This window comes from Pseudomonas rossensis, assembly GCF_039888995.1.
Lineage (GTDB): Bacteria > Pseudomonadota > Gammaproteobacteria > Pseudomonadales > Pseudomonadaceae > Aquipseudomonas > Aquipseudomonas rossensis.
On record NZ_JBBWCB010000039.1, the window covers coordinates 1 to 46,627 of the forward strand.

General features: G+C 59.9%; 44 protein-coding genes and 5 pseudogenes. 28 read left to right on the forward strand and 21 right to left on the reverse strand.

Going from position 1 to position 46,627, the window contains the following annotated elements; genetic code table 11:
• Window positions 1-736 precede the first annotated feature (736 nt).
• On the forward strand, window positions 737-1,753 hold the full coding sequence (locus tag WLY71_RS12745) for a DUF6515 family protein (protein WP_347803826.1): 1,017 nt from the start codon (window positions 737-739) through the stop codon (window positions 1,751-1,753).
• On the opposite strand, the gene WLY71_RS12750 is transcribed toward WLY71_RS12745, so the two are convergent.
• On the reverse strand, window positions 1,738-2,643 hold the full coding sequence (locus tag WLY71_RS12750) for a cation diffusion facilitator family transporter (RefSeq protein ID WP_347803827.1): 906 nt from the start codon (window positions 2,641-2,643) through the stop codon (window positions 1,738-1,740). The two genes, WLY71_RS12745 and WLY71_RS12750, sit on opposite strands and share 16 nt — an antisense overlap.
• A gap of 41 nt (window positions 2,644-2,684) precedes the next feature.
• The gene (locus WLY71_RS12755; protein WP_046056587.1) at window positions 2,685-3,104 is read right to left on the reverse strand and encodes a hypothetical protein; all 420 of its coding nucleotides are present in this window, start codon (window positions 3,102-3,104) and stop codon (window positions 2,685-2,687) included.
• A gap of 110 nt (window positions 3,105-3,214) precedes the next feature.
• On the opposite strand from WLY71_RS12755, the gene hrpB reads away from it, so the two are divergent.
• Entirely contained in the window at window positions 3,215-5,734 is a 2,520-nt protein-coding gene (gene hrpB, locus WLY71_RS12760; protein WP_347803828.1) for an ATP-dependent helicase HrpB, read from the forward strand.
• 108 nt (window positions 5,735-5,842) lie between these two features.
• On the opposite strand, the gene WLY71_RS12765 is transcribed toward hrpB, so the two are convergent.
• Window positions 5,843-6,757: a LysR substrate-binding domain-containing protein gene (locus WLY71_RS12765; RefSeq protein WP_095130716.1), complete on the reverse strand. Its 915-nt coding sequence runs from the start codon at window positions 6,755-6,757 to the stop codon at window positions 5,843-5,845.
• A 225-nt stretch (window positions 6,758-6,982) separates the two neighbouring features.
• Between WLY71_RS12765 and WLY71_RS12770 the strand changes: the two genes are divergently transcribed.
• The 5 genes from WLY71_RS12770 (at window position 6,983) to WLY71_RS12790 (ending at window position 12,900) form a co-directional block, all read left to right on the forward strand.
• A complete protein-coding gene (locus WLY71_RS12770; protein ID WP_347803829.1) occupies window positions 6,983-8,476 on the forward strand; it encodes an aldehyde dehydrogenase in 1,494 nt (497 codons plus the stop codon).
• A gap of 31 nt (window positions 8,477-8,507) precedes the next feature.
• A complete protein-coding gene (locus tag WLY71_RS12775; RefSeq protein ID WP_347803830.1) occupies window positions 8,508-9,878 on the forward strand; it encodes an aspartate aminotransferase family protein in 1,371 nt (456 codons plus the stop codon).
• Window positions 9,879-10,276: 398 nt separating this feature from the next.
• Window positions 10,277-11,263 carry an ABC transporter substrate-binding protein gene (locus WLY71_RS12780; RefSeq protein WP_347803831.1) on the forward strand — a complete coding sequence of 329 codons (987 nt, stop codon included), beginning with the start codon at window positions 10,277-10,279 and terminating at the stop codon, window positions 11,261-11,263.
• A 9-nt stretch (window positions 11,264-11,272) separates the two neighbouring features.
• Window positions 11,273-12,076, forward strand: coding sequence for an ABC transporter permease (locus WLY71_RS12785; RefSeq protein ID WP_192410829.1), 804 nt, complete (start codon window positions 11,273-11,275; stop codon window positions 12,074-12,076).
• On the forward strand, window positions 12,064-12,900 hold the full coding sequence (locus tag WLY71_RS12790) for an ABC transporter ATP-binding protein (RefSeq protein ID WP_347803832.1): 837 nt from the start codon (window positions 12,064-12,066) through the stop codon (window positions 12,898-12,900). The genes WLY71_RS12785 and WLY71_RS12790 overlap by 13 nt, the downstream gene beginning before the upstream one ends.
• A gap of 7 nt (window positions 12,901-12,907) precedes the next feature.
• Here WLY71_RS12790 and WLY71_RS12795 read toward each other — a convergent pair whose 3' ends face one another.
• Window positions 12,908-13,987, reverse strand: a complete 1,080-nt coding sequence (locus WLY71_RS12795) for an endonuclease/exonuclease/phosphatase family protein (RefSeq protein WP_347803833.1) — start codon at window positions 13,985-13,987, stop codon at window positions 12,908-12,910.
• Window positions 13,988-14,246: 259 nt separating this feature from the next.
• Entirely contained in the window at window positions 14,247-14,921 is a 675-nt protein-coding gene (locus tag WLY71_RS12800; protein WP_347803834.1) for a YciC family protein, read from the reverse strand.
• Window positions 14,922-15,099: 178 nt separating this feature from the next.
• Here WLY71_RS12800 and WLY71_RS12805 point away from each other — a divergent pair, with 178 nt between their 5' ends.
• The 3 genes from WLY71_RS12805 to WLY71_RS12815 all read left to right on the forward strand — a co-directional run bounded on the left by WLY71_RS12805 (window position 15,100) and on the right by WLY71_RS12815 (window position 17,106).
• The gene (locus WLY71_RS12805; RefSeq protein WP_347803835.1) at window positions 15,100-15,855 is read left to right on the forward strand and encodes a DUF2076 domain-containing protein; all 756 of its coding nucleotides are present in this window, start codon (window positions 15,100-15,102) and stop codon (window positions 15,853-15,855) included.
• A gap of 137 nt (window positions 15,856-15,992) precedes the next feature.
• Window positions 15,993-16,472 (forward strand): LabA-like NYN domain-containing protein, encoded by a 480-nt coding sequence (locus WLY71_RS12810; protein WP_010467410.1) that lies wholly within the window; start codon window positions 15,993-15,995, stop codon window positions 16,470-16,472.
• Between the two features lie 22 nt (window positions 16,473-16,494).
• Window positions 16,495-17,106: a 3'-5' exonuclease gene (locus WLY71_RS12815; RefSeq protein WP_046048736.1), complete on the forward strand. Its 612-nt coding sequence runs from the start codon at window positions 16,495-16,497 to the stop codon at window positions 17,104-17,106.
• Window positions 17,107-17,230: 124 nt separating this feature from the next.
• On the opposite strand, the gene WLY71_RS12820 is transcribed toward WLY71_RS12815, so the two are convergent.
• Window positions 17,231-17,689, reverse strand: coding sequence for an Lrp/AsnC family transcriptional regulator (locus tag WLY71_RS12820; RefSeq protein ID WP_347803836.1), 459 nt, complete (start codon window positions 17,687-17,689; stop codon window positions 17,231-17,233).
• Between the two features lie 163 nt (window positions 17,690-17,852).
• On the opposite strand from WLY71_RS12820, the gene yedA reads away from it, so the two are divergent.
• Both yedA and rhlE1 read left to right on the forward strand, forming a co-directional pair.
• Window positions 17,853-18,779 (forward strand): drug/metabolite exporter YedA, encoded by a 927-nt coding sequence (gene yedA / locus WLY71_RS12825; protein ID WP_347803837.1) that lies wholly within the window; start codon window positions 17,853-17,855, stop codon window positions 18,777-18,779.
• 78 nt (window positions 18,780-18,857) lie between these two features.
• A complete protein-coding gene (gene rhlE1 / locus WLY71_RS12830) occupies window positions 18,858-20,192 on the forward strand; it encodes an RNA helicase RhlE1 (protein ID WP_347803838.1) in 1,335 nt (444 codons plus the stop codon).
• Between the two features lie 125 nt (window positions 20,193-20,317).
• Here rhlE1 and WLY71_RS12835 read toward each other — a convergent pair whose 3' ends face one another.
• Together WLY71_RS12835 and WLY71_RS12840 are read right to left on the reverse strand one after the other, a co-directional pair.
• Window positions 20,318-21,559 carry a TIGR03862 family flavoprotein gene (locus WLY71_RS12835; RefSeq protein ID WP_347803839.1) on the reverse strand — a complete coding sequence of 414 codons (1,242 nt, stop codon included), beginning with the start codon at window positions 21,557-21,559 and terminating at the stop codon, window positions 20,318-20,320.
• A 215-nt stretch (window positions 21,560-21,774) separates the two neighbouring features.
• Window positions 21,775-22,695 (reverse strand): histone deacetylase family protein, encoded by a 921-nt coding sequence (locus WLY71_RS12840; protein WP_347803840.1) that lies wholly within the window; start codon window positions 22,693-22,695, stop codon window positions 21,775-21,777.
• A gap of 85 nt (window positions 22,696-22,780) precedes the next feature.
• Here WLY71_RS12840 and WLY71_RS12845 point away from each other — a divergent pair, with 85 nt between their 5' ends.
• From WLY71_RS12845 to WLY71_RS12855, 3 genes are all read left to right on the forward strand, one after another.
• Complete coding sequence (locus tag WLY71_RS12845; protein ID WP_134422406.1) at window positions 22,781-23,350, forward strand: GNAT family N-acetyltransferase; 570 nt, start codon at window positions 22,781-22,783, stop codon at window positions 23,348-23,350.
• Between the two features lie 103 nt (window positions 23,351-23,453).
• Window positions 23,454-24,323: an acyl-CoA thioesterase II gene (gene tesB / locus WLY71_RS12850; RefSeq protein ID WP_008149206.1), complete on the forward strand. Its 870-nt coding sequence runs from the start codon at window positions 23,454-23,456 to the stop codon at window positions 24,321-24,323.
• Window positions 24,320-24,913 (forward strand): HAD family hydrolase, encoded by a 594-nt coding sequence (locus WLY71_RS12855; protein ID WP_347803841.1) that lies wholly within the window; start codon window positions 24,320-24,322, stop codon window positions 24,911-24,913. The genes tesB and WLY71_RS12855 overlap by 4 nt, the downstream gene beginning before the upstream one ends.
• Window positions 24,914-25,020: 107 nt before the next feature.
• Here the strand turns inward: WLY71_RS12855 and WLY71_RS12860 are convergent, their stop codons facing one another.
• The 3 genes and pseudogenes from WLY71_RS12860 to WLY71_RS12870 all read right to left on the reverse strand — a co-directional run.
• A complete protein-coding gene (locus WLY71_RS12860) occupies window positions 25,021-25,980 on the reverse strand; it encodes an alpha/beta fold hydrolase (RefSeq protein WP_347803842.1) in 960 nt (319 codons plus the stop codon).
• Window positions 25,981-26,868: a KPN_02809 family neutral zinc metallopeptidase gene (ypfJ, locus tag WLY71_RS12865; protein WP_347803843.1), complete on the reverse strand. Its 888-nt coding sequence runs from the start codon at window positions 26,866-26,868 to the stop codon at window positions 25,981-25,983.
• 324 nt (window positions 26,869-27,192) lie between these two features.
• Window positions 27,193-27,744: pseudogene (locus tag WLY71_RS12870) on the reverse strand (FAD-binding protein); the annotation flags it as partial.
• 9 nt (window positions 27,745-27,753) lie between these two features.
• On the opposite strand from WLY71_RS12870, the pseudogene WLY71_RS31325 reads away from it, so the two are divergent.
• Together WLY71_RS31325 and WLY71_RS12875 are read left to right on the forward strand one after the other, a co-directional pair.
• Window positions 27,754-27,897, forward strand: a pseudogene (locus WLY71_RS31325) (hypothetical protein); the annotation flags it as partial.
• A gap of 102 nt (window positions 27,898-27,999) precedes the next feature.
• On the forward strand, window positions 28,000-28,677 hold the full coding sequence (locus tag WLY71_RS12875; RefSeq protein WP_347803844.1) for a TetR/AcrR family transcriptional regulator: 678 nt from the start codon (window positions 28,000-28,002) through the stop codon (window positions 28,675-28,677).
• Window positions 28,678-28,767: 90 nt separating this feature from the next.
• Here WLY71_RS12875 and WLY71_RS12880 read toward each other — a convergent pair.
• The 3 genes and pseudogenes from WLY71_RS12880 to WLY71_RS12890 all read right to left on the reverse strand — a co-directional run.
• Window positions 28,768-29,163: pseudogene (locus tag WLY71_RS12880) on the reverse strand (shikimate dehydrogenase); the annotation flags it as partial.
• Window positions 29,163-29,456, reverse strand: a pseudogene (locus WLY71_RS12885) (type II 3-dehydroquinate dehydratase); the annotation flags it as partial. The pseudogenes WLY71_RS12885 and WLY71_RS12880, both read right to left, overlap by 1 nt.
• 141 nt (window positions 29,457-29,597) lie before the next feature.
• On the reverse strand, window positions 29,598-30,509 hold the full coding sequence (locus WLY71_RS12890; RefSeq protein WP_347803845.1) for a LysR family transcriptional regulator: 912 nt from the start codon (window positions 30,507-30,509) through the stop codon (window positions 29,598-29,600).
• Between the two features lie 97 nt (window positions 30,510-30,606).
• On the opposite strand from WLY71_RS12890, the pseudogene WLY71_RS31330 reads away from it, so the two are divergent.
• The 3 genes and pseudogenes from WLY71_RS31330 to WLY71_RS12905 all read left to right on the forward strand — a co-directional run.
• A pseudogene (locus WLY71_RS31330) lies at window positions 30,607-30,705 on the forward strand (tautomerase family protein); the annotation flags it as partial.
• 213 nt (window positions 30,706-30,918) lie between these two features.
• Entirely contained in the window at window positions 30,919-31,347 is a 429-nt protein-coding gene (locus tag WLY71_RS12900) for a DUF4160 domain-containing protein (protein WP_347803846.1), read from the forward strand.
• The gene (locus WLY71_RS12905; RefSeq protein ID WP_347803847.1) at window positions 31,344-31,790 is read left to right on the forward strand and encodes a DUF2442 domain-containing protein; all 447 of its coding nucleotides are present in this window, start codon (window positions 31,344-31,346) and stop codon (window positions 31,788-31,790) included. The genes WLY71_RS12900 and WLY71_RS12905 overlap by 4 nt, the downstream gene beginning before the upstream one ends.
• Window positions 31,791-31,844: 54 nt before the next feature.
• Here WLY71_RS12905 and trmA read toward each other — a convergent pair whose 3' ends face one another.
• Window positions 31,845-32,924 (reverse strand): tRNA (uridine(54)-C5)-methyltransferase TrmA, encoded by a 1,080-nt coding sequence (gene trmA, locus WLY71_RS12910; protein ID WP_347803848.1) that lies wholly within the window; start codon window positions 32,922-32,924, stop codon window positions 31,845-31,847.
• Window positions 32,921-34,216, reverse strand: a complete 1,296-nt coding sequence (locus WLY71_RS12915) for an NCS2 family permease (protein ID WP_347803849.1) — start codon at window positions 34,214-34,216, stop codon at window positions 32,921-32,923. Before WLY71_RS12915 ends, trmA begins: the two co-directional genes overlap by 4 nt.
• A 214-nt stretch (window positions 34,217-34,430) precedes the next feature.
• Between WLY71_RS12915 and WLY71_RS12920 the strand changes: the two genes are divergently transcribed.
• Window positions 34,431-34,886: a DUF4879 domain-containing protein gene (locus WLY71_RS12920; protein WP_347803850.1), complete on the forward strand. Its 456-nt coding sequence runs from the start codon at window positions 34,431-34,433 to the stop codon at window positions 34,884-34,886.
• Between the two features lie 66 nt (window positions 34,887-34,952).
• Window positions 34,953-35,504, forward strand: coding sequence for a DJ-1 family glyoxalase III (locus WLY71_RS12925; RefSeq protein ID WP_347803851.1), 552 nt, complete (start codon window positions 34,953-34,955; stop codon window positions 35,502-35,504).
• A gap of 22 nt (window positions 35,505-35,526) precedes the next feature.
• On the opposite strand, the gene WLY71_RS12930 is transcribed toward WLY71_RS12925, so the two are convergent.
• Window positions 35,527-36,765, reverse strand: coding sequence for an MFS transporter (locus tag WLY71_RS12930; RefSeq protein ID WP_347803852.1), 1,239 nt, complete (start codon window positions 36,763-36,765; stop codon window positions 35,527-35,529).
• 360 nt (window positions 36,766-37,125) lie between these two features.
• On the opposite strand from WLY71_RS12930, the gene WLY71_RS12935 reads away from it, so the two are divergent.
• The 3 genes from WLY71_RS12935 to WLY71_RS12945 are packed head-to-tail and all read left to right on the forward strand — an operon-like array spanning window position 37,126 to window position 39,804.
• The gene (locus WLY71_RS12935; RefSeq protein ID WP_347803853.1) at window positions 37,126-38,565 is read left to right on the forward strand and encodes a cytochrome ubiquinol oxidase subunit I; all 1,440 of its coding nucleotides are present in this window, start codon (window positions 37,126-37,128) and stop codon (window positions 38,563-38,565) included.
• Between the two features lie 3 nt (window positions 38,566-38,568).
• Window positions 38,569-39,576 carry a cytochrome d ubiquinol oxidase subunit II gene (gene cydB / locus WLY71_RS12940; protein WP_140893751.1) on the forward strand — a complete coding sequence of 336 codons (1,008 nt, stop codon included), beginning with the start codon at window positions 38,569-38,571 and terminating at the stop codon, window positions 39,574-39,576.
• Window positions 39,577-39,633: 57 nt separating this feature from the next.
• Window positions 39,634-39,804, forward strand: a complete 171-nt coding sequence (locus tag WLY71_RS12945) for a DUF2474 domain-containing protein (protein ID WP_082555883.1) — start codon at window positions 39,634-39,636, stop codon at window positions 39,802-39,804.
• Window positions 39,805-39,887: 83 nt separating this feature from the next.
• Here WLY71_RS12945 and WLY71_RS12950 read toward each other — a convergent pair whose 3' ends face one another.
• Entirely contained in the window at window positions 39,888-41,012 is a 1,125-nt protein-coding gene (locus tag WLY71_RS12950; protein WP_347803854.1) for a methyltransferase, read from the reverse strand.
• A gap of 175 nt (window positions 41,013-41,187) precedes the next feature.
• Entirely contained in the window at window positions 41,188-41,919 is a 732-nt protein-coding gene (locus WLY71_RS12955) for a helix-turn-helix transcriptional regulator (protein WP_347803855.1), read from the reverse strand.
• 343 nt (window positions 41,920-42,262) lie between these two features.
• On the opposite strand from WLY71_RS12955, the gene WLY71_RS12960 reads away from it, so the two are divergent.
• Entirely contained in the window at window positions 42,263-43,039 is a 777-nt protein-coding gene (locus WLY71_RS12960) for a ferredoxin--NADP reductase (protein WP_347803856.1), read from the forward strand.
• Between the two features lie 34 nt (window positions 43,040-43,073).
• On the opposite strand, the gene mscL is transcribed toward WLY71_RS12960, so the two are convergent.
• Complete coding sequence (gene mscL, locus WLY71_RS12965; protein ID WP_347803857.1) at window positions 43,074-43,499, reverse strand: large-conductance mechanosensitive channel protein MscL; 426 nt, start codon at window positions 43,497-43,499, stop codon at window positions 43,074-43,076.
• Between the two features lie 637 nt (window positions 43,500-44,136).
• Between mscL and radA the strand changes: the two genes are divergently transcribed.
• Window positions 44,137-45,504: a DNA repair protein RadA gene (gene radA, locus WLY71_RS12970; RefSeq protein ID WP_008149143.1), complete on the forward strand. Its 1,368-nt coding sequence runs from the start codon at window positions 44,137-44,139 to the stop codon at window positions 45,502-45,504.
• A 132-nt stretch (window positions 45,505-45,636) separates the two neighbouring features.
• Here radA and WLY71_RS12975 read toward each other — a convergent pair whose 3' ends face one another.
• Window positions 45,637-46,005, reverse strand: coding sequence for a PilZ domain-containing protein (locus WLY71_RS12975; protein ID WP_150658218.1), 369 nt, complete (start codon window positions 46,003-46,005; stop codon window positions 45,637-45,639).
• 158 nt (window positions 46,006-46,163) lie between these two features.
• Between WLY71_RS12975 and WLY71_RS12980 the strand changes: the two genes are divergently transcribed.
• On the forward strand, window positions 46,164-46,627 hold a 464-nt coding region (locus WLY71_RS12980), incomplete at its 3' end, for a carbon starvation CstA family protein (protein WP_347803858.1).

Below are 46,627 nucleotides of genomic sequence, written 5' to 3' on the forward strand. Positions count from 1 at the left end.
ACGCTGGTGACTTGGAGGTGAAAGTCCTCTACACACCCGGCAAGGGGAAGTGTTAGCCAGAGGCAAGGGTGTCGCGGGCGACTGCGAATCTGAAGGAAGCCCGAGGCAAAATGCTGGCCTGACGAACAGGAAGCGGATTAGGCGGTGCAGCGGGGTAAGGTAGCCAAAATTGCCAAAGCCCAATACTTGCACGGAACGCTGTGACGTAGATCCGACAGGCATAAGCAGGAAGGTCGCGCGAATTACCCTGGGAGATCTGTTTAGCCTGCCATGTGCTACCGGCGTCGCGAGATGACGGGATGGGCGACAGAAGTCAGCAGAGGCCGTAGTAGTTGCTCGAAACCGGAGCAATGAAGGGCTGAACCTGCCATGAGTGGATAGTCGGGTGTGATCTCTGTTGGAGCGTAAAGCAGAAACTCCGCATAGCGGGGGTCGAGACCATCAGGAGGTAGGAGCCGGAAGCTCCGAGGGCCGATCTGGGCGCTTAGATACCGCAGGCGACACATCAACGGAACCAAGCTCGCTGACGTTGTTTGTCAGTAGGCAGGAACCGCCGTATACGGAACCGTACGTACGGTGGTGTGAGAGGACGGCGGGGGCAACCCCGCCTCCTACTCGATCCCGGAATTTGCCGACTGCCCTCAATAAATAAGTTTCGCGACTGATAACCTGTTGCAGAACCGGCCTGTGCTTTCCCAGTCTTACGTACAGGCCCTAACCCGCAGTGAGGAAAAGCATGAAGTCGCGCATCTGGCGTTTGGCCGGTGTTGGTTTGCTGTGTGTAAGTGTCACTGCGCAATCGCTGGCCGATGAGCCGCAAAATCGTGGCCCCGATGGCGGTCAACGCGGGTCGGACGACCACCAGGGCAACAATCAGGGGCATGGCGGCAACAATCAGCCACGCCCGCAGAACAACGACATCATTCGTGGCGACAACAGTCGCCAGTTCGAGCACAACGACCAGAATCAGAGCGACGGTCAACGGCAGAACCGTGCGCCGCACGACTACAACAGTCCGGTTCGACCACCGCCCCCACCGCCGCAGCTACCGGCCAATGACCTGCCGATTCAGGGCCGGCCCGACACCGTGCGCCAGACCCAGCAGCCACAGCGTGGTTACTACCAGGACGTGCCGCGGCGCAACGATAACAACCAGCATTGGCAGAACAACGGTCCGCGTCCCGATGACCATCGCTGGGCCGGTCGCCCGGACGGGCACGGTAATGGCTGGGGCGCCGGCCCGCAGTATCGCCCCGGTCATGTGATCGATCGTTTCCCCGACCGTGATTACCGTGTGCCGTACCGTGGTCAGGATTTCTTCTACTCCGGCGGCTACTGGTATCGTCCGCTCGGTCCGCGTTATGTGGTGGTTCAGCCGCCACGCGGGATTCGCGTCAGCTACTTGCCCGATTACGCGCGTGAAGTGTGGATCGGCGGTGCGCTGTTGTTCCTGGCGGCCGGTTCCTATTACGCCTATCAGGAAAGCACTCAGGATTACGTCGTGGTCGAGCCGCCCGTGCAACCGCAGCCGCAACCAGTCAGCAATAGTTTTGACGTGGTGGCGTATCCGGCCAGCGGTCAGTCGCCGGAGCAGGTCAACCAGGACGGTTACGAGTGCTATCAATACGCGGTGCAGCAGAGTGGCTTCGATCCGCGAACGGCCACCTACCAGCCGGCCCCGTCGGTGGTGCAAGCCTACCGACAGGCCCAGGGCAATTGTCTGAGCAGTCGCGGTTATCAGGTTTCTTTCTGAGCCTTGCCAGCCAGTACCACTTCCTGCGGGTCGGCGTGCACAAGCACTTCGGCTCGCGGGTAGGCGGCGTGAATGGCATCGGCGGCTTGATCGCTGATGCCGTGAGCGACTGACAGGGTCAAATCCCCTGGCAATTCCAGGTGCAACTGCACGAACCACTGGTTGCCGGAAACCCGCGTACGCAGGTCGTGCGCCCCCAATACTCCCGGTACGCCGCAGGCCAGTTCGAGCATGTGCTGGCTGACGTCCGACGGCAGTTCTTCATCCATCAGCACCGTAAAACTTTCCCGGGCGATCTGAATCGCGCTCCATAGAATGTAGGCGGCGATCCCCAATCCGAACCAAGGGTCGACCTGATGCCAGCCAAACCCGGCGAGCACCAGCGCCACCAGAATGCTGCCGTTGAGCAGCATGTCCGAGCGGTAATGCAGGGCGTCGGCGCGCACCGCGTTGGAACCGGTCGCCTTGACGACCCGATGTTGCAACATCAGCAGGGCCAGGGTCAGTGCCAGGGAAAACACAATCACCCCGATACTGATCCATGGCGCCCCCACTGGTTCCGGGTGTTTCAGTCGATCAATCGCCTGCAAGGCAATCAGCACCGCGCTGCCGCCAATGAACAACGCCTGAGCCATGCCCGCCAGCGACTCGGCCTTGCCGTGCCCGTAACGGTGATCATCGTCGGCCGGGCGCAAGGCGTAATGCACAGCGAGCAGGTTGAGCAGCGAGGTGACACCGTCGAGGGCCGAGTCGGTCAACCCGGCGAGCATGCTGACCGAACCGCTCAACCACCAGGCGATGGCTTTGGCGACGATCAACGTGCATGCCACCGCCACCGAGGCACGGGTCGCCAGCCGCAGCAGGCGGGCATGTTCGGAGCTTGCAATCATAGGGGCGGCTTGTCCTTTAAGTGTTCCTTCACCGGCACGGATTACGCGGCAGGTTGCAGGCCGAACATGGCCAGTTGCTGCGCGCTGCCCTTGTGCTGGATCAGGCGTGGGTCGTCCAGCGGGAAGCTACGTCCCAGTTCGGTTTCGAGAATAGTCTGCAACTTGTGGTTATCGACCTTGCCGTCGGCGCCGATGGCTTCCTTGAGTTTTTCCGGGGCCACTTGGGCGGTCTTGCCGGGCTCGAAGTAAATCGCGCCAGTGGCGAAGTCCACGGCAAACGCGATCAGGCCGGGGATGATGTAGAACAGCAGGCCCACGGCATCCAGCGCGGCGATGGCCGGGTCGATCTTGCCGTCGATCTGGCCACGACGGTCAGGGTAGAAAATCGATCCGCAAGCGGTCACCTGGGTCAGCAACGTCGCGACCAATACACCGCCAATCAAGCGAAAGGGAACACGCATATGAAATCTCCTGAGTCATCTGGAAAACGAAGGGGCGTCTATATGAATTAGGACCACGACGAACGCTAGGCAGTTCGCCGTTATACTCGGCCCTCTGTTTGGGAGCCAGCATGATTTCTTTGCCGATTGATGAAGTTTTACCCGCCCTGCGTGAAGCCTTGGCTACACGCCACGAAGCCGTGCTCGAAGCACCGCCCGGCGCCGGTAAAACCACCCGCGTGCCGTTGGCCTTGCTCAACGAGCCCTGGTTGGCCGGGCAGACCATTCTGATGCTTGAACCGCGCCGTTTGGCTGCGCGGGCAGCAGCGGAGCGGCTGGCCAGTGAGCTGGGCGAGAAGGTCGGCGAAACCGTCGGTTATCGCATTCGTCTCGACAGCAAAGTCGGCCCCAACACTCGCATCGAAGTGGTCACCGAAGGGATTCTCACCCGGCGCTTGCAGGACGACCCGGCGCTCGAAGGCGTGGGGTTGCTGATTTTCGATGAATTTCACGAGCGCAGCCTCGACGCCGATCTGGCGTTGGCCCTGAGCCTGAATGGCCGCGAGCTGTTTCGTGACAATCAGCCGCTGAAAATCCTGTTGATGTCGGCAACGCTGGAAGGCGAACGCCTGGCCGGGTTGCTCGATGACGCGCCGATCCTGCGCAGCGAAGGCCGCATGTACCCGGTGGCGATGCGTTGGGGCCGGCCGTTCCAACCTGGCGAATTCATCGAGCCGCGCGTGGTGCAAACCATCCTCGAAGCCTTGAACGATGAAACCGGCAGCGTGTTGGTGTTCCTGCCGGGGCAGGCGGAAATCCGTCGCGTGCATCAACAGTTGGCCGATGCACTGGGCGAGAGCACACAGGTTTTGCTTTGCCCGTTGCACGGCGAACTCGATCTGGCTGCGCAACGCGCCGCGATTGATCCCGCGCCTGTCGGCAAACGCAAAGTGGTGCTGGCCACCAACATCGCCGAGACCAGCCTGACCATCGACGGCGTACGCGTGGTGATCGATGCCGGGCTGGCGCGGGTGCCGCGTTTCGATTCGGGCAGCGGCATGGCCCGCCTCGATACTCAGCGTATTTCCAAAGCCAGCGCCACTCAGCGCGCGGGCCGGGCAGGGCGGTTGGAACCGGGTGTGTGTTATCGCTTGTGGTCGCAGGATCAGCACGAGCAACTGGCGGCCTACGCCAGCGCGGAAATCCTCTCGGCGGATCTTGCCGGACTTGCTTTGCAGCTCGGCCGCTGGGGCGTGACGCCGGGGCAATTGGTGTGGCTCGACGTACCGCCCGCGGCGGCATATGCGCAGGCTCAGGACCTGCTTGATCGCCTGGGCGCATTGGACGGCGAAGCGCTGACCCATCACGGTCAGGCCATGGCCGAACTGCCGGCGCATCCACGTATCGCGCATTTGCTGTTGCGCGGTCAGGCGCTCGGCTTGGCCAACATGGCCTGCGATGTCGCGGCCTTGCTCGGCGAGCGAGATATTTTGCGTGGCGCCGGGGCGGATCTGCACAGCCGATTGGTGCTGTTGTCCGGCGAAGAACGCGCCGCACGCGGCGCTCAGGGTGGCGTGCAACGTGCCCGGCAATTGGCGCGGCAGTATCGCGGTTACCTGCGGGGTAAAGCGTCGGAACCGGTCGGCGATCCGGATCATCCTCGCTGGCTCGGCGCACTGCTGGCGTTAGCCTATCCCGACCGTGTTGCCCAGCAGCGTCGTGCCGGTGGCGCGGAGTATCGCCTGGCCAACGGTCGCGCAGCGCTGTTTGCCGAAGCCGACAGTTTGATGAAACAACCGTGGCTGGTGATCGCCGATCTCGGCAGCCGGCAGGGTCAGCGTGAAGAACGCATTTATCTGGCGGCGGATTTCGATCCTGCGCTGTTCGATTCAGTGCTGGCCGAGCAGGTTCGCTTGGTCGATCAACTGGATTGGGACGAGCGCGAAGGCGTGTTGCGCGCCGAGCGTCAGCGTAAGGTCGGTGAATTGATCCTCAGCCGCGAGCCGTTGACCGGACTCGATGAGACCGCTCGCAGCCAGGCGCTGGTGAATCTGGTGCGGCGCAAAGGTCTGGAACTGTTGCCATGGACTCCGGAGCTGCGTCAGTGGCAGGCGCGGGTTGCGTTGTTGCGGCAGCTGGATCTCGGCAGTAAGGAGCAGAGTGAATGGCCGGATGTCAGCGACGCCGCCCTGCTCAAAAGCCTCGAACATTGGCTGATGCCGTACTTGGGCAAAGTCTCGCGGCTCAGCCACTTCGCCAATCTGGACCTGTCGAGCATCGTCCATAACCTGTTGCCGTGGCCACTGCCGCAACGGCTGGATGAACTGGCGCCGCATCATCTGAGCGTGCCGTCAGGTTCATCGATTCGTCTGGATTACAGCGAACAGCCGCCGATTCTGGCGGTGCGGTTGCAGGAGTTGTTCGGCTTGGCCGAGACCCCGCGGATTGCCGGTGGCCGGCAGGTGGTCAAACTGCATTTGCTGTCCCCGGCGCGACGGCCGGTGCAGGTGACCCAGGATCTGGCGAACTTCTGGCGCAGCACGTATGCCGAGGTGAAGAAGGATTTGAAAGGGCGCTATCCGAAGCACTACTGGCCGGATGATCCGCTGGTGGCCGAAGCGACCGCGCGGATCAAACCCCGTAAAAGCTGAAGATCAAAAGATCGCAGCCTCGTTTCACTCGACAGCTCCTACAAGGGATACGCGGTACATGTAGGAGCTGTCGAGTGAAACGAGGCTGCGATCTTTTGACGTTGATGTTCAAGAGGCGGCCTTCGCGGTGAGCTGCTCCCGACAATAATCGGCAAACAACTGCGCCGGTTTGGTCAACTGCCCGCGCTTGAGCCACGCCGCCACCAGCCCTGAGCCGGTGACGTCTTCGACGATGTCCACGCATACCACTTTCTGGCCGTCATAGGTGCATTCCGAATGCGGCCGGGTGACCAGGATCGAGAAGCCGAACCCTTGCCCGACCATTCCCCGGACCATCTCGATCGACGGTGAGCTGAAGGCAATGTTCGGCGTCAGCCCCAACTCTTCGAACAGGCTGACGAAGTAGGTCCGGCTCGGTTGCACGTCCAGCAGAATCATCGGCTCCAGGCACAGATCGCGCAGCGATACTTGCTTGAGCTGGGCAAAGCGATGATCCGCCGGCAGCAACGCGTAAGGCCGTTGCGCCGGCATCAAGGGTTCGGTCTGGATGGTGGCGTCGAGGTCGTGTTCATACAGGATCGCCAGGTCGAAGGTGCCCGAGGTCAGGCCTTGCACCAGCTCTTGCTGTTCGCCGTCGCGGATACGGATTTTCACCCCGGGATACAGCGCCGAGAACCCGGCAATCAACTGCGGCAGGTACAGCGGCGCGACCGTTTCGAAGCAGCCGATATCGATTTGCCCGGCCACCACATCGTTGTCGGCCAGGGCGTTCTGTTCGAACTCCTTGGCCATGCGCAGCAGTTCCTGGGCCTTGCGGTAGAAGCGTGCGCCGCTGGGGGTCAAGGACACGCCCTGGGCGTGATGACGGATCAGCAGTTGCACGCCGAAGCTGTCTTCCAGGCCTTTGATCGCCGTGGAGATGGCCGGCTGGGCGATGTACAGCTTGCGCGACGCTTCGGCGACGCTGCCGCATTCGACGGTGGTGATGAAGTACTTCAATTGACGCAGGTTGTAGGCAGCCACGGCAAACCTCGGGGTGGATGGACTCGACATCCAGGCAATTTTTGCGCCGACTGCATCCGTTCTGACGACGGTGTTGTTATGCCTGAACAATAACCACATACCGCGCCACCGGGGAGATTGGCTGCCCAGTTTTTTCATGGTCTGCGAAGACATTTTTACTATTTTTCCTTGACGCAGGCCTGGGCCACCATCCAATCCACAAGAAAGCCCATGGAGCATCTGAACGTGTTCGAGCTTACATTCTGGCAAAACAAAGCCGCTGCGCTGCGGTTTCCCGATCAGGCCGTGATCGACGGCAAGCCCCGTGCGGCTCAGTCGGGGCAGACCTTCGCCGCGATCAACCCCGCCACCGGCCAGTGCCTGGCCAACGTGGCCGCGTGCGGCGAAGAAGACGTAGACGCCGCGGTGCGCAATGCGCGGCAAGTGTTCGAGGCCGGAACCTGGTCGGCGCGTTCGCCGAATGAGCGCAAGCAAGTGCTGTTGCGCCTGGCCGATCTGATCATGATCCATCGCGAAGAACTGGCGCTGCTCGATTCTCTGAACATGGGCAAACCGGTGATGGACGCCTACAACATTGACGTGCCGGGCGCCGCCGGGGTGTTTCGCTGGTACGCCGAAAGCCTCGACAAACTCTACGACCAGATCGCCCCCAGCGCGCAGAACGTGTTGGCGACCATCACCCGCGAATCGCTGGGCGTGGTTGCGGCCGTGGTGCCCTGGAATTTCCCGCTGGACATGGCTGCATGGAAACTCGCGCCAGCGTTGGCGGCGGGTAATTCGGTGATCCTCAAACCCGCCGAGCAGTCACCGTTTTCCGCCCTGCGTCTGGCCGAGCTGGCGCTGGAAGCCGGCCTGCCAGCCGGCGTGCTGAACGTGTTGCCGGGGCTCGGCGAGCAGACCGGCAAAGCCCTCGGTCTGCACCCGGACGTCGATTGCCTGGTGTTCACCGGCTCCACCGAAGTCGGCAAGTATTTCATGCAGTACGCCGCGCAATCGAACCTCAAACAGGTGTGGCTGGAGTGCGGCGGCAAGAGCGCCAATCTGGTATTCGCTGATTGTCAGGATTTGGATCTTGCCGCAGAGAAAGCCGCGTTCGGGATCTTCTTCAATCAGGGCGAAGTCTGCTCGGCCAACTCGCGATTGCTGGTGGAGCATTCGATTCATGACGAGCTCGTCGAGCGCCTCAAAGTACAGGCCGAACGTTGGCAACCGGGTGATCCGCTGGACCCGTCGAGCCGCGCCGGGGCGATTGTCGACAACCGCCAGACGGCACGCATCATGAAGTTCATCCAGCAGGCCGAGCGCCAAGGCGCGACGAAACTTTGTGGCGGTCGACAGTCGATTTTCAACGGCTCCGACAACTTCATCCAGCCGACCATTTTCACCGGTGTGAGCCCGGACATGCCGCTGTTTCGCGATGAAGTGTTCGGCCCGGTGCTGGCGGTCACGGCGTTCGATGACGAGGCCCACGCCTTGCAACTGGCCAACGACAGCGTCTACGGTTTGGCCGCGTCGCTGTGGACCGACGACCTCAATCGCGCCCACCGCGTGGCGCGGCAATTGCGAGCCGGCACGGTGTCGGTCAACAGCGTCGATGCGCTGGACGTGACCGTGCCTTTCGGTGGCGGCAAACAATCCGGTTTCGGCCGCGACCTGTCGCTGCACTCATTCGATAAATACACCCAGTTGAAAACCACCTGGTTTCAGCTGCGCTCATAACAGCCGCTAATAACAAAACGGAGAACTGGCGATGACCACACCACGTGAAACCCGCGACTACCAGGCCGCCGATGCTGCGCACCACATCCACGCATTTGTCGATCAAAAAGCGCTCAACGATGAAGGGCCCCGAGTGATGGTCCGTGGCGAGCGCCTGCACCTGTGGGACAACGATGGTCGGCGTTACCTCGACGGCATGTCCGGGCTGTGGTGCACCAACCTCGGTTACGGGCGCAAGGACCTGGCCGCCGCCGCATCCCGGCAACTGGAGCAGTTGCCGTACTACAACATGTTTTTCCACACCACCCACCCGCAGGTCATCGAGCTCTCGGAGCTGCTGTTCAGCCTGTTGCCGGGGCACTACAGCCACGCGATCTACACCAACTCCGGCTCCGAGGCCAACGAGGTGCTGATCCGCACCGTGCGTCGTTACTGGACGATCCTCGGCAAGCCCGAGAAGAAAGTCATGATCGGTCGCTGGAACGGTTATCACGGCTCGACCCTGGCGGCGACGGCGCTCGGTGGCATGAAGTTCATGCACGAAATGGGCGGCATGATTCCCGACATCGAACACATCGATGAGCCGTACTTTTTCGCCCACGAGGGCAACCTGACCCCGGCTGAATTTGGCCTGCGGGCGGCGCAGCAGCTGGAAGCGAAGATTCTCGAACTCGGCGCGGACAAGGTCGCCGGGTTTATCGCCGAACCATTTCAGGGTGCTGGCGGGATGATCTTTCCGCCCGAAAGTTACTGGCCGGAAATTCAGCGGATTTGCCGTAAATACGACGTGCTGTTGTGCGCCGATGAAGTGATCGGTGGCTTCGGTCGTACCGGTGAATGGTTCGCCCACGAACACTTCGGTTTCGAGCCGGACACGCTGTCGATCGCCAAGGGTTTGACCTCGGGTTACATCCCCATGGGCGGTCTGATTCTGTCGAAGAAAATGGCTCAGGTACTGGTGGAACAGGGCGGGGTGTTTGCCCACGGCTTGACCTACTCCGGACACCCGGTGGCAGCGGCGGTGGCCATCGCCAACCTCACGGCATTGCGCGATGAAGGGGTGGTGGCGCGGGTCAAGGATGACATCGGGCCCTACCTGCAACAGTGCTTGCGCGAGGTGTTCGGCAATCACCCGTTGGTGGGCGATATTCAGGGTGTCGGGATGGTGGCGGCGCTGCAATTGGCTGAAGACAAAACCAGTCGCAAGCGCTTTGCCAATGAGAACGACATTGCCTGGCGTTGCCGCACGATTGGCTTTGAAGAGGGGGTGATTATTCGCTCGACGCTGGGGCGGATGATCATGGCGCCTGCGTTGATTGCCAGTCGTGAAGAGGTTGATGAACTGGTGGGGAAAACCCTGAAAGCCGTTGATCGTACGGCGCAGGAATACGGCCGGATTTAAGAATGCTGGAAGGTCCTGCGGACCTTAATCGCGGGCAAGCCCGCTCCCACAGGTTATGTGTCGTGTCTAACTTATCCGACCGACACACAACCCTGTGGGAGCGGGCTTGCCCGCGATTGCTTTTATCCATTCAACACACATCTCACCTTTTGCACCCACCTCGGGCATCCCCGCCCACAGCGCCCTTTTACAGTGCGCGCTACCCAGTTTTTTCATCGCTCGCCTCGACATATTTCCTAATTTTCCTAATCCCGGCCTTGGGCCAACATCGACTTCGCCAGTCAGCCAAACGCTGCTCGCCGAAAGGTCCATCAGAGACCTCAGGTGGCAGCTCTTCTCCAAGGCCGCTGGCCGTACTGCCCATGACAAAACTAAATCAACAGCTTTGGGAGTGCTCCATGATCAAGTCCTTGCTTACCCGCTTCGCACATCCACTGGCGGTCACCGCCATCGCCGCAACGGTCGCTACCAGCGCCCAGGCCGGCACCCTCTCTATTGGCCACACCACGTGGGTCGGTTACGGCACGCTCTACCTGGCTCGGGACCTGGGCTATTTCAAGGAAAACGGTTTGACCGTCGAATTACCCGTCGTCGAAGAAGCCTCGATGTACATGGCCGCGCAAGCCTCGGGTGAATTGTCGGGCTCGGCGTCGACCATCGACGAAGTGCTCAAGTACCGCCCGCAATTCTGCTTCAAAGCGGTGGCCGCACTGGATGACAGCCATGGTGGCGACGGTGTTTTGGTCGGCAAGGACGTCAAGAGTCTGCAGGAGCTGAAAGGCAAAGCCGTGGCGGTGAACGAAGGTTCGACTTCGCAGTTCTGGCTGTCTTATCTGCTGAAAAAACACGGCATGACCATGAGCGACATCACCGTGCAGAACATGACAGCTGACGATGCCGCTACCGCGTTCATCGCCGGTCGCGTGCCAGCCGCCGTGACCTGGGAGCCGCATCTGTCGATGGTCCGCAATAAGCAACAAGGCAAGGTGCTGATCGACAGCAGCAGTACGCCGGGAGTGATTGTTGACGTGGTCGCGCTCAACTGCACGGTCATCGAGAAGCAGCCGGAAGACGTCAAGGCGTTGGTGGCGGGTCTGTACAAGGCGGTCCAGTACACCAAGGACCATCCGCAAGAAGCCTACAAAATCATGGCCAAAGGCGTTGGCGGTTACCTCGCCGATCCGAAGGAATTGGCCGCAGCCGCGCAAGGCGTGCGTTTCTACGATCAGGCCATGAGCGAAAAACTGCTTGGCTCGCCGGGCAAACCGGGTGACAGCGAACCGCTGATAAAACTGGCCAACGAGACCGCCAGCGAATTGCAGGGCAAACCCTACAACGTCAGCAATGACGACCTGATCGACAACCGCTTCGTCAGCCCGCTCTAGGAGGTTTGCATGTTCAAGCGCAATTCATGGCTGAGCCGCTGCATCACGCCCAAGACCGGCCTGCCGGTGTCGGTGATCTGGAGCGCGAGCGGTCTGGCCTGGGTGTTGTTGGTCGGCCTGTGGGCCGGGTTGTCTTACGGCGGCGTGGTGCCGGGCATGTTCCTGCCGACACCGGGCGCGGTGGTCGAGGCCGCCGTGCGCCTGAGCCGCGACGGCACACTGGGCCAGCATGTGTGGGCCAGTCTCGAAGTGGTAATGGTCGGCTTCATCGTGTCGTCGCTGGTGGCGGTGCCACTGGGGTTGCTGATGGGCAGCTTCCGTATCGTTCAGGCGTTCCTTGAGCCGATGGTCAATTTCATCCGCTACCTGCCGGTAACTTCGTTCGTACCGCTGTTCATTCTGTGGATTGGTATCGGTCTGGAGCAGCGGGTTTCGGTGATCATTTTCGGGGTGTTCTTCCAGCAACTGGTGATGATCGCGGACGTGTCCAAAGGCATCTCCAAGGACCTGATCAACGCGTCTTACACCTTGGGCTCGAACCGTCGCGATGCGGTGCTGCATGTGATCGCCCCGGCGTCGTTGCCGGGTGTGCTCGACACCTTGCGCGTGACCATGGGCTGGGCCTGGACTTACCTGGTGGTCGCCGAGCTGGTCGCGGCTTCCAGTGGTCTGGGTTACTTGAGCCTTAAAGCCATGCGCGGCTTTCAGGTGGATGTGATTTTTCTGGCAATCGCGATCATCGGCCTGCTGGGCCTGGTCACCGATCAACTGTTCCGTTTTCTCCGTCTGAGGATCGCCGCATGGGCTCAGTAAGCGCCGTCAACCCTCGTTTCGTCACGCCACAGGCTGCCCCGGTGCACGCCGCGCCACGGCTGCAAGTGGATAAGGTCAGCCTTCGCTATCAAAAGCCCGACGGTGGAGTGTTCACCGCTTTGGATCAGGTGTCGTTCGAAGTGCCGGATCAGCAATTCGCTGTACTGGTCGGGCCTTCGGGCTGCGGCAAGTCGAGTTTGCTGTACCTCACCGCCGGATTGAATGAGCCCACGGAAGGCGAGATCTACGTCGGTGGCCAGCAAGTTCAAGGGCCGGGTGCGGATCGCGGCATGGTGTTCCAGAGCTATACGCTGTTCCCGTGGCTGACCGTGCGCCAGAACATCGAGTTCGGCCTCAAGCGTCGAGGCATGGCGGCCGCCCTGCGCAAGGAGATCGTCGACTACTACGTCAACGAAGTGGGCCTGGCCGGGTTCGCCGACAACTACGCCAAGCAGCTGTCCGGCGGCATGATGCAGCGTGTGGCAATTGCTCGGGCGCTGGCCAACGACCCACAAATCCTGCTGATGGACGAGCCCTTCGGTGCCCTCGACAGCCAGACGCGCCTGCAAATGCAGCAGCTGTTGTTGCGGGTCTGGGGCAACAGCAAGAAGACCGTGTTGTTCGTGACCCACGATATCGACGAGGCGATTCTGCTGGGCGACCGGGTCTACGTGATGGGCGCTCGGCCGGGGCGGATCAAGCTGATTCTGGACGTGCCGATCGAACGCCCACGGACCCTGGACATGGTCATGGAGCGCTCGTTCATCGACATGAAGCGCAAGATCTTCGGGTTATTGCACGACGAGCTGGAGGAGGAACATTGATTCAGCCCTAGGGCGCTGCAGGCAAGAGGAAACGGGCGATCACCGGCAAGTGATCGGAGATCCGCAAGGTGTCGTCCTGTCTCACCGTCGCCTCGACCCGTTTGATCCGCGGACTGTAGAACAGGTAGTCGACAGTCCGGTCCGGGCCGTTCAAGCCCGGATCATTCGGGTAATGGGTCAACCACCGCGCCCGGTCGATGCCGCTGGCTTCGTTGTTGGTCGGGATCATCGGGTATTTGTCCCACAGCACATGCAGCGCGCTGTCGGCGGCGTACGCCGTGCGTTGCTCGTCGGGCAGGCGTCGATATTGCCCCAGCGGCAACAGGTTGAAGTCCCCACCGATCAACCACGGCGTGCCGCGGCTTTCGAACTTGTCGAGGACTTTGACCATGGCCGCCACCTGGGATTGCAGCGTTTCGTCTGGCGGGATAACACGGTCCAGGTGGGTGTTGAGCACCGCTATCTGACTGCCGTCGCTCAACGGCAGATACGTGACCAACAAGGCGTTTTTCGGTTTGAACTGGCGGGTGACGAAGTTGGCCGGCGCGATCGGTAATTGCAGGCGTTCGGCGTGTTCGATCTGGTAGCGGCTGAGGGTGGCCAGTTGCCGGCCGACGCTGCCAAAGATGTGCGGCTCAGGCACGAAGTCGGCTTTCCAGTCGAAGGCGTGAGTGCTGCACGGATACAGGTCCGCGACTCGCTCCTGAAGCAGTTTGAACTGGTTTTGGTAATCGCTGGGCTTGGCGCCTTCATCGAGCTCCTGCAACAGCACGACGTCCGGTTGCTCGTCGCGGATCACCCGCGCCACTTCATCGAGGCTGAAGGCCATGTCTTCGGACGTGGGTTTTTCGTCATTGCCAGCCGCCAGGTCATTCCAGAACACATAGCGTTTTCCCGCCAGGTACTGGACGTTCCAGGTCATCACCTTCAGCGCTTGACCGGGCACCAGCGTCGGCGCCTGGGCGTTGCAACTGACCGGTAAGGCTTCCTTGGCTTCGGGACGCCAGGTCAGGTTGTAGATCAGCAAGGCAATCAGGCCGGTCACGGTCAACAGGCCCAGCAGGGTGTAGCGCAGTAGACGGGTCATGGTTCGGCTTATAGCGTTACAAAAGTTGACCCGAGCATAACCGAGCGTCGGGTTTAATCCCAAGGGTGAAACGGCCTGCCCATCAATTAGCCGAAACACGCACCCTATAGCAGCTGGCGAAGCCTGCGTTCGGCTGCGAAGCAGCCGTTAGTTCATTCAGACACCGCGTGGTCTCTGGCACACCGTGCATGCCGGATTTACGACTGCTGCGCAGCCGAACGCAGGCTTCGCCAGCTACTACAAGGGGGTGGGTTGTCAGTCAAAGCGGCCCGTCAATTTTCTCGGGCACCTCGTTGATCAGCATGAACAAGCGGAACAGCACAACGCTGACGAACAATTGCAGGAAGCTCTGGGCGCTGTCGATCAGCAGGGAAATCACCGGGTTCTGCGGTTCCGGGTAGACCGCAAGGGTCGCGCCCTTGAGCACCCACAACGGGCCCATTACACAGAGAATGCACACCAGAATGCGCAGAAAATGGCCACGGGTCAGGCGCAGGCTTTCCTTCATCGCCGCCAGCGGGGCGAAGCCGCGCAGCACCAGCAGGTACTCGCCAAACGCCAGGGTCACCATCAGCCAGATGCCCGGGAGGAAATACAGCGACAGGCCGATCAGGATCAGCAGGGTGTTGAGCGCGGTGAGCAGGGCGAAGCGTGGCCACAGGTAGGCCGACCTCGACAACAATTCGCGGTTGCTCGGTGATTCGCCACGGCTGCGGGCATCGAGAAACAGGATCAGCGCGGCGGTGTACAGCGGATACACCAACAAGCCGACCATCACGCTGATGCCGGGGAAGCTGTCCGGCTCGGTGGAGTGGTCGACCACTTGTTGCAGCAGCGCTTCGAAGATCACCAGCGGCAGGCACAGCCGCACGATCTGGCCCAGATTGCGCTTGAAGAAATACAGAGAGTCACGCAGTACATCTAACGAATTCATCAGTCGGTATCGCAGGTTGAAAGCAGTGGCCCACTTTAACCGATGAAGCGCTTTGGGGCGCAAACGTAAACGTTCGGTAAAGACCATTGAAACATCCTGTATCAGCCTCCATTACGGATGAGCACCTTATCCACAGTGGGTAAGGGCGACGATATTCCCGGCAATCTACGAGGTCGCCATGAACAGCGAAGAACAAACCCTGATCGATGGACTGTTTTCCCGGCTGCAACAGGCCGAAACGGACTCAGCCCCGCGCGACGCCCAGGCCGAGGCGCGGATCAAGGAACACCTGACTCGCCAGCCAGCGGCAGGCTATTTCATGACCCAGGCGATTCTGGTGCAAGAGGCCGCCCTCAAAAGCCTCGACGAACAGAACAAACAGCTCGCCCAACAAGTCCAGCAATTGCAGGCCGAGCTGCAATCGGCCAAGGCTCAGCCAGCTGCTCCGGCACCGAGCAGTGGTGGCTTCTTGTCGAGCATCTTTGGTGGCGGTTCCCGTGATCCGCAGCCAGCGTCCACCCAAAGCCCACCCGCATCGAGTGGTGGCGGCTGGCGTGAACCGGCGCGGCCGTCGTTCAATTCGCAGTCGCCACAACAGAACTTCGGTGCGGCGTCGCCTCAGCAGAATTATGCCCCGCAACAGCCTGCCGGCAGCAGTTTCCTCGGGGGGGCGCTGAAAACCGCCGCCGGTGTGGCCGGTGGTGTGATGTTGGCGCAAGGCATCAGCAGCCTGTTCCACCACAATCAGCAGCCGGAAGTGGCTGAAGTCATCAAGGAAGAACCGGCTCAGGTCGCCGATCAGAGCGGTGACAACGGCTCGGGCGAAGATCAGCGCGTGGCTGACAACTCCAGTGATCAGGGCGGCTTTACCGACGCCGACTACAGCGATGACAGCTCATCGTTCTTCGGCGGTGACGACGATTCCTACGTCTGATACGCCATTCGTCCGGAGCGCTACGGCGCTCCGGGCCGATTATTCGCGGAACAATCCTTCAGGCTGGCATACTGGGCAACTTTTCGGGCCTGGTGCCTGATCCTGCCCGCGCTCCGGCGCGCCAACGAGGATGACCGGTGAAAAAAATCGCAGTGTTCGCCGATGTCCAGAACCTCTATTACACCGTGCGTCAGGCCTATGGTTGCCATTTCAACTATGCCGCGCTGTGGGCTGATATCAGCAAGCAGGGCGAGATCGTCGAGGCCTATGCCTACGCGATCGATCGCGGCGACAGCAAACAACAGCAATTCCAGCAGATCCTGCGCAACCTCGGCTTCATTGTGAAGCTCAAGCCCTACATCCAGCGCAGCGATGGTTCGGCCAAAGGTGACTGGGACGTGGGCATCACCCTCGACATCATGGACGCCGCCGATCATGTCGACGAAGTGGTGCTGGCTTCCGGTGACGGTGATTTCGACATGCTGCTGGAGCGCATCATCACCAAGCACGGGGTGCAAGCCGTGGCCTACGGCGTGCCGGGCCTGACGGCCAACTCGCTGATCCGCGCCGCCAGCCGCTACGTGCCGATCGAAGGCGCGTTGCTGCTCAAGAATTGATTTTTACGGAGTTGAAACAGGTTTGGAACGCATAGCAGTCATCGACTTTGAAACCACCGGGATCTCTCCGAGCAGCAGCTGCCGGGCCACGGAAATTGCCGTGGTGATCCTAGAACAGGGGCGCATCGTCGAGCGTTACCAAAGCCTGATGAATGCCGGCGTGCGCGTCCCGGCCTTCATCGAACAACTCACCGGCATCAGCAACGCCATGCTGCGCACCGCGCCATCGGCGGAGCAGGTGATGAACGAAGTCAACGAATTCGTCGGTATCACACCGCTGCTGGCGCACAACGCCGCGTTCGACCAGAAGTTCTGGGACTTTGAGCTGGGGCGTATCAAGCGCACACGCTTGCAGAACTTTGCCTGCTCGCTGCTACTCGCCCGCCGTTTGATGCCCGCCGCGCCGAACCACAAGCTCGGTACTCTCACCACGTTCGCCAACCTGCCTCACACCGGTAAAGCTCACCGGGCCATGGCCGATGCCGAGATGGCGGCCAATCTGACGGCGCATTTGGCCCAGGAGTTGCGGCAGAAGCACGGGTTGCGCGAGTTGTCCCATGATCTGCTGGTCAGCTTGCAGAAAGTGCCGGCGGCGAAGATCAATGAGCACCTCAAACGGCATCGCGGATTCTGAAAACACCGCAAATCCCCTGTGGGAGCGAGCTTGCTCGCGATAGCGATTTATCATTCAACATTGATGTTGACTGACACACCGCCTTCGCGAGCAAGCTCGCTCCCACATTGGATCTTCGGCAACATTAGATGGTCTTTCCATTCCCCTCCAACTGCCCCAACGGCACACGCTTCTCTATCGCGCTCGACAGCACAATCGACGTCTTGCTGAACCCGAACTTGGCGATCCGGTTGATCAACTCTTCCAGCTCCGGCATCGAACCCACCGCCGCTTGCATGATCACGCACGGATCACCCGTCACCCGGTGGCATTCGGTCAGTTGCGGGATTTTGATCAGGTCGTCGTAGGCCTTCTGGTTGCCGTGCTGGTTCAGGCGCAGTTCGATCACGCACTGGATCGGCAAGCCAAGCTTGGCCATGTCGACTTTCGCCTGGTAACCCGTGATGACCCCGCAGGCTTCCAGTTTGGCGACGCGCTCGGCCACGGCCGGGGCGGACAGGTTCACTTTGCGCGCCAGGTCGGCGTAGGACGCACGACCGTTTTCCAACAGGGCGCTGAGGAGCATGCGGTCGTATTTGTCCATCGTCGGACTCCTGAAAAATGACTGACTTTCGAAAACACGGTTTATAGCGATGATCTCCGTGTTTTGAAAAGTGTACCGGCGCTATAAACAGGTTTTGTAACTTATTTTGCGCCGCGGGCCTTTCTAGAATAGTTGTTCACTTGTCTTGCCTACGAGCTGCCCCATGCCTGGCTTACGTCGTTTTCCCTTACCGTTGATCGCTGCCTTTTTCGCGTTGTACGTGATTTGGGGCTCGACTTACCTGGTGATTCGCATCGGCGTGGAGTACTGGCCGCCGTTGCTGCTCGCCGGTATCCGCTTCGTGATCGCCGGGACGTTGATGTACGCGTTCCTGCGTTGGCGCGGGGCGCCGGCACCGACCTGGGAGCAGTGGAAAGCCGCCGGGATCATCGGGATTTTGCTGTTGGCGTGCGGTAACGGCGGGGTGAGCGTGGCCGAACACATGGGCGTCGCCTCGGGTGTGGCTGCGTTGGCGGTGGCGACAGTGCCGCTGTTTACCTTGCTCTGCGGGTATTTCTGGGGCGCGCGTAATACCCGTCTCGAATGGGCCGGGATTGTGCTCGGACTGATTGGCATTGCCATGCTCAACCTCGGTTCCAACCTGCAATCGAGTCCGTTGGGCGCCGCGTTACTGATTTTCGCGGCAGCGTCCTGGGCCTTCGGTTCGGTGTGGAGCAAGCATTTGCCGTTGCCACAGGGCGCGATGGCCAGTGCTGTGGAAATGCTGGTCGGCGGCGTGGCGTTGCTGATCGGCAGTGCGCTGAGTGGTGAGCATCTGGAAGCCATGCCGCCGATCGAAGGCTGGGCGGCCCTGGCCTACCTGACCTTCTTCGGCTCGATCATCGCTTTCAACGCTTATATGTATCTGTTGAAAAACGTGCGGCCGGCGGCGGCCACCAGTTATGCTTACGTCAACCCGGCGGTGGCGGTGTTGCTGGGGATCGTGTTTGTCGGCGAGACCATCGGGATCGAGGAAGCGCTGGCCATGTTGGTGATCATCAGCGCCGTGGTGTTGATCGGATTGCCGCAGTGGCGCCGGGCTCCGGAACGACCTGCTGCCGTGGTGCAGACAGAATCCCGTGTGAATTAGGGTAAACTGCGCGCCATTGCATCTCGTTTTGCACACTTGTTTTGAAAAACCCGCGCTGAATTTTCCTACGGTAATCCCATGACTTTCGCCTCCCTTGGCCTGATCGAACCCTTGCTGCGCTCTCTCGAGACGCTCGGCTACCAGACCCCGACGCCGGTTCAGGCGCAAGCCATTCCGGCGGTGCTGGCCGGTCGCGACCTGATGGCCGCCGCCCAGACCGGGACTGGCAAGACCGCCGGCTTCGCGCTGCCGCTCCTGCAATTGCTGGCCATGGAAGGGCCGAAAGTGGCGTCTAACTCGGTGCGCGCACTGATCCTGGTGCCGACCCGCGAATTGGCCGAACAGGTTCACGAAGCCGTGCGTCAGTACGCCGAGAATCTGCCGTTGAGCACTTACGCGGTGTACGGCGGCGTCAGCATCAACCCGCAAATGATGAAGCTGCGCAAGGGTGTTGACGTGCTGGTGGCGACGCCGGGTCGTTTGCTCGACCTGTATCGCCAGAAGGCCCTCAAGTTCAATCAGCTGCAAACCCTGATTCTGGACGAAGCCGATCGCATGCTTGATCTGGGTTTCTCCGAGGAACTGGGGAATATCTACCGCGTGCTGCCCAAGCAACGTCAGACGCTGCTGTTCTCCGCGACTTTCTCCGACGCTATCCGCTTGCTGGCCGGACAAATGCTCAACGATCCACTGAGCATCGAAGTCAGCCCGCGCAACGTGGCTGCCAACACCGTCAAGCAATGGGTGGTGACGGTAGACAAGAAGCGCAAGCCGGAGCTGTTCATCCATTTGCTGCGCAAGGGCAAGTGGAAGCAGGTGCTGGTGTTCGCCAAGACCCGCAATGGCGTGGACGCGCTGGTGGAAAAACTCCAGGGTCTGGGCATCAATGCCGACGGCATCCACGGCGACAAACCTCAGGCAACTCGCCAGCGCGCACTGGACCGTTTCAAGGCCAGTGAAGTGCAGATTCTTGTGGCCACCGACGTTGCGGCCCGTGGTCTGGATATCGAAGATTTGCCATTGGTGGTCAACTTCGACCTGCCGATCGTGGCGGAGGACTACATCCACCGGATCGGTCGTACCGGTCGCGCGGGTGCAACCGGGCAGGCGATTTCGTTGGTCTGCGCCGATGAAGTGAATCTGCTGTCGGCCATCGAGACGTTGACCCGTCAGACATTGCCTCGCCAGATGGAGCATGATTTCGAGCCTGAGCACCGGGTGCCGGATACCGATGCCAGCGGTCAGGTAGTCAAGAAGCCGAAAAAACCGAAGAAGCCGAAGACCTCCAGTGGCGGTAAACGCAATCTGGGTAAGTGGGTTGAGAGCGGTGATGCGTCGGCGCCGGAGCCTTCGATCAAACCTGTGCGCAAGGTGCCGGTGTTTAATACCGGGCCGCGTAAGAAGAAGCCTTGAATACACGCGGCGTCTGTTAGGCCGCCTTCGCGAGCAAGCCCGCACACACATTCAACCGGGTTCTTTCAGAAAGAATGCGGTCGAATGTGGGAGCGAGCTTGCTCGCGAAGGGCGCGCCTCGGTCCTCAGTCCTTGCGCTTCAACCACTCCACCATCCCCAACCCCGCCGCGCGCCCGCTGGCGAAACACGCGGTCAGCAAATAGCCCCCCGTCGGCGCTTCCCAATCCAGCATTTCCCCCGCGCAGAACACGCCGGGCAGTTGCTTGAGCATCAAACGTTCATCCATCGACTCGAACATCACGCCACCCGCGCTGCTGATGGCCTCGTCCAGTGGGCGGGTTTTCACCAGTGTCAGTGCAAGCGCCTTGATCGCTTTGGCCAGCAGCGCCGGATCAGCGAAGCTTTCGGCCGGAGTGAGTTCGCGCAGCAACGCCGCTTTCACACCATCGATCCCGAGCTGGCTGTGCAGATGTTTAGCCATGGAGCGTGAACCGCGTGGTTTGCTCAGCGCAGCCTGCACCTTATCCACAGGCTTGCCCGGCAACAGGTCCAGGTGAATGGTTGCCGAGGCGTGCTGGTTGATGGCTTCGCGGATTGGCGCCGACAAGGCGTAGATCAAACTGCCTTCAATCCCGGTTGCCGTGATCACACATTCCCCGAGCCGCGGCACGTCGTCATTGAGGCCAATGGCGATGTTTTTCAGCGGTGCGCCGGCGAATTTGCTGACCATCAACTCGCTCCAGGCCTGCACCTCGAAGCCGCAATTACTCGGTTGCAGCGGCGCGAGTCCTACGCGTTGTTGTTCCAGTGGCAGCATCCAGGCGCCGTCCGAGCCGAGCCGCGACCAGCTGCCGCCGCCGAGGGCCAGCAAGGTTGCGTCAGGCTTGATGGTTTTTTCGCCCTCGGGGCTGTCGATGCGCAATCCACCCCTGTCATCCCAGCCGAGCCAGCGGTGACGGGTGTGGATAACGACGCCGCTGTCTCGCAGACGTTTGAGCCATGCACGCAACAGGGGGGCGGCTTTCATGTCTGTAGGAAAGACTCGCCCGGAGCTGCCGACAAAGGTTTCGATGCCCAGGTCATGAATCCATTGGCACAGCGCATCGGCACCGAAGCCACGCAGCAGTGGCGCAATCTGCGGCGCGCGTTCGGCGTAGCGTGAGAGAAATGCCGGGTAGGCTTCGGAATGGGTGATGTTCATGCCACCCACGCCGGCCAGCAGGAATTTTCGCCCCACCGAAGGCATGCCGTCGTACAGATCAACCTTGATCCCGGCCTGGCTCAGCACTTCGGCCGCCATCAAACCGGCGGGGCCGCCACCGATGATGGCAACGTGAGGGGAGAGGGCGGAGGAAGGCTGAGTCATGGAGTGCGCTGCGGTTTGGCGGGATAAGCGGCGCATTCTACCAGCACAGATCCCTGTGGGAGCGAGCTCGCTCCCACAGGAGTTCTATGTTGTTTTGACGGGCTGGTTAAAAAGTAACCGCCGCTGTGTAGGCTATACGCAGTCAGGGCTGTAGCCCCTTTCACTCAGGTTATCCACAGGCAGTTCCACAAACATTGTGGGTAAAGACTCACACCTCAATGACAACCTGATGACTGCCAGACTCGTTGCGCACTGTGATGCAGGATTCCATGACGGCGCGCCAACGCCTTGCGGTCTTTGCTGTAGCCGCCGCCGATCACCCCGACCACCGGAATATCCCGGCCCAGGCAATGACGCATCACGCTTTCATCGCGAGCGGCGACGCCTTCGTCTGTCAGCTTCAGGTAGCCGATCGCGTCATCTTTATGCACATCGACGCCGGCGTCATACAGCACCAGATCCGGTTGATAGAGCGGCAGCAAATAGTTGAGCGCATCGTCCACCACCTTCAGGTAATCGGCATCGCCCATGCCCTTGGGCAGTGGAATGTCCCAGTCACTTTCGGCTTTGCGTGCGGGAAAATTCTTCTCGCAGTGCAGGGAAACGGTCACAGCCTCCGGGGTGTTGTGCAGGATCCGTGCAGTCCCGTCGCCCTGATGCACATCGCAGTCGAAGATCAGTACCCGGTTCACACGGCCGCTTTCCAGCAAGAAATGGCTGATCACCGCCAGGTCATTGAAGATGCAGAACCCGGCAGGATGGTCGTAGTGAGCGTGATGGGTGCCGCCGGCCAAGTGACAGGCCAAACCATGTTCCAGCGCCTGCTCGGCCGCCAGCAGCGAGCCGCCAACCGCCCGCACCGTGCGCCGGGCCAGCGCTTCACTCCACGGCAGCCCGAGGCGCCGCTGGTCTTCGCGGGACAACTCACCGCCCATGTAGCGTTCGATATACGCAGGGTCATGTGCGAGCGCGAGAATCTCTGGCGGGCAGAGGTCGGGGCGCATCAGGTCAGCGTCCCGGGTCAGTCCGCTGTCCACCAGGTGATCGCGCAACAGGCGAAACTTGTCCATGGGGAAGCGGTGATCCGCCGGGAACTCGGGACTGTAGTCTTCGTGGTAGATCAGGGGCAGGGGCATGGCTGATTTATACAGGACGGTAGGTAGGAATGATCGAAGGATCCTACCAGCGATGTAGACTTGCGGCATGGGAACGGGGGGCACGATGGAACCGATACTGGAACTCGAGAGCGCGCGACTGCTGTTGCGGCAGTGGCGCGATGAGGATTTGCCGGAGTTTGCGGCGATGTGCGCCGATCCACAGGTGATGCGATATTTTCCGGCGCCCTTGAGTCGACTGGAAAGTGCTTCATTGATCGGACGGATTCGTGGCCATTTTGCCGAGCATGGCTTCGGTCTCTGGGCGCTGGAGCGCAAGGACACCGGGGCGTTCATCGGTTTTACCGGGCTCGCAGAGGTCGGCTTCGACGCGCGTTTTACCCCGGCCACCGAAATCGGCTGGCGCCTGGCCCGCGAGCACTGGGGCCTTGGCTACGCCAGTGAAGCGGCGTGGACCGCTCTGCGCTGCGGGTTTGACCGGTTGGCGCTGAAAGAAGTCGTGTCCTTCACCACCGAAACCAACATGCCGTCGCAGAAAGTCATGCAGGCAATCGGCATGCACCATGATTCAGCCGATGATTTCGACCACCCGATGCTCGCGGCCGATCATCCCCTGCGTCACCATGCGCTGTACCGCATCACCCGTGAACAATGGCTGCAAACCTTGCATGGATAAGCCGGCACGGACGTTTACAATGGCTCCCATGGGCCCTGGCCAGAAATTGAATCGACCGTCGCAGCCAAGACTGCGCGGCATGCGTTGTGTGAGGAGAGTCTGAATGAGCCAAGTGTTGGATGATCTGGTTGACCTGCTGACCCTGGAACCGATCGAAGAAAACCTGTTCCGTGGCCGCAGCCAGGACCTGGGTTTTCGTCAGCTGTTCGGCGGTCAGGTGATCGGTCAGTCCCTGTCGGCGGCCAGTCAGACGGTCGAAGAAGCGCGCCACGTGCATTCGATGCACGGCTATTTCCTGCGTCCGGGCGATTCCGCGCTGCCTGTGGTTTATCAGGTTGATCGGGTGCGCGATGGTGGCAGTTTCAGCACGCGTCGGGTGACGGCGATCCAGAAGGGTAACCCGATTTTCACCTGCAGTGCGTCGTTCCAGTACGACGAAGAAGGCTTCCAGCACCAGGCCGAGATGCCGGTTGTGGTCGGCCCGGAAAACCTGCCGTCGGAGCTGGAACTCACTCAACAGCGCGCGCACCTGATTCCCGAGCACATGCGCGAAAAATTTCTGTGCCCGAAACCGATCGAGTTCCGACCGATCACCGAGAAAGATCCCTACAACCCGCAGCCGTCCGATCCGATCAAATACGTCTGGTTTCGCGCCGACGGTGCCTTGGCCGATTCCCCGGCGCTGCACAAATACCTGCTGGCTTATGCGTCGGACTTCGGCCTGTTGACCACGTCGATGCAGCCCCATGGCAAATCGGTTTGGCAGAAAGACATGCAGGTTGCCAGCCTCGATCACGCGCTGTGGTTCCATCAGGATCTACGTGCCGATGATTGGTTGCTGTATGCGATGGACAGTCCTTGGGCGGGCAACTCGCGCGGTTTCTCCCGTGGCAGCGTGTTCAACCGCGCCGGGCAATTGGTGGCTTCGGTCACGCAGGAAGGCCTGATTCGCCACCGCAAGGATTGGGCATGAGCCTGGCCGAGGTGCGGCACTGGGTGTTCGACATGGACGGCACCCTGACGGTGGCCGTGCATGACTTCGCGGCGATCCGCGTGGCGTTGGCGATTCCTGCCGAAGACGACATCCTCACCCACCTCGCCGCGCTCCCGGCCGATGAAGCCGCAGCCAAACATGCGTGGTTGCTGGAACACGAGCGGGACCTGGCGCTGGGTTCGAAAGCGGCACCGGGTGCGGTAGAACTGGTGCGTGAGCTGGCCGGGCGCGGTTATCGCCTGGGCATTCTCACGCGCAATGCTCGCGAACTGGCGCACGTCACGCTGGAGGCGATCGGCCTGGCCGACTGTTTTGCGGTGGAAGATGTGCTGGGCCGTGATGAAGCACCGCCAAAACCGCATCCCGGTGGTTTGCTGAAGTTGGCCCAGGCCTGGAATGTCCCGGCCAGTGAGATGGTGATGGTCGGCGATTACCGCTTTGATCTGGATTGCGGTCGGGCGGCAGGGACGCTGACGGTGTTGGTGAACCTGCCGGATAATCCTTGGCCGGAATTGACGGATTGGCATGCCGCCGATTGCGTGGCGTTGCGGGAAATGTTGTCGGCTTGAGGGCCTCATCGCGAGCAGGCTCGCTCCCACAGGGGATCTTCAGTGTTCACAAAACCAATGTGGGAGCGAGCCTGCTCGCGATGGCGTCAGGTCAGACGCCTCACAACTCACTGACCGAACAACGCCTTCTGCCCCTGCGGCGAGTTAAACATCCCATCCCCATCATGCCCGACCCCGGGCACTTCAATCAGCTGCTGATTCAAACCTTGAGGATGCAGCCGCTTCAGATAAGCAAAATAATTGCGCCCGCGAGCCAATCGATTGGCTCCCTGAGCTTGGGCCTCACAGCTTTTATCCAGCGCCGGCTGCTTAGGGTCGCTGTCCTGCTGCCCGAGTAGATAAACGACATCGCGTTTGACGTAGTTTTCCTCCAGCTGCTTGGCGGTTTGCCCTTCGGCATAGGCGGGTAAATTTGCCAGCCCATATTTCCAGCGATTGAAATTCGGGCAACCGGCGTGTTTGAACGCCACCGGCCGTCGTTCATCGAAGTACGCATAAGACGACGGGTTGGCAATGACGTAACGCACCTGTATGTCGGCCGCCTTGAGCGCTGGCTGATCGTGGCCCAGCAACGCGTATCGCTGCACCACCTGAGCGCCGCCGGAGTGACCGGCAATGACAATTTGCTTCACGTCCGGAAACTGTTTCCGGTCGCCGATTCGGGCGATGATTTCGTCGAGCGCCGCGTAGGAACTCATGGAAAACGGAGCGGTGGATAAACCGCCCGCCATCCAGTCATTGCCCTGCCAGCGCAATACGCTGTCAGCCACGGGATGGGCCGCGACGTCGGTGTCATTGAGAAATTGCGGGGCGATCACCAAGGTACTCGCGGTTTGCCCGGCCTGTTCGGCCGCGTGCACGGCGCTCTGGCGATAGGTATCGGCATTGCGCAATCGACCATGGATGATGATCAGCACGCGTTCGATTTTCGTCGGCGCCGGGCCGATGCCCACCGCGATTTCACCTGAAGTCAACAGCAGGCGTCCGGGGCTGACGTCCTTGACCGCATGCTCGGCAGCCTGTGCGCTTGCGCAGGTGATCAGTAGAGCTAACAGCCACTTATTCATTTATAGGTTTTTCGCTGCAAAGGTGTCGCACTGGCCGACCTGGCCTTGCGCGAATCCGGTTTTGAACCAGCGCACCCTTTGCGCCGATGTACCATGAGTAAACGAATCCGGCACCACGCGCCCCTGACCTTGCTGCTGCAAACGGTCATCGCCGATGGCATTGGCGGCGTTCAAGGCTTCTTCGATGTCACCGGGTTCCAGCCAGTTCAGCCGTTTCTGCGCATTATTGGCCCAGACTCCGGCCAGGCAATCGGCCTGCAGTTCCTGGCGTACCAGCAAACCACCGTCGCCTTCCATCTGCCGACCCTGTTGGCGGGCGGTCTGAATCTTCGCCGAAACACCGAGCAAGGTCTGCACATGGTGTCCGATTTCGTGAGCGATCACGTAGGCCTGAGCGAAGTCGCCAGCGGCGGAAAAACGTTGGGACATTTCCTGGAAGAAACTCATGTCCAGGTAGACCTTCTGGTCCGCCGGGCAATAGAACGGGCCCGTCGCCGAACTGGCCAGACCGCAGGCCGAGTTGACGCGGTTGCTGAACAGCACCAGGGTCGGCTCCTTATATTGACGACCGGCCTGCTGGAAAATCTGACCCCAGGTGTCTTCGGTATCGCCGAGGATCGAGCGCACGAACTCGGCTCCTTCATCAGTGGCCGGTGGCGCCTTGCGGGTTTGAGTCGGTGCCGGTGCCGATTGCTCGCTCATTTGTCCGGTCAGTTGCCCGAGGATTTGCATCGGGTCCTGGCCGGTGATCCAGCCGATCCCGACGATCAAGATAATCGCCGTCAGGCTCAGGCCCTTGCCGCCACCGAAGCGCATCCCGCCACCGCCGACACCACCACCACGGGCATCGACCACGTTGTCGCTGCGTCGGCCTTTTTTCCATAGCATGTGGGAACCCTCTGATTGTCCGTGGGATGAGTGTTGCTGCTGAGTGGGAGCGGCGCCAGTCCGGTCGTCCATCTTTTGTTGCGCACAGCAGCCTTCCCGGCAACCTGTGGTGGCTGGCCGGGAGTCTTCCAGACTCGTATTGAACACGGGCAACCCATCTAATTCCTTCAAGCGACGGGTTTTTTTCGAGCAGGCGACCGCCTGCTTCGAGGGAATCACTGGTCGAACGCATCCCACACCGGCGCAAAGTCCGGATTGAGCTGGCGCTCGCGTTCGTTCAAACCCTGTGCGTTAACGATGCGCTGCATGGTCGATCTCCTGTTTTTAAGCGGTAATACCGGCGATATGTCGCGCGGCGATGTAGCCGAAGGTCAGCGCCGGGCCAAGATTGATGCCGCCGGCGGGGTAGTGCCCGCCCATGATGCTGGCCATGTCACTGCCTGCTGCGTACAACCCGGTGATGGTTGCCGGTTTTCAGATAGCCGCTGCGGACAAAGGATGACAGCGGCACCGGAAACGGCCGAGAGATACCCAGACCATAACGCCGCTGAAAGCCATGAGTGCAGACCAGCCAGGAGGCGACCGCTTCGCCTTTCGGGGCGGCGGCGACCATGGCCGTCACATAGTCGTAGTAGCCGTTGGCTTCGTTGACAAAGCGCTGGCCGTTGCTCAACACGCCATGATCCCCGGTTTGCCGCGCTCGATGATGTGCGGGAAGTGGCCGAGGCTGCCGTCCTTGTGTGGCACTTGCGAAACCGGTGCCCAGGCCACGGGGGAGGCCATGTCGGTGTTGACTCGGGCGCCAGCGCTTTCATCCAGTCGCAAGCCATCGCCGGCTACGCCGAGGGGCGGCAGAAACCTGCGGCTTTCACCTGTCGACCAAATACCGAACCGTTCGAAGGACGTTTCTTCTTCGAGATCATCCAGCGCAAGAACGGTTACGCAAGTTACGGCGCAGCCAACGTCGCGGTGCGACTGGCGGCCATCGCCAAGTCTCGAAGCGGTGCCGTACGTCAGGCAAAGTTGTAGGAAAATCGTAAACACGGATACAAACCGCTGCCGCGCGGCTTCCTTCACTGTGCGGCGCGGCCCATAATCGCCAACCTGTGCAGTGATGGCCGTGAGCCCGCAATGACGATAACTTCAGAACTCTCCGCAGTGCCCGACGAGCCGATTGTCGAGCCGCGCAAGAGTCGCAAGAACAACCCGGAAAAGACCCGCGAGAATATCCTTCAAGAGGCGATTGTCGAGTTCGTCCAGCAGGGGCTTTCCGGCGCTCGCGTCGATGCGATTGCCGAGCGCATCCACACCTCAAAACGCATGATCTATTACTACTTCGGCAGTAAGGAACAGCTCTACGTCGAGGTGCTGGAGAAACTCTACGGCGATATCCGCAGCACCGAAAACCGTCTGCACCTGGCCGAACTGGCGCCGGTGGAGGCGATTCGGCGGCTGGTGGAATTCACCTTCGATCACCATGATCACAATGTCGATTTCGTGCGTATCGTCAGCATCGAGAACATTCACAACGCTGAATACGTGAAGCGCTCCGATGCGATCAAGGCGATGAACAACACTATTCTCGATTCACTGGGCGAGATTTTACGTCGCGGTGCTGAAGAAGGTGTATTCCGATCCGGGCTCGAGCCGTTGGATGTGCATCTGCTGATCAGCTCGTTCTGCTTCTATCGCGTGTCGAACCGCCATACTTTCGGTGAGATCTTTCAGGTCGACTTGCCGGACGAAAGCATCAAGCAGCGTCATCGAGAGATGATTTGCGAGTCGGTTTTGCGGTATCTTGAGGCCTGATTCATTTTAAAAGATCGCAGCCTGCGGCAGCTCCTACAGAATGTGCGCCATCCATTGTAGGAGCTGCCACAGGCTGCGATCTTTTGATGTTTAACCATTCATGCTCTGAAAATGCTCGAGCATCCGCTGCGCATCCGGCACCACGCCGCTGAACAACTCAAACGCCTTCACCGCCTGAAACACGGCCATGTTGCCGCCATCCAGCGTTCGGCAACCCAACGCGCGGGCGTTGCGCAGCAGATCGGTTTCCAGCGGGAAGTAAACAATCTCCGCCACCCATAACTCACCTCGAAGCAGCTCCACCGGCACTGGCATGCCCGGCAGTTTTTTCATGCCCATGGGGGTGGTGTTCACCAGACCGTCAGCCTGGGCCAGGGTGCTCGGCAAATCATGGCCCGCCACCGCCCGGCCGACGCCGAAATGTTGATTGAGGTTGTCCGCCAGGCTCTGGGTGCGGCTGATCTCCACGTCGAAAATGTTCAGAAGAGCACCGGCAATTCGCTGGCGACCAGGGCATCGCGGATCGCGACCGAGGTGTGGGTCCAGGCGGCCGGGTTGATGACGATCCCGGCGCAACGGCCGCGGGCGGCGTGAATCCAGTCGAGCAGTTCGCCTTCATGATTGGTCTGGCGAAATTCCACCGCCAGGCCGAACTCTTCGGCGGCACGACCGCACATCGCTGAGATGTCGGCCAGTGTTTCGCGGCCGTAAGTCGCCGGCTCACGGGTGCCGAGCAGGGTCAGATTCGGGCCGTTGAGCACCAGAACGATAGGGGGCATCGGAGTCTCTCCACTTATTATTTTTGGCATTGGTCGAGGGTTTCAGCCTGTTGAGATAAATTGTACTAGCAGGTTAATTTGGTCAATTGAAGAGGCGGTCCGCAGGGTTATTGTGTGCGGTGATCGGACGGTTTTGGCTTTTCAGCGAGGCAGATGCTCCACCAGAAAATCGATGAACGCCCTTAAACGCAACGGCATATGGCGAGTTTGCGGGTAGAGCAGAGTGAACGGTCGCGAGCGTCCGCCATACGGCTTGAGCACTTCCACCAGCGAGCCATCGGCCAGTTCGTTTTCGACGATGAAGCGATAGGTCTGGAACAGTCCCGCGCCATGTTTGGCCAGGGTCACGCCGCCCAGCACATCGTCGGAACAACTGAGATTGCCCTCGGCCAGAATCTCCCGGTGCACGCCATTGTCGTTGAACAGCCAGGCAATCCGCCGACCGCTGCTGGGCAATTCGTACTGGATGCACTCGTGCTGTTTAAGATCATCCAGCGTTTGTGGAATGCCCGCGTGCTTGAGGTAGTCAGGACTGGCAATCATCAAAAGCGCGGCGTCTTCCAACTGTCGGGCGATCAGGCCGGAATCCGGAATCGCCCGCACGCGGATCGCCATGTCATAGCCTTCACCGACGAAATCGATGTTGCGATTACTGATGTGCGACTCGACCTTCACCAATGGGAAGCGTGCCCGAAATTCAGGGAGCAACGGCAGGATGCGGTGGTGGGCATAGGTGGTGGGAATGCTGATGCGCAAGGTGCCGGAAGGCTGTTGCTGCTGACCCATGACCTCACGCTGGGCCTCGACCAATTGCGCCAGCGCCTGGCGACACTCCTCGTAATACCGCCGACCACTGTCGGTCAGTTTGACGCTGCGGGTGGTGCGGGCGAACAACCGCACGCCCAGGCGTTCCTCCATGCGCGACACCGAACGGCTCACGGCGGCGGGCGTCACGCCGGCCACCAGCGCGGCGGCGGTAAAACTGCCGGCTTCGGCCGCCAGACAAAACAGTTCGATGCTGCCCAGCTGAAGATCGTCGAATTGTCGCTGCATGATTGATTACACCGGGGATCAAATAAAGTGTGTGAGTCAGTACTTATCAGATGCCTGCACACAGATACAGTGAGTTCGTGATGAGCAGCGGCAGCCTCCGGAGCTGACCCACATTGTGATCGAGGAAGTCGACACGGATAACTGGGGGTATGCGGGCATCACCACCACCGAATATCGAAAAAAACAGTCGGGTTGATTTCCTGACAAGCCAAGACAGCCGTCCTCGAGACGGCTTTTTTGTCGGCGCGAGGAAAGGATTGCTTACCATTTTGCGGTGTTCTCCACCGGCTCGAGCCGAGCCTTGGCGCTAGTCTCAAAAGTCGCAGTGATGATTCAACACAGCGCCAGTTATCGGATTTTCCAAGGAATGTCGGGTCTTCGGGCTCATTAACCTAACGGATGGGTTAGCATGAGATTATTCAGCTACAAAGGGTTTTCAATGGTGATCATGTTGCGCGATGAGCACTGCCCGCCGCATGCACATGTGGATACCGGAACCTGGAGTGCGCGCTTCAAATTCAGCTTCTGGCACAACAGTGTCGAGCTGTGGGACGTGGTTCCTCATTCTCGCAGGCCACCTGTGGCGGTGCTGGAAGGGTTGCGTCACGCGCTCGGACAACCCGCTCATTTGCGCCGCGCTCGGTGTATCTGGTGGGACAAGCTGCACACGGTCTGCCTCGATCATCAGATATGGGACTGGCAAACCAGCGAAGTCGTGGTGGTAAAAAGGGTCGCCAGTACGACCTGCATGATTGGCTCGGCTTGCTATGAGCCCGAGGCGAACAAGACCCTACTGGCGCTGATGGGCGTTCCGGAGGGCGTGGAGATCGAACTATGAAAACGATAACAGCAAAAATGTTGGTGGATCGGCCCGTAACCGAAGCCGTGCTGGATGAAGCCATCCAGCGTGGCCAAGTGCGCCACAAAGGCGGTCTGCGGGCGACTTCGGTGACCTTTGTGGAACCGTGCCTGGCGGTCAGTTTCATTGATGGCAGTGGCGTGCTGTTGCCCGTGCAGCACTATTCGGAGTTCGATGATTTCGACGTCGAGGATTTCGCAGACCTGAAAGTCGGCTTTTCCGGGACAGCCCTTTGCCACCAGGGCAAGGATCTGCAGGTCTCCATCGCCGGGATGGTTTCGGCCAGCAAGCCGCTGATGGATATGGCCGCGTCGGTTATCGCCTCGCGTAATGGTCGCCAAAGCAGCGCCGCCAAAGCAGAGGCTGCGCGGGCGAATGGCCGTAAGGGCGGGCGTCCGCGCAAGACAGATATCCCCCTTTAAGCACGCACAAAAAAGCCGTCGTGATGACGGCTGATTTGTATCTGGCGCCAGCAATTACCGGCGGGTCAACAACACCCCCGATTCCATGTGATGGGTCCACGGGAACTGGTCGAACATTGCGCATCGGGTGATGCGATGGGTGTCGTGCAACTGGGCGATGTTGGCCGCCAGGGTTTCCGGGTTGCAGGAGATGTAGAGGATGTTGTCGAAGCGACGGGTCAGCTCGCAGGTGTCCGGATCCATGCCGGCGCGAGGCGGATCGACGAAGACGCTACCGAACTCGTAGCTCTTCAGATCGATACCGTGCAGACGACGGAATGGACGAACTTCGTTCAGGGCTTCGGTCAGCTCCTCGGCGGACAAGCGCACCAGGGTAACGTTATCCACAGCGTTTTCGCTGAGATTGCTCAACGCGGCGTTGACCGACGCCTTGCTGATTTCGGTGGCCAGCACTTTGCGCACACGCGTCGCGAGCGGCAAGGTGAAGTTGCCATTGCCGCAATACAGCTCCAGCAAATCGTCGGGGCGATCACCGAGTGAGTCGTAAGCCCAGTTGAGCATCTTCTGGTTCACGGTGCCGTTGGGCTGGGTGAACGCGCCTTCCGGCTGGCGATAGCTGAAGGTGCGACCGCCGACGTCCATCTGCTCGACCACGTAATCGTGACCGATCACTTCGCGTTTGCCCTTGGAGCGGCCGATGATGCTGACGTTCAGGTCGGCTGCCAGTTTCGACGCCGCCGTGTGCCAGTGCTCGTCCAGCGGGCGGTGATAACACAGCGTGATCATCGCATCGCCGGCCAGGGTGGTCAGGAACTCCACCTGAAACAGCTTGTGGCTCAGGGCCGCACTGGCTTGCCACGCTGCCTTCAGCTGCGGCATCAACTCGTTGATGCGCAGGCTGGCGATCGGGAATTCTTCGATCAGGATCGGCGTGCGCTTGTCTTCCTGGGAAAACATCGCGTAGTGACGCTCACCGGCTTCGCGCCACAGGCGGAATTCGGCGCGCAGGCGGAAGTTTTTCAGCGGCGAGTCGAACACCGCAGGTTCTGGCGCACCGAACGGGGCCAACAGGTCCCGAAGGCGCGTGACCTTCTCTTCGAGCTGAACGGCGTAAGCCTGGGAATCAAAAGTCATGCGTTGAACCAACCCAACTTGATCACGAACAGAATCGACAGAATCACCAGTGCCGAGTTCAGCTCGCGGCCGCGACCGGACAGCAACTTGATTGCAGTCCAGGAGATGAAACCGAAGGCGATGCCGTTGGCGATGGAATAAGTGAACGGCATGGCCAGAGCAGTGACCACGACCGGTGCGGCGACGGTGATGTCGTCCCAGTCTATTTCGGCCAGGCCGGATGTCATCAATACCGCGACGAACAGCAGTGCAGGTGCGGTAGCAAAGGCTGGAACACTGGCCGCCAATGGCGAGAAGAACAGCGCCAACAGGAACAGAATCGCCACGACAACAGCGGTCAGGCCGGTGCGGCCACCGGCACTCACGCCGGCTGCGGATTCGATGTAGCTGGTGGTGGTCGAAGTGCCCAGCAGCGAACCGGCCATGGCCGCGGTACTGTCGGCGATCAGGGCACGGCCCATTTTCGGCATGTGGCCATCCTTGCCCATCAGGCCGGCGCGCTTGGCAACGCCGATCAGGGTGCCGGAGTTGTCGAACAGGTCGACGAACAGGAAGGCGAAGATCACGCTGACCAGCCCGATGTCCAGGGCGCCTTTGATGTCCAGTTGCAGGAAGGTCGGGGCCAACGACGGCGGCATCGACATCACGCCACCGAACGGGGTGAAGCCCATCACGATCGAAACGATGGTCACCGCCAGAATGCCGATCAGTACCGCGCCGCGCACTTTAAGCGCTTCAAGTGCCACGATCAGGGCAAAGCCGAGGGTCGCGAGGATCGGGGCCGGTTGTTTCAAATCGCCGAGGCCGACCATGGTCGCCGGGTTGCTGACCACGATGCCGGCGTTGTGCAGGGCGATCAGGGCCAGGAACAGACCGATACCGGCGGCAATCGCCGAGCGCAGCGGCAACGGGATGCTGTTGATGATCCATTCGCGGATGCGGAAGATCGACAGCAGGAAGAACAGCACCGCAGAGATGAACACCGCCCCCAGCGCTACTTGCCAGGTGTGGCCCATGTGCAGGACCACGGTGTAGGTAAAGAAGGCGTTCAGGCCCATGCCCGGCGCGAGAGCGATCGGGTAGTTGGCGATCAGGCCCATCACCGTGGAGCCGATGGCGGCTGCCAGACACGTGGCGACGAACACCGCGCCCTTGTCCATGCCGGTCTCGCCGAGGATGCTCGGGTTGACGAACAGAATGTAGGCCATGGCCAAAAAGGTCGTGACGCCCGCCAGAATCTCGGTCCGCACGTTGGTGTTGTGTGCCTTGAGTTGAAACAGCCTTTCCAGCATGTCTGCTCCCCGTGGCGCGCCAGGCGCCGTGAATGTATCGACCCCAACAGCAAAGCACAGACCGCTGCTGGCGCCTGGTAATTTTCTGTGGGTCGGAAAAAGCCGCGCATCATACCAGCAGCGTGGGGCTATGGCTGCTTATGGCTGCGATCGTCGTCGATGTTTTGCGGTAAAGCCAAGTGCGCCATACTGCGCGCTGGTTTTGGGGGTACTTATGTATTGCATGAATAAACGTCTGATTGCCGTATTCGCAATGGCGATCGCCTTGTTCCTGGGGGCACACACCGCCTCGGCTGCATCGGCGGCGCCGTTGAGTCAGGTGAAGGTACTCAAGGTCGAGTCGCCGGGCTGTGGCTTTGAAGACATTGCGCTGGGGCAAGAGCAAACCCGCTGCAATCACAGCGGACCGAACATCAAGGTCTACGTGCTGGAAATCGGTTACGGTCGTGGCGCGCATGTCGGGCTGGACGGTTTTGAGGTGAACGGCACCCGGACCCCGGTCTGTGCTTTTGATAACGGCAATCTGACCGATTGCACCCCAGGGAAAAAAACCGTCGGCTATCTGTATGTCTTCGATCTGGCGGGTAAACAGGAAGGCACGTTCACCTTCAGCAACACGTCGATCAACGCGCCAGGCAATACGCTGTCGACGCAGCTTTACATCAAGTAACGGCGGGCTTGAACAAGGGGCAGGAAAGCTGACTACGCTTTAAAGATCATCCAGTGGACTGTGCCCATGACCTTTAGAGCTCTGATTACCCTCGCCGAGGGCATCGATGACCTGCAATCAGTGACCCTGATCGATGTGTTGCGCCGCGCCAAGGTTGAACTGGTGGTGGCCAGCATCGAAGGGCGGCGCATGCTCACCTGCGCGCGCGGCACCCGAGTGACGTCCGATGCGATGCTGGTAGACGTGCTGGCACAGCCGTTCGATCTGATCGTCCTGCCCGGCGGTGCCGTAGGGGCGCAACATCTGGCGGCGCATCAACCCCTGCAACAATTGATCAAGGATCAGGCGGCGGCCGGGCGCCTGTTCGCCGGCATCGCCGAGGCCCCGGCGCTGGCGCTGCAAGCCTTTGGCGTACTGCGTCAGCGGCGCATGACCTGCCTGCCATCGGCCAGCCATCAACTGTTGGGGTGCAACTTCGTCGATCAACCGGTGGTGGTCGATGGCAACTGCATCACTGCCCAAGGTTCAGGGGCGGCGTTGCAATTCGCCCTGACGCTGGTGGAACAACTCTGCGGCAAAGCCAGGCGAGCGGCGGTGGCGGGGGAGTTGGTGCTCTAGAGAGTCCTCCGGACAAACTGCTTCAGGCCTTCACTTCTTCCACCGGCACATGCATGCGGTCGCGGTTGGCCAGGGTCGGGAACAGTTTGATCCACGCCCCGGTCACCACCAACGTGCCAATACCGCCCATGACCACCGCTGGCACGGTGCCGAACCAATGGGCGGTCAAGCCGGATTCAAACTCGCCCAACTGGTTCGAAGCGCCGATGAACAGACCGTTCACTGCACTGACCCGGCCGCGCATTTCGTCCGGGGTTTCCAGTTGCACGAAGGAGGCGCGGATCACCATGCTGATCATGTCCGCCGCGCCCAACACCACCAACACCGCCAGGGAAAACCAGAACGAGGTCGACAGGCCGAACGCAATGGTCGCGACACCGAACACACCCACAGCGGTGAACATGACCCGTCCGACTTTGCGCTCCACGGCAAATCTCGCCAGGTACAGCGACATCAGCAGCGCACCGACTGCCGGCGCTGAACGCAGCAGGCCCAGGCCCCAAGGTCCGGTCAGCAGAATGTCCTTGGCGAACACCGGCAGCAACGCCGTCGCGCCACCGAGCAGGACGGCAAACAGATCCAGAGAAATCGCCCCGAGAATGTCCGGACGACTACGAATGAAGCGGATGCCCGCCAGCAGCGAATCCAGGGTTGCCTTGCCCTTGTTCAGCGGTGTCTGCCGTGCAGGCAGGTTGAGCATCAGCATGCAGGCGATGATGTAGAGGATCACCGTCGGGCCATAGACCCAGACGCTGCCAAAGGCGTATAGCAACCCACCGAGGGCCGGGGCAACGATAGTCGCCGATTGCTGTGCGGATTGGGCGGCGGCGACCGCGCGGGGGAACAGCGCGCTGGGCACGATGCTCGGCAACAAGGCCTGAGTGGTCGGCATTTCGAAGGAGCGGGCGGCACCGAGCAGGAACGCGAGGATGAAGATCATCTCCCGGGTGACATTGTCGGTCGCGCTACCGATGGCCAGCGACAGGGCGATCAACGCTTGCAGGGACTGACAGATTGCCGCGACCTTGCGCCGGTCATAGCGTTCCGCGACATGCCCGGTGTGCAGCATGAACAGCACTCGCGGGGCAAACTCCACCAGACCGACCAAGCCCAGATCGAGCACATTGCCGGTCAGTTGGTAGAGGTTCCAGCCAATGGCCACCGTGAGCATCTGGAAACCGCTGGCGGTAAATACCCGAGCCAGCCAGAACGCGATAAATGGGCGGTGATGACGTAACAGCAAGGGCGCTTGGCTGGGCATCTGAGGGCCGGTCTTGAGCGGGGGGAGGGTCGAGATTATCACCAAGCTGTAACCAAAAGTTGCAGGGTTGGGAAATTTCGTTAGCTAGACACCGATATGCTGGCCCGCATCGGTGAGGCAACCTGTCACGCGGCAAAAGACCACACCGTCCATCGCCAAAAATGGGACTACTCTTTTAACGTTGCTTGATCCAGATCAAGACCGCTCGTGGAATTGATCCGGCGGCCAGATGGCCAGACTCCCTACGTTGTGATGTTTGTAAAAAAAGAACGAATTCAAATTCGCCACACTCCATATCCGTGGGGGCAGTGGGTGTAGGCCACAAGCCTTCAGCCGGTATTACCTGACAGAGGAAGACTTATGTTCGGTTTGGAGGCACTTGATCTCGCCCGGATTCAGTTCGCGTTCACCATTTCGTTTCACATTCTATTTCCCGCCATCACCATTGGCCTGGCAAGTTACCTTGCGGTGCTCGAAGGTCTGTGGCTGAAAACCCATAACGACACGTACCGCGATCTGTACCACTTCTGGTCGAAGATCTTTGCGGTCAACTTCGGCATGGGCGTGGTCTCCGGACTCGTCATGGCCTATCAGTTCGGCACCAACTGGAGCCGCTTCTCGGACTTCGCCGGCTCCGTGACCGGGCCGCTGCTGACGTACGAAGTGCTCACAGCGTTCTTCCTCGAAGCCGGTTTCCTCGGTGTCATGCTGTTCGGCTGGAACAAGGTCGGGCGCAATCTGCACTTCTTCGCCACGGTCATGGTCGCCATCGGCACACTGATCTCGACCTTCTGGATTCTCGCTTCCAACAGCTGGATGCAGACCCCGCAAGGCTACGAAATCGTCAATGGCCAGGTGATTCCGGTGGACTGGCTGGCGGTGATTTTCAACCCGTCGTTCCCTTACCGTCTGTTACACATGTCGACGGCGGCGTTTGTCGCGACTGCTTTCTTCGTTGGTTCCTCGGCGGCCTGGCATTTACTGCGCGGCAAGGACAACCCGGCGATCCGCACCATGCTCTCGATGGCCATGTGGATGGCCTTGATCGTGGCGCCGATTCAAGCGGTCATCGGTGACTTTCACGGCCTCAACACGCTCAAGCATCAGCCGGCGAAAATCGCTGCGATCGAAGGTCATTGGGAAAACCACGGCGATGAGCCGACCCCGCTGATCCTGTTCGGCTGGCCGGACATGAAAGAAGAACGGACCAAATTCGCTGTAGAGATCCCGTATCTGGGCAGCCTGATCCTCACGCACTCGCTGGACAAACAGGTCCCGGCGCTCAAGGAATTCCCGCCTGAAGACCGACCGAATTCGACTATCGTGTTCTGGTCGTTCCGGATCATGGTCGGCCTGGGTTTCCTGATGATCTTCACCGGTTTGTGGAGCCTGTGGCTGCGTAAACGCGACAAGCTCTATACCTCCCGGCCGTTCCTTTATCTGGCGTTGTGGATGGGGCCGTCCGGCCTGATCGCGATCCTCGCCGGTTGGTTTACCACTGAAATCGGCCGTCAACCGTGGGTGGTCTACGGGTTGATGCGCACGGCGGACGCCTCCTCCAATCACAGCTTCATGCAGATGAGCATCACGCTGATTCTGTTCGTGGTGGTGTACTTCGCGCTGTTTGGTGCCGGGCTTGGCTACATGATGCGCCTTGTGCGCAAAGGGCCGAAGATCGACGAAGGCAAGGAAACGCCCGAGGGCGGTCCAGGCAAGAAACGCACACCGGCCCGGCCGCTGTCCGCCGCCGATGACAACGGTGACGGCGACCACAGCCCCAGCCTGACCAAGGAGATTTGACTCATGGGTATTGATCTTCCGCTGATCTGGGCCGTGATCATCATCTTCGGCATCATGATGTACGTGGTCATGGACGGTTTCGATTTGGGGATCGGGATTCTCTTCCCGTTCATTCCGGGCAAGACCGACCGTGACGTCATGATGAACACCGTCGCGCCGGTCTGGGACGGTAACGAAACCTGGCTGGTGCTGGGCGGTGCAGCGTTGTTCGGTGCCTTCCCGCTGGCGTATTCGGTGGTGCTCTCGGCGTTGTACCTGCCGCTGATTTTTATGCTGATCGGGCTGATCTTCCGCGGCGTGGCCTTCGAGTTCCGCTTCAAGGCCAAGGATGACAAGCGCCACCTCTGGGACAAGGCCTTCATCGGGGGCTCGATCGCTGCAACGTTCTTCCAGGGTGTGGCCTTGGGGGCGTTCATCGATGGGTTTTCAGTGGTAAACCGTCAGTTTGCCGGTGGCTCACTGGACTGGTTCACCCCGTTCACAATGTTCTGTGGCGCAGCGCTGGTGGTGGCTTACGCGCTGCTCGGTTGCACCTGGCTGATCATGAAGACCGAAGGCAAGTTGCAGGAGCAGATGCATCACCTGGCACGACCACTGGCCTTCGTGGTGTTGGCGGTAATTGGGATTGTCAGCATCTGGACACCCCTGGCCCACGCCGATATTGCGGCTCGCTGGTTCACCCTGCCGAACCTGTTCTGGTTCCTGCCGGTGCCGATTCTGGTGCTGGTGACCATGTACGGTCTGATCCGCGCGGTGGCTCGCAATGCGCACTACACGCCATTCCTGCTGACGCTGGTGCTGATCTTCCTCGGCTACAGCGGTTTGGGCATCAGCCTGTGGCCGAACATCGTGCCGCCGTCGATCTCGATCTGGGACGCCGCCGCACCGCCGCAAAGCCAGGGCTTCATGCTGGTGGGCACGTTGTTCATCATCCCGTTCATCCTGGGTTACACCTTCTGGAGCTACTACGTGTTCCGCGGCAAGGTCACCCACGAAGATGGCTATCACTAGAGCACGCGACAGTGGCGCAGGGCTGAGACCTGCGTCATTTCGTCAGAGGAGATTGCGATGAAGGCGGGTAAACATTCCTTGCAGGAAATCGAAGCAGCAGAGAAAAAGCCGCTCTGGCAGCGACTCGGCTGGCTGGCGATGATCTGGACCGGCAGCGTTGTGGCGCTGTTCATCGTGGCCAGCCTGATGCGCATGTTCATGAATGCCGCGGGCCTGACGACCCACTGATTTTTTTGCACCTGATCCCATCCCGTTGCCGTGCGGCACGGATCTACAACCCTCCTTTGCTGGAGGGTTTTTTTTGCCTGGGATTATTTTCGGGCTTTAAGGATCACGAACTTGGGTGTGGCCGCCACTTGCTCGACGCCGCGGAACAACCGCGCGAGCTTGCTGTGATAACCCAGATGACGGTTGCCGACGATGTACAGCGCGCCGCCCACCACCAGCGCCTCTCGGGCCTGCTGGAACATGCGCCAGGCCAGGAAGTCGCCGACGACTTGTTGTTGGTGAAACGGTGGGTTGCACAGTACGACGTCCAGAGACTGAGGTTCCTGACCCGCCAAACCATCGCCGGCACGGACAACCACTTCCCGGTCACCGAGCGCCGTGCGCCAGTTTTCAGCCGCCGATTGCACGGCCATGAACGACTCGTCCACGAGCGTGTAGTGGGCCTCGGGGTTTTGCAGGGCGCTGGCGATGGCCAACACCCCATTGCCACAACCGAGGTCGGCAACCCGCGCTGAGCCGAGGTTCTTTGGCAGGTGCGGCAAAAACGCTCGCGTGCCGATGTCCAGGCCTTCGCGGCAGAACACATTGGCGTGATTCAGCAGTTCGATCTCAGGGGCGTCGAGTCGATAACGGGTCGGGTAGGGGGACACGACGGGTGCTTTGACCTCAGCGGTCGCGATCAATAGCCGAGCCTTCTTCACCGCCAACGAGGCTTGCACCGGCCCGATGTAGCGTTCCAGCAGATCGCCCGCGGCGCGGGGCAAATGCTTGATCATCGCCGCCGCAATCACCTGGGCTCCCGGCGCCAGTTGACCCTGCAAACGAATCAGTTGTTCTTCCAGCAAGGCGAGGGTTTTCGGGACCCGGATCAGTACCCGGTCAAAGGGGCCTGAAAAGGCTTCGCTGGCAGGTACGCTTGGCACCGCATCAAACGCCTGGCCGTTACGGATCAGATTTTTTTCCAGTCCCTGAAAGGCCAGGAACGAGTCACCGCTGCTGGTCACTTGAACCTTGCCCGCCAGGCTGGCAGCCAATGCGCCAAAGCTGTCGTTGAGCACCAAAACCCGAGTGTCGGCCGAGGGCTGTTGGTCAGCCAGATGGGTGAGCAGGTATTCGTCTGCGGCATCAAACGCCTGCAGCGGTTCGTTCTGCTGTTCGGGCTGGCGGATCAGGTCGAGTCGGGCGAAGGGTGTTTCGAGCAAGGGCATGAGGCGGGGCTCTGGGTAATCAACGGGGTCATCAACAGGTGTCCCGCGGCCCAAGGGCGTTGTAGCGGGCGAAACCGTCCGAGTGTACTTCGTCGTGAAGGTTCACACGTCATCACTCAGGAGGGACCGCAAATGGTACGTTTTTTTCTTTTGGATTACTTGCAGGTTTTTTGGGTCAGCGTATCGCGCTGCTGTTGAGAATACCGTCCTTGGTGGCGGCGATGACTGCCGAAATCTTGTTATGGACCCCGAGCTTCAGAATGGCGCTTTGCACATGGAAATTGACCGTGCGTGCGCTGAGGTTAAGGATTCTGGCACTCTCATACGCAGTCTTGCCATCAGCCGCCAGTTTCAATACATCGATCTCGCGGGGGGACAAATGCGGCACGGGTGGCTTCATCGATTTCCTGGGCAGTGTCTGTGCGATCAACGCATGCAGATGGCGCCCGATGAACACTGAAAAACCGAGATTTTCATACAGTTCAAACGCAGTGATCGGGGAATGGCTTCTGGCCAGGCTCAGAATGCTGGAAACACCACTGTCCTCGTCATGGACCGATTGTGACCAGCCGTGCTGCAATCCTTGTTTCTCAAGCGCATCCCACAAGCACGGGGTCTTGGAAAAAAGTTCTTCGCTCCATAGGACAGGCAGCCTGGAGTGATTGCAGTGAGCCACTATTGGGTCTATTGCACCGAAATTTTTTTGTTCATATTCAATGTTCCAGTCCGTAGGGTAGTTGTTGAGCTGGACTGTATTGAAGTGGTCAGTTTTTGTTGGGTATGTTATTGAAAAGGCAAAAAATTTAAAGCCTATATTTTTCGCGAAACCCAGTGAAATCCGGTAGGCAGTCTCAATCTCCGTTGTCCGCGATAATTGGTTGAGTTGTGATTCCTTCCACCTCTCCATAGTGTCTCTCCAGATGTGACGTTACATGGGGCTGCCGTTTTGGATCCAAGATCCGGCACGAACCGAGTGTAGGATGTTTCCTATGAAGGTGTTGAGAATTTTTGGCTTTGTTTGTGATTTTTAAACAAGTATCTGGTTCTAACGTTAGGGAGTACTGATATGGATAACGAAAGGTCGGGCTTACTATAAAAGCCTTGGATTTATGCGTTAACTGGATAGTTAATGTTAAGTCGTACTATGAAATCAATGCGGATGAGTCCCCGGCTAAAGCCACTACAAATCACCGGTGTTTAAGCCCTCCGCTTTGCGGGACACTGTGGCTATCTGTTGAATGGAGCACCCCATGACCGCCAGTGCAGAAAAATTCACTCGCCAGACCTTGCTCGACGTCCAGTCGCTGACCCCCAGTCTGTTCACCCTGCGGACCACCCGGGATCCGGGTTTTCGTTTTCGTGCAGGGCAATTCGCCCGGCTGGGCGTTACCAAGGCTGACGGCAGCACCGTATGGCGGGCCTATTCTATGGTGTCGTCGCCCTATGACGAGTTCCTCGAATTCTTTTCCATTGTGGTGCCGGGGGGGGAGTTCACCAGTGAGCTGAGTCGGCTCGGAGTCGGCGATACGCTGCTGGTCGAGCGTCAGGCCTTCGGTTACCTGACGCTGGATCGCTTTGTCGACGGCCGTGATCTCTGGTTGTTATCCACAGGCACCGGCCTGGCGCCGTTTCTGTCGATCCTGCAGGACTTCGAGGTCTGGGAGAAATTCGAACGAATCATCCTGGTCTACAGTGTGCGCGAAGCCCGGGAACTGGCTTATCAGGACCTCGTCAGCGGGTTGGCCCTGCGCGACTATTTAGCGGAGTTTGCGCACAAGCTGCAGTTCATCACCACGGTCACGCGCGAGCAGCATCATGGCGCTCTGAGCGGCCGGATCACTGCGCTGATCGAAAATGGCGAGCTGGAGCGGGCGGCAGGCCTGGCGCTGACGGCCGAGCACTCAAGGGTCATGCTTTGCGGCAATCCGCAGATGATCGATGACACGCGCAAATTGCTCAAACAGCGCCATATGCACTTGAGCCTCAGTCGCCGACCCGGGCAAGTGGCGGTGGAAAACTACTGGTAAAAAAAACGGCGTCTCAAGGGCGCCGTTGCTTGTTTTACTGACCTGTTGAGGGCCGGTTGTTCTGAGCCTTGAGCAGATCGCGGATCTCTTCCAGCAGCTCTTCTTCCTTGGACGGAACCGGCGGCAGCGTTGGCGCAACGGCCTCTTCGCGTTTCAGGCGGTTGATGGCTTTGACGCCCATGAAGATCGCGAAGGCGACGATGATGAAGTCAATCATGCTCTGGATGAATTTACCGTACGCCAGCGCCACCGCCGGGATGTCCCCGTTGGCTGCTTTGAGCGTAATGGCCAGGTCACTGAAATCCACCCCACCGATCAGCAGGCCAATGGGTGGCATGACCACGTCGCCTACAAACGATGAAACGATCTTGCCGAAGGCGGCGCCAATGATGATACCGACGGCCATGTCGACCACATTACCTTTGACCGCGAAGGCCTTGAACTCACTTATCACGCCCATAGGTTATTTCCTTGTTACAGATGAGGTTGGTGAGCGCAGTGTAAATCAGCACGATGCATTCTGCTCGAAACAACTGCTTACACAGCTTGCCGGCTAGCGACCTTCTCAGCGGTAAAAAGTTTGAAATTGCCACTGCTCTTGTTCGGGGTAGCCGCTTTAACGTAGGGCGCTCCAGCGCGCCCGCAGGACATTTTACCCATCGATCGCTCGTCTCTGCTGAGTGGAGGGAGATGCAGGATAAAAACATAGAAAGTAGGGGCTTTAGCATCACTGGTTGATGCAAGGGCAATGTGCGGTATATGAAGTTTTATGTTAATGGTTTGCAGGGTGTACGGACTCGCACCTCAAACAAACTCCCTGTGTTAGATGGTGAGAATGCCATTTTATTGCCATTAGCTTGGATTGTACGTTCAAGTTCTGAATGACAAGGATTTGTACACGTTTGATTTTTGTTTCATGGGGCGAGACTAATGTCGGGTTGGATATGTTTGGAGTCGTTGTACAGGTTTTCATAGTTAGTAATGCCGTGTATGTATTCCAGGGCTGAACAAGTTTCTACCGAAGATTCGCTGGGTAACTTCGGCGTACTGATCCGCTCCAGCTGAGCTATCATCGCGTTTTTTTGCCGGGAGTTCAGATGGCCAAGGCCAAGCGCATGTACGGCTGCACCGAGTGCGGCTCAACCTTCCCCAAGTGGGCCGGCCAATGCGGCGAGTGCGGGGCCTGGAACACCCTGACTGAAACCATGGTTGAGAGTGGCGGTGCCGCAGCCCCCAGCGGTCGCACCGGCTGGACCGGTCAACAGGCACAGATCAAGACCCTGGCCGAAGTCAGCGTCGAAGAAATCCCGCGTTTTTCCACAGCGTCCAGCGAGCTCGATCGGGTGCTGGGCGGTGGTCTGGTAGACGGCTCGGTGGTGCTGATCGGCGGTGATCCGGGCATCGGCAAATCGACCATTCTGCTGCAAACCTTGTGCAACCTCGCCAAAGTCATGCCAGCACTGTACGTCACCGGCGAAGAATCCCAGCAGCAAGTGGCCATGCGCGCCCGTCGTCTCGGCTTGCCTCAGGATCAACTGCGGGTGATGACCGAAACCTGCATCGAGACCATCATCGCCACCGCCCGGCAGGAAAAACCCAAGGTGATGGTGATCGACTCGATCCAGACGATCTTCACCGAGCAGCTGCAATCGGCACCGGGCGGCGTGTCCCAGGTCAGGGAAAGCGCGGCGTTGCTGGTGCGCTATGCGAAGCAGAGCGGCACGGCCATTTTCCTGGTCGGTCACGTGACGAAAGAAGGTGCATTGGCCGGGCCGCGAGTGCTGGAGCACATGGTCGACACGGTTCTGTATTTCGAAGGCGAATCCGATGGGCGCTTGCGTTTGCTGCGGGCGGTGAAGAACCGTTTCGGCGCCGTCAACGAACTGGGCGTATTCGGTATGACCGACAAGGGGCTGAAAGAAGTCTCCAACCCTTCGGCGATTTTTCTCACCCGTGCGCAGGAAGAAGTGCCGGGCAGTGTGGTCATGGCGACGTGGGAAGGGACGCGACCGATGCTGGTGGAAGTCCAGGCGCTGGTGGACGACAGTCACCTGGCCAATCCACGTCGGGTAACGCTGGGGCTGGACCAGAATCGACTGGCGATGTTGTTGGCGGTGCTGCACCGTCACGGCGGCATTCCGACCCACGATCAGGATGTGTTTCTCAACGTGGTTGGCGGGGTGAAGGTGCTGGAAACGGCCTCCGATCTGGCGCTGATGGCGGCGGTCATGTCCAGTTTGCGCAACCGGCCACTGCCCCACGATCTCCTGGTGTTCGGCGAAGTCGGGCTTTCCGGCGAAGTACGCCCGGTGCCGAGCGGCCAGGAACGCTTGAAAGAAGCCGCCAAGCACGGCTTCAAACGCGCCATCGTGCCCAAGGGCAATGCGCCTAAAGAGGCGCCACCGGGGTTGCAGATTATTGCCGTAACGCGTTTGGAGCAGGCGCTGGACGCTCTGTTCGAATAACCTTCCAGATAGAACACAATCCTTGTGGGAGCGAGCCTGCTCGCGAAAGCGGTATGCCAGTCGACTTAAATGTTGAATGTCAGACCGCATTCGCGAGCAAGCTCGCTCTCACATTGGAATGGGGATTGGCCCTCAGACTTCAATCAGTGCACCCAACTCCCGCTCCAGCTCCTGCGGATCGCCAAGGTTGAGTTCAACCAATCGCCGCAAGCGTTCGATGGATTCCAGGCTGATATGTCGGCAGACGAAGCCGAGCTGACCATGATCATCGTGGGTCAGTTGCACATCCATCTTGATGGCGACGTCCTCGTTGAGATGAATATCCACCAGGAAATGCCACTCCCGATTCCCCAGCCACGGTTCGGGCTTTTCGATCAACAGTCCCTTCAGTGATAGGTCGATCAACTTCACCGGCCAGATGAATTCCCCCTGACTCAGTTCGGTTCGGGCATCGAACGCAATACGTTTGAAGCGGCGGCGATCGGCAGGGTGCTCGCTCATGGCGCAATCCTCGTAAGTGTTCGCTGACTATAGACCCGCATTGTCAAAGGCTGCCAGCAAAGTGATGGCTCAACCCATGTCGGGGGATGGCCTTTGCGGCCGTTAGCGCTAAACTCGGGATGGCTGTCTTTCTTGTCCACCCTGGCTGGAATCATAAAATGAAAAATAATAATAGCCTGCTACGCCACCTACCCTGGCTGCTGCTGGCAATCGTAGGGGCGTGCGCCCTAGGGGTAGTGGCATTGCGCCGAGGCGAGGCGATCAACGCCTTGTGGATTGTGGTCGCCGCCGTGGCCATCTATCTGGTTGCGTATCGTTACTACAGTCTGTTCATCGCTAACAACGTGATGCAGCTCGACCCGCGACGGGCCACCCCCGCCGTGCTCAACAATGACGGTCTGGACTACGTCCCCACCAACAAACACATCCTCTTCGGTCACCACTTCGCAGCCATCGCTGGCGCAGGGCCGCTGGTCGGTCCGGTTCTGGCGGCGCAGATGGGTTACCTGCCCGGGACGCTGTGGCTGATTGCCGGCGTGGTGCTGGCGGGTGCCGTTCAGGACTTCATGGTCCTGTTCATGTCCACCCGCCGCAACGGCCGTTCCCTGGGCGACATGGTCCG

What these genes read in the sequence shown, in the direction of transcription:
- WLY71_RS12775 (WP_347803830.1), top strand. Translation starts at nt 8,508, where the DNA reads ATGACCACACCACGTGAAACCCGCGACTACCAGGCCGCCGATGCTGCG.
- WLY71_RS12950 (WP_347803854.1), bottom strand. Translation starts at nt 41,012, where the DNA reads ATGCCCTTGCTCGAAACACCCTTCGCCCGACTCGACCTGATCCGCCAG.
- WLY71_RS12745 (WP_347803826.1), top strand. Translation starts at nt 737, where the DNA reads ATGAAGTCGCGCATCTGGCGTTTGGCCGGTGTTGGTTTGCTGTGTGTA.
- WLY71_RS12855 (WP_347803841.1), top strand. Translation starts at nt 24,320, where the DNA reads ATGAGCCTGGCCGAGGTGCGGCACTGGGTGTTCGACATGGACGGCACC.
- WLY71_RS12780 (WP_347803831.1), top strand. Translation starts at nt 10,277, where the DNA reads ATGATCAAGTCCTTGCTTACCCGCTTCGCACATCCACTGGCGGTCACC.
- WLY71_RS12750 (WP_347803827.1), bottom strand. Translation starts at nt 2,643, where the DNA reads ATGATTGCAAGCTCCGAACATGCCCGCCTGCTGCGGCTGGCGACCCGT.
- trmA (WP_347803848.1), bottom strand. Translation starts at nt 32,924, where the DNA reads ATGACTTTTGATTCCCAGGCTTACGCCGTTCAGCTCGAAGAGAAGGTC.
- tesB (WP_008149206.1), top strand. Translation starts at nt 23,454, where the DNA reads ATGAGCCAAGTGTTGGATGATCTGGTTGACCTGCTGACCCTGGAACCG.
- WLY71_RS12795 (WP_347803833.1), bottom strand. Translation starts at nt 13,987, where the DNA reads ATGACCCGTCTACTGCGCTACACCCTGCTGGGCCTGTTGACCGTGACC.
- WLY71_RS12945 (WP_082555883.1), top strand. Translation starts at nt 39,634, where the DNA reads ATGAAGGCGGGTAAACATTCCTTGCAGGAAATCGAAGCAGCAGAGAAA.
- mscL (WP_347803857.1), bottom strand. Translation starts at nt 43,499, where the DNA reads ATGGGCGTGATAAGTGAGTTCAAGGCCTTCGCGGTCAAAGGTAATGTG.
- WLY71_RS12900 (WP_347803846.1), top strand. Translation starts at nt 30,919, where the DNA reads ATGAGATTATTCAGCTACAAAGGGTTTTCAATGGTGATCATGTTGCGC.
- WLY71_RS12875 (WP_347803844.1), top strand. Translation starts at nt 28,000, where the DNA reads ATGACGATAACTTCAGAACTCTCCGCAGTGCCCGACGAGCCGATTGTC.
- WLY71_RS12820 (WP_347803836.1), bottom strand. Translation starts at nt 17,689, where the DNA reads ATGGACAAATACGACCGCATGCTCCTCAGCGCCCTGTTGGAAAACGGT.
- WLY71_RS12955 (WP_347803855.1), bottom strand. Translation starts at nt 41,919, where the DNA reads ATGGAGAGGTGGAAGGAATCACAACTCAACCAATTATCGCGGACAACG.
- radA (WP_008149143.1), top strand. Translation starts at nt 44,137, where the DNA reads ATGGCCAAGGCCAAGCGCATGTACGGCTGCACCGAGTGCGGCTCAACC.
- WLY71_RS12785 (WP_192410829.1), top strand. Translation starts at nt 11,273, where the DNA reads ATGTTCAAGCGCAATTCATGGCTGAGCCGCTGCATCACGCCCAAGACC.
- WLY71_RS12960 (WP_347803856.1), top strand. Translation starts at nt 42,263, where the DNA reads ATGACCGCCAGTGCAGAAAAATTCACTCGCCAGACCTTGCTCGACGTC.
- cydB (WP_140893751.1), top strand. Translation starts at nt 38,569, where the DNA reads ATGGGTATTGATCTTCCGCTGATCTGGGCCGTGATCATCATCTTCGGC.
- WLY71_RS12975 (WP_150658218.1), bottom strand. Translation starts at nt 46,005, where the DNA reads ATGAGCGAGCACCCTGCCGATCGCCGCCGCTTCAAACGTATTGCGTTC.
- WLY71_RS12835 (WP_347803839.1), bottom strand. Translation starts at nt 21,559, where the DNA reads ATGACTCAGCCTTCCTCCGCCCTCTCCCCTCACGTTGCCATCATCGGT.
- WLY71_RS12890 (WP_347803845.1), bottom strand. Translation starts at nt 30,509, where the DNA reads ATGCAGCGACAATTCGACGATCTTCAGCTGGGCAGCATCGAACTGTTT.
- WLY71_RS12790 (WP_347803832.1), top strand. Translation starts at nt 12,064, where the DNA reads ATGGGCTCAGTAAGCGCCGTCAACCCTCGTTTCGTCACGCCACAGGCT.
- WLY71_RS12860 (WP_347803842.1), bottom strand. Translation starts at nt 25,980, where the DNA reads ATGAATAAGTGGCTGTTAGCTCTACTGATCACCTGCGCAAGCGCACAG.
- hrpB (WP_347803828.1), top strand. Translation starts at nt 3,215, where the DNA reads ATGATTTCTTTGCCGATTGATGAAGTTTTACCCGCCCTGCGTGAAGCC.
- WLY71_RS12920 (WP_347803850.1), top strand. Translation starts at nt 34,431, where the DNA reads ATGTATTGCATGAATAAACGTCTGATTGCCGTATTCGCAATGGCGATC.
- WLY71_RS12845 (WP_134422406.1), top strand. Translation starts at nt 22,781, where the DNA reads ATGGAACCGATACTGGAACTCGAGAGCGCGCGACTGCTGTTGCGGCAG.
- WLY71_RS12930 (WP_347803852.1), bottom strand. Translation starts at nt 36,765, where the DNA reads ATGCCCAGCCAAGCGCCCTTGCTGTTACGTCATCACCGCCCATTTATC.
- WLY71_RS12905 (WP_347803847.1), top strand. Translation starts at nt 31,344, where the DNA reads ATGAAAACGATAACAGCAAAAATGTTGGTGGATCGGCCCGTAACCGAA.
- WLY71_RS12800 (WP_347803834.1), bottom strand. Translation starts at nt 14,921, where the DNA reads ATGAATTCGTTAGATGTACTGCGTGACTCTCTGTATTTCTTCAAGCGC.
- ypfJ (WP_347803843.1), bottom strand. Translation starts at nt 26,868, where the DNA reads ATGCTATGGAAAAAAGGCCGACGCAGCGACAACGTGGTCGATGCCCGT.
- WLY71_RS12915 (WP_347803849.1), bottom strand. Translation starts at nt 34,216, where the DNA reads ATGCTGGAAAGGCTGTTTCAACTCAAGGCACACAACACCAACGTGCGG.
- WLY71_RS12755 (WP_046056587.1), bottom strand. Translation starts at nt 3,104, where the DNA reads ATGCGTGTTCCCTTTCGCTTGATTGGCGGTGTATTGGTCGCGACGTTG.
- WLY71_RS12925 (WP_347803851.1), top strand. Translation starts at nt 34,953, where the DNA reads ATGACCTTTAGAGCTCTGATTACCCTCGCCGAGGGCATCGATGACCTG.
- WLY71_RS12840 (WP_347803840.1), bottom strand. Translation starts at nt 22,695, where the DNA reads ATGCCCCTGCCCCTGATCTACCACGAAGACTACAGTCCCGAGTTCCCG.
- yedA (WP_347803837.1), top strand. Translation starts at nt 17,853, where the DNA reads ATGCCTGGCTTACGTCGTTTTCCCTTACCGTTGATCGCTGCCTTTTTC.
- WLY71_RS12805 (WP_347803835.1), top strand. Translation starts at nt 15,100, where the DNA reads ATGAACAGCGAAGAACAAACCCTGATCGATGGACTGTTTTCCCGGCTG.
- rhlE1 (WP_347803838.1), top strand. Translation starts at nt 18,858, where the DNA reads ATGACTTTCGCCTCCCTTGGCCTGATCGAACCCTTGCTGCGCTCTCTC.
- WLY71_RS12935 (WP_347803853.1), top strand. Translation starts at nt 37,126, where the DNA reads ATGTTCGGTTTGGAGGCACTTGATCTCGCCCGGATTCAGTTCGCGTTC.